The sequence below is a fragment of the Pantoea vagans genome (assembly GCF_004792415.1).
In the GTDB taxonomy this organism is placed as follows: Bacteria; Pseudomonadota; Gammaproteobacteria; order Enterobacterales; family Enterobacteriaceae; genus Pantoea; species Pantoea vagans.
Window position 1 is genome coordinate 57,672 of sequence record NZ_CP038855.1, and the last position, 57,671, is coordinate 115,342.

Genomic DNA, 57,671 nt, shown 5'->3' on the forward strand with positions numbered 1-57,671 from the left:
ACGCAGCGCACGTGAACTCATATTGAGCTGTTGTGCCATCGCGATAAGAGCAGTCAGCGTGGCACCTTTAAGCGATGTGGCAAACTGACGGCGCAGCGTGATCATGTCGATCTCATGGCCATGGTAGTTGGCAATCATACCCAGGCACGCCAGACCGCATTCCGCAGCCTGAGACTGGCGAATCATCGGCAGGCGGTTAAACCATTTAAAATTAAGTTTCTCTAATAACAGCACAGAACAGACCTTATGAATCAAATGGAAATTTTGTGTCCCAGCGCAAAAATCGGCTCCAGTACCCATTCATAGAGACGACGCTGGTCAACAATAAAGTCGGCCTCCAGCGCCATACCCGGTTTCAGTTTTTCATTCCGCGCATAGGCAGTAATCGTCTGGTTATCCAGCGAAACCAGTACGCGATACTGCTGTTCCTGAATATTACTGATGCCGGTCAGCGTGGTGACCTCCTGAGGAGAAAGGGCTGTGCGGGACACCTCGATCACCCTGCCATACTGCTGACCAAATTTTTGATAGGGGAACGCTTTGTAGCGCAGGACAACTCGCTGGCCCGGCTGAATAAAGCCTATGGATTTCGTGTTCACCATGATGCGGGCAACCAGATTCGAATTACTGGGAAGAATGGATACCGCTGACTGACCGGCAGTAAGCATCTGACCATTTTTAACCATGATCATGCCGACATAACCGCTTTTAGGCGCGTGCAGCTCGAAAGATCGACGCGCTTCATTTTCAGCCATCGACTGACGGTTTTCTGCCAGCTGGCGTTCGATATCGTTGCGCTTCTTCTCTTCATCCAGCGGCATTTCATGAAGTTGCTGCTCCGCCTGCACAATCTTTTGCGATGTGTCCAGCAGCTGACGCTGATACTCCTGATAGCGCGCCTGGCTGTCGAGCAGAGCAGACTCCTGCTCTTCCAGTTGACGGTTTGAGGCGTATCCCGCCTGTTGCATGGCATTCAGTTTATCCAGCTGCAGTTTTGCTAACGCCACCTGTTTGCGGCGATGTGTCAGCTGTAACTTCAGTTGCTCCTGCTGCAGTTTCAGGCTGGCAATGGTGTCGGTTAACCCTTTGAGTTCGACGTCGTGTAACTTAGCCAGAGTTGCAAGATCCTGCTGAAGGCGCTCACGCTGACCCGCCAGATTTTCGGCGATGACCTGACGTGTCTGTCCCATTTGAGTTGAAACTTCCGATGACAGGACCATGAGCACATCATCTTTTTTGACCAGCTGTCCCTCTTTAACCGGGATATCAATGACGGTTGCGCTCACAGCAGGAGGCACGATTAACATGCCATTTTCAGGCACAAGTTCACCGGTTGAGGACTCATATTTGGTGTAACTGCCAAATATGAAAAAGAGGGCTGTGGCGGCAGTAATAAAAAACACTACAGAAATAACCAGCCAGCGATAGGGAGGGCAGTAGAGCGCCACAATGCCCAGGTTGCCCCGGTTGGCTGCATCAAGTGCCTCCTGGCGGAAAAGCGACTGTTCCATTTATGATTTCTTCATGATTGAGGCGTTAATGACACTGAAAAAAATTCAGCATATCGGGTGAGAGCGATCCGGTACTTTGCGCCAGATTGATCAGGGCATTGAGATAATTCAACCGGACTTCTGCCTGGTCTTTCAGCGCGCTGTAATACTTCTGCTGGGCGTCCAGTTCATCGTTAACCGTGCGAAAACCCATGTCCCGGCCATACTGCACTGACACCACTTTCTCATGTGCTGAGTCGACGGCATTCTTCTGTGCCTGGATCAAGGCTTTGCCACTGGTCAGGCTGAGCCAGGCAGATCGCGTATCGGTTGCTGCTTTACGCTGTGCTTCGGTAATTGAAAATTTTGCGGCCCGGTGGCGATAGGCGGCCTCAACAGATTGCGACATCTGACTGCCGCCAGCAAAAAGGGGAATGGAAACGTTAACGCCATACTGGAGGTTGTTACTTTTCGATGTCGTTCCGAAAATGGCGTCATACAGAACGTTGTCATCGTCATCGTTACGACTCCAGTTTTTTCCATACCTGGCATAGAGCGATACGACGGGCATATGCGCTCCCTGCGCTGCCAGCACATCGGCATCCGCCTGATCGTTCTGCAACATGGCGATTTTTACCCGGGTGTTTCGCTGCTGGCTTGCATTAATCGCATCGACAAGTGAGGTATAAGGTGTTTTTTTAAGACACTGAAAGTTTACGGGCTCAACCGTATCCGGGCTGATGCCTGATAAGCGGCGAAAATTTTCTTCAGCCAGTAATAACTGATTTCCCGATTCAATCTCTTTCGCCTGAGCAAGCGTATAGTTGGCTTTAGCTTCATCGAGTTCAGTACGCGTATTCTGACCATTAGCCAGTCCGCTTTGAAGTTTCTGCTGTTGCTGTTGGAAGTTATGGCTGGCTGATTTTGATGCCTGTAAAACTTCCTGCTGATAAAGCACCGTAAAGTAGGCTTCACTGACAGCAATTAAAAGTTTCTCTTCAGCCAGACGGGCTTCTGCCTCTGCTGTGTTGGCAATCGCGACGCCTTTGCGCCAGCCCGCATATTTACTGATATCAAATAACGGCTGCCGGACACTCAGATCGTAGCTGTGGTTGGTCACCCCGCTTTGATACTTTTTATCGGGCTGCTCCTGTCGATCCCAGTTACCCTCCAGAGTCAGAGACGGCAACAGTTCTGCCATCCCTTGCCAGTATTTCTGTTTATCCGCTTCACTGGTCATCCTGCCGGCTTGCAAAGCGGTGTCATAATTCAGCGCGGACAGCGCCGCCTGTTGCAGGTTGGTGGCGAATGTGGACAAAGGCCAGCAAATCAGTATCAGCAGTGACGTTACAGCGGTTTTCATTTTCATGTGATTCTTCGTGGGCAAGCCAGACGGGAGACTAGATAAGTTCGTGCGCGAAAACATATTTGATCAGTTCTGTGTTGGTGCTGAGATGGAGTTTGCGCATGGCATTGTATTTTTGTGTTGCAACCGTGCTTATGCTTCTGCTCCGGACTTTTGCTATCTCCATCAGGCTATGGCCCATTGCAAACAAACGGATAACTTCCATTTCTGATGGGGATAAAAGATTTTGCGTGGGTTGATTTGAAGCTAAATGTGCCAGGTCTTTCATCGTTTCAGAGTAATAAACACTGGAGTGAAAGGAAGATATCCAGTGAACGGCTTTAACAAGATCCTGAATGTCATCACGCTTACTCACGACCGCACTGACTGGAACCTGCAAGACTCTTTTCAGGAAGTTCAGACTTCGCGAAGCAGTAAAAACCAGAATCTTCAGGTCAGAAGACTGCTTATGAATCTCCTCAAGTTTACTGACGCCATTTAAGTCATTGCGGTCAAAACTAAAGAAGGAATCTGTGATCAATATATCGGGAGTATCTTCTCTCAGACGAAGTAAAAGGTTCTTTGTGTCAGGTGGGTAGGTATAAATCTCCAGATGATTAAACTCGGCTGAAAGGATTGACTGCAAAGTATAAATAATGAACGGACTTTCATCAGATAAACCTACACGAAGTCGCTTCCTGCTCTGTGACATAGAGTTGATAATTCCTTATATCAGTAGAATGTAGTGAACAACATCCTAAAAAAATCCTTTAATCTTTTAGATTTACTGGTGCGGCAATAAGTAATTAACCTGCTGCTAAAGTGTTTTCCTAATCCTGTTTAAGTGAGGCTATGTAAATCCCGTAAATGATAATCAAAATTAAAGCGAAAAGTGGCGCTAACCGTGCGGTGTGAAAATGATCTAACATAGTAACTTCACATTTAATTGGCTTTGACTGTTAAGACTTTATCTTAGTAAAGTTAATTTCCCGATGCTTAATGTAACCCGGGAGTATTAAGCTAAAAAGTGACCGCGCCCTTTCCCGGAAGGTTGAATCAGTGAAAAAATAATTTTGTTATCGATATTGAAGCCTTTACTTTTTTATTTTTGGCTCATGAGTTGCATCAGGTTTCTGGATGAGCCTGTAGCAATGTTAGTCGCAGAGTACGTAAAGTAATTATACTTAATCCAGACAGAATCACACAGCTCTGTGGTTATTCAGAGATGCGATGCTTTCGAAGCAAAAAAAACTTACAGTAAAAATTCAATCCAGACCAGAGTTTATAGGCTTTAAGTTTTGATTTTTTTTGAAAACACATTCTCAAATGACTGTTTCATGTTGGGGTTTATTATTAATTTTGCACAATATAAGTAACAAAAAATGCGTTATCACTGGGCGCAGCTCGAACGGGCATGCGCTTTTGTCTGAGATAACAGACGTTATTGCAACTGGTGTAAACCTACCTCTTATGAGTTAATTGTGGATGCCTTCTGGTAAACCAGACCACAAACCCTGCCGTACCCTCTCTGCGACTCACAAAAAACGAAGTTTTTTTAAAAAACATGCTCAATGTAAAAGTCCCCTAAAAAGAAGAGAAATATTTAACTGTTGCGGTGGTGAATCAATGATTACTGAATTCTGTTGTTAACGTGAGCATGCCCAGACTCTTTTTCAGATGAATAGTCAGACCAGGAAAATAAAATGGCCAATCAATATATTGAAGTTTTGTGCTGTAAATTACTTTTTTAGCAAAATAAAAATCTAAATAAATCTCCATTTGTAATTTAAATATCCTAATTGGCAATGGCGTGTTTTAATTGTTTTCAAGAGGAGATGCTTGTCAAAATAGCTTATGGCCGAATTGATAACATGGCCTCCAAAATGAATTTCATTTTTGACAATATTAATTTTTTTTGCATTTTTTGTTATTGAGTGATAATTTTCAAAACTTAAAACACAACATGCAAAACCAAATAAGAATGAGGGATTTTTTTTCATAGAAAAAGTTATAACACTGTCAATAACGCTTAAGTTTCTGAACTAATCTACTGACTAAATAGTCTTTTACTGGCGTGATATCTGTTTGTTATAAAACTTATTGGTGTTTTATTCTCCCTTTTTACCTGTTTATGGTGTTGAGTTTTATATGAAGCGTTTTATTATACCCAATTACATTGGAGGGTTCCTTACGCTCTGAACAGGAGGCGAGCTAAAAGAACGGCAGTACACCAGGGGAAAATAAAGACCATAACAAACTGATTTTACAAATTTTGCTACTAATTACTAACCGTTGTGTTAGTTACATTGAGTTAATCAATATGTATAGAGTGTCTAAAAATCATGAAAGGATTATCGACGCATTAGCAGGTTATGCACAAATTGCTAATCCAGATGAAATTTCCAGGGGTAAGCGTCGCTATCATTTAACAAAAGATAATGTACGTCGCGTAATGTTTATCCTCGAAGGCGACTTTTTACTTAAACTTAAAGGTGAGAATAAGGTTCTCAACATCTTGTGTGCGCCATACGTTGTAGGCATAGCACCGGCACTGGATGAACCGCCAGTTTACCTGGAAAGAATCGATTATGGCAAAGTCAGTTTTATCGAGTATGACGTGTTATGGCGACTGATCTTTGAAAAAGATTTGTTTAATGATGCTATGTCGATTTTGTCAGGCAAGTATTCTGATTTAATGAACTATATCCAGTTGCCAAAAAGTAACTCTCACGATGAAGTCATTTCTTTGATTAATCGATGGGAAAAACTGCCATCACATCTGAAGAAAAGATTTTCTGCACTTTATCTTATTGAAAACAGCTCGCACCTTTCAAAAAGTTCCATCTGTAGAGTACTTAAAGAACTAAAAGAAAAGGGTGAGCTTACGCTGGTTAACGGCAAATTTACATAGTCTGTAATTTGAACTTTTGAGATGCCCAAGGGAAAAAATGGATTTAAACGTATTTTGTACTGATGGAAACTATTACTTCAAACTGGGCATCTCAAAGATGATTGAGGGCGCTCTGTTATCTGATGTTAATGTGAGATTTTTAACAGGATCGATAAACGATAGCTTACCAAAGGCCGATCTTATCCTGATCAATTTTTCTCAATGGCGATTATATATGTGTCATCCGGCATATCGTAACCGGAAGCCGGGTAGCGCGATAATCGTCTTTGTTGACAACAGAGATGAAATTATCACCAGTCAGTTGCCCGTTTGCTATCAATCCCTGATTGTGTTTTCACGTAAAGACTCTGTGCGCGTCATATCTGAAAGGATTACAGAGGTTTTACTCACTACGGAGGGAAGGGAAAGAGGATACTTACCCTCAGATTGTCTGAACTGCAACTTCGCACACATTACTGTTGTACAGCTTCAGGTGCTTAGCTTTTTAAAGAAAGGCTATGGCGTAGGTCAGGCTGCAAAAAGGCTCAATTTATCCAGTAAAACTATTTATGCACATAAATATAACATAATGAAAAAGTTTGTACTAAAAGGTGATAAAGAATTCAACGCTTTTATTAATGATCTCTCTCTGCTCGAGCTCTACAACGGCGTCATCAATGAAGGCTGAGTCACCGATGCTTAATCGGGTTGTCTGATTTCAGCATAATTTACAAATTTCCGGTTTTTTATTTTAGCCATTTTAACCCACTTTGTTTGCCCCTAAGTAACGGTGGGATAACGAAGAATCAGATAACGAAATGAGATGCAGACATGAATTTTAGCTAAAACACGATTAATTAGTGAATAGGCTAAATAATGGTATCTCTCCAGTTACACAGTCGCTGGGATAGGCCTCATGTATAGATGCATGTGGTCTATCAAAGCAATGTGCTTCAGATACTCTTTATCTGCTGGTGGGGCCACGGCGAAGATATGTAGTGCACTGCTCTCATTGTGCATGCCTGAAGTATATATAAATGAAATTTTAGCCGTTCCTATAATCACTCTTTTAAAATAAAAGTAGCCAGTTTAGGGTCCAGGATGGCTGATGAGTACGTATCGGTAGGCTGTAAGGAGGTCAGAATGAGTATAATCTTAACGGATTTATTTCATTTCCTGACGGAATTTATAGTTCGTTTACTGATTATTGACTATAGGGGTTGACTTCTTTACGTTGATTCATGTTTGAAAACACAATTTTATTTGTGTTTGCCCGCAATTTTTGAATGTTTAATTCGTTAATGTTAAAAAATTTTAAATAAAATATTTGCGAGAGGTTGTTTATTTTGGGAGATACGCTGAATTAACATGCAAAATAAACAATCATTATTAAATGATACTTTTTTTCGCTATTAATGCTTATTTATAAAATACCCTTAAAATACATATAGATAGACAATTTTATTTATTTTAATTTTTTATAAGTCATTGATATAATTAAATTATTATCTCTGGGTTTATAATAAATAAATCAGTGGCTAATAACTTATCTGATATGGAAAATAGATAACGTAGTAAAACGCTCAACTAAAAAAATATTCATCAGGAGATTCAAATGAAACTTAAAGCGCTTGTCACTGCCATGGCACTTTTTTCAGTTTATGCAAACGCAGCGTCAGACAATACTGTGCACTTTCAGGGCGAAGTCAGCACTCAGACTTGTTCAGTTAACATAAATGGAAGCAGCGCTGGCCCGGTTGTTCTTCTTCCTACTGTCGCGGCAAGTAAATTAGCCACTGCAAGCAGTACTGCCGGAGAAACAACATTTACTGTCAACGTTACTGACTGTGCAGCAGATGCAGCATCAATCAAAACCGTGTTTGTAGGTAATGACATTACCTCTAACGGCAATCTGGGAAATACCGGAACAGCGGGTAATGTTTCCATTCAGCTGCTGGACTCTGATGCATCAACACCACTGAAATTTGTTAGTGGTCAAAGTGTAAATACTTCAGCCTTTACCAAGGCTGCTGACAGCACAACAGCATCTCAGGAACTGACCGCGCGCTATTTTGCAGAAGCAGCATCTGTTACTGCTGGTACCGTTCTTGCCTCTGCTCAGTACGCAATCAGCTATCAGTAATATTTAATTAGTGAAACTAAGAAGGGCATTTTTATGCCCTTCTCTCAATGAGGTTTAATGATGTTTATCAATGCTAAAATAAACAAAATAATTTTTTTATGTGTGTGCTGTTTGTCTTTAAACGCTTATTCAAGTGTTGTAATGCAGGGTACGCGCGTCATTTTTAATCCGAAACAGGATGTAAAATCTCTCAAGTTTACTAATACTGATCCGTTTCCCTATATCACACAGGTATGGACGTCAAAAGAAAGTGACGCTGTTTTTAACAACAAAAAAGAGGCTCCGTTTGTTATCTCTCCTGGCGTTTTTAAAATAAATGCCAAAGAAGATCATCTGGTGAATATGCTGTATACCGGTGGTAAAACGCAGTCAGATAGAGAAGAGTTATTTTATCTTCATTTTACTCAGATTCCGGGCGTCAGCAGCAGTAACAAAAATGAAAATAAAATAGTGCTTGCAGTTACCAATACGATGAAGATTTTACTGAGACCGGGTAATCTGAGTATATCTCCGGAGAAGATGTTTGATTATATCAATTACAGATATGAAAATAAAAATTGTGAAATTTTTATTAAAAATGATTCTCCTTATTATCTCAACTCAACATCGGGTGAAATGACTGCCGGAACCAGTCGTTACGCTATCAGCAAGATACCTATGGTTGCGCCGTTTAGTGAACAAAAGGTCCGAACGACATGCTTAAAGGACTCAGCAGCATTAAGTCTTAAGCTTAATTATGTCAATGATTACGGTGTAGTTAATTCAAAAGTTATAAATAAAAAATAGCTAAAGCAGGCAATATGTCACCTCAATTTAAGTTATTGATTTTGTTAGTGATCATTATCTCTCCTTACAGGGCTTTGGCGGAGAATGCAGATGTGTCATTGGCTGATAAAGATCCAAAAAAAAATGAATACGAATTTGATGAAGGCCTTCTGAAAGGAAGTGGACTGCCTGTTGATGACATTGCCAATTACTTAAGCTCAAATAAAGTCCGGCCCGGAAATTATAACGTTGATGTAGAACTCAATGGTGTTCAGATTTTCCATGGCAATGTTATTGTTAAAGAAAATGAACAGATCTGTTTCACACAGGAACAGCTTAACAGGATTCCTATAAAATCACTTCAGAATGATAAAAAGGTCCCTGTTGCGGAAGGCTGTCAGGCATTAAATGCGCTGGTTCCTCATGCGGATGTTAATATCGATTTGAGCATGATGACTATCAAGCTCAGTGTGCCTGATGAAGATCTGGTCAAACAACCCAGAGGTTATGTTCCTCCTGAAGAGCTGGTTTCAGGTGAGACGATGCTGGTGTCTAACTATAATCTCAACCAATATTATTCACATTACAAAAACAGCAGCAGTGGTGATTACAGCTCTACCTGGCTTGGCCTGAGTAATGCCGTCAATTTAGGGTTATGGCAATTCAGACAGCAAGGCTCTTTTGTTGCAAGTAACCCAGGCAGTACTCGCTGGCACAGTAACCGCGCCTATATCCAGCGAGCCATTGTTCCTTTCAGAAGTACCTTGCTTATTGGTGATAGCTATACCAGTGGATCCTTTTTTTCAGGTATGGGCTACAGAGGCGTATCTCTGAGCTCAGATGAAAGGATGTTACCTGACTCTCAGCGAGGTTATGCACCTGTTGTTCGTGGCATTGCCCGCAGTAATGCCAAAGTGACGGTTCGTCAGGGTTCGGCTGTCATTTATGAAACAACTGTAGCGCCTGGCAGTTTTGTCATTAACGATCTCTTTCCAACTGTTTACTCCGGAGATCTGGAAGTTACGGTAACAGAGGCTGATGGTAGCAAAAATATTTATACAGTGCCTTTCTCTGCTGTTCCTGAATCTGTGAGACCTGGACGAATCAAATATTCTGCGACGCTTGGCCGTTCAAGGTATGTTGGTGACGATGATCCTTTCAGTGAGTTAAATCTGCAATATGGTGTCAGCAACAACATCACTGTTAACCTAGCCAACCGAATGGCAGACGGCTATCAGGCCGGTCGTGTGGGTGGCGTTTATTCCAGCCAGCTGGGTGCTATAGGGATAGGCTCTACATTTTCACATGCATCACTTCCGGATAAAGATTATTTAGGATGGATGTTTAATTTATCCTACAGTAAGCGATTCACTCCTACCGATACAACGGTGTCGATAGCTGGCTACCGGTATTCTACCAGTGGTTACCGGGATCTGACGGATGTTTTAAACATCAGAAAAGCGCATAAAGATAATAATGATGGCTGGGTATCTTCAACGCTGAATCAATCTTCAAGGCTTGAATTGTCGCTTAATCAGTCTTTGAAAGAGTGGGGCAATGTCTGGATCTCAGGGTCTTCTCAGCAATACAGGGATGGCCGAAAACGTGACACTCAATATCAGATTGGATACAGCAAACAATTTGAAAATGGTATTTCTGTCAATGCTTCGGTTTCTAAAACACGCTACAGCAACAGAAGTTATACCAATAGTGGATATAACAACTATGTGGAGGAATACTACACCTCTCAGCGTCAGGTATTAAGCACTCTGAGCGTGAGTATTCCATTCAGTATGGACAGAAGAAATACCCTGAGTACTACGATCAATCATCAGAATGGTCAGGGGAGTACGCTTCAGTCAACCCTATCAGGCGTTGCAGGCACAGACCAGCTTGTTAACTACGGCATCACCTATGCACGCAGTTCTGACAGCCTGAACACCTTTGGTGCTACAGCCCAGACTAATACGGCTTATGGTGCGATGCAGGGTTCTGTCTCTCAGTCCAAAAATTATACCCAGGGTTCTGCCGGTATTCAGGGCGCTGCTGTCCTTCATCGTGGTGGATTAACGTTAGGGCCTTATGTCGGTGATACCTTTGCACTCATTGAGGCGAAGGGCGCAAAAGGAGCAAAAGTTGTAGGAACACAGAATGCTGTTGTCGATCGCTTTGGTTATGCGTTAACCCCGGCCTTAACACCTTACAAATACAGCACCATCGCGCTGGATTCATCCAACATGGATAGCAATGCGGAGATAAAAAATAGCAGCAGACGCGTCGCAGCTTATGCCGGCGCAATGTTGAGAGTGAAATTCAGCGTAACAAAAGGCTTCCCAATGCTTATTGATATTGTTGCAAACCAGTCGATCCCTATGGGTGCAAATATCTATAATTCCCGGGAGGAAATTGTGGGTATGCTGGGGCAGGGCAATCAGGCCTGGGTACGTAATGACAGTACAAGTGATACGCTGACCATCAAATGGGGGGCTCAAAACGCCTGTCATCTTTTTTATAAAATACCTGAAGTTAATCAGAATGATGCTCTGATCCGGCTAAAAGGAAACTGCAAATGAATTTTTTAATCAGGCTGGTTCTCTCAGTGAGTTTTGTGATGTCAGTGCTTCTGGCACCCGCTCATGCAACCTGTACCCGCATTAATTATACTGATGCGGGTTGTGACAGTTGTGGTGTCGGTATAGGTCTGGGTAATGTCAATATAACCAGCACATACTTGCAGCCTGTTGGAACGCCACTTGCGACCTCCGTATTCAGAGTTTCCTCTGCTTCACGATACAGCAGTGAGGATCTGGTTCTTTATGAATGCGATCTGGCTGATGCAGGCAGTATCTACGAGGTTTTCGCCACTAACGGTGATGACAGGGTCGGTGGCTATTTTGATCTTGGCAGCACAGATGGTTATCAAAACTATTTTGCCACTTACTTTCCTTATGTAGGTATCAAGCTTACCCATATTAATTCCGGGAATGAATTTACGCGCTTCTGGCAACAATATCCCATTACGAGCTACGCAACCTCAGGTAGCAAAATTCAAATCCGCGTAAAAGACTTTAGTGCCATTCGCGCCAGTCTGATTCGAATTAGTATGCTTCCTGGACAAGGATCCAGTAACTACTGTGGCTACAGCGCCAGTAATCCACTAACGGGCATGGCTTCGTCGACAGGTACTGCGAGTTATACCTGTATACAGCCAAACGGTTATGTGACTTTTAAAGGTCCGGGTATTGAAACCGATCCTATAGGCTCGGATTCTGCTACCAATTACTCAACCTGGGGAACCGGACGATGGATTGCTATGGGTATGGGAACCGCGCCAGTTTCCACGCTGTCGCATACTGCCACGTGTGTAGCGCGTAATGTCACCCCACTCGTAATGTTTCCGACCATCAGTACGCAGGCTTTAGAAAATGGCAGCTCTGTCCAGAGTCAGTTTACTATCACTGTTGAGTGCGACAATGCTGCGGTATCTGGCGTTTCTTCAGGTGGCACAGCGCTGGGGCTGCAGGTGCCTTATGACAGTTATGTCACTGCACAGACATTAGGTCTGGTTAACTCCAGCGGTGGCGTGAGCTATCTTCTCTCCGATGGCTATGGCACGGATACGAATATTGCCACCGGCGTGGGTATCTCGCTGGCTAACACAACGACAGGAAGCAGCATGAACTTTTTGGGATGGAACAACTGCACCACATCGGGTTGCGCGGCCGGTAATGATGCAGGCTGGTATTCTGTACTGGATGGTTCCGTGTCTGCGGGAAGTGTCGCCACTGGATTCGGTATGTATACCGTTCCGTTGACTGCGACGCTTTCAAAAATTGCGGGTCAGACAGTGACCGCGGGTAAAGTTGATGCGAAAGCCTATGTCTGGGTGAGGGTGCAGTAAGCATGATTAAAAAATCGCTATGCCTGATATTATCGTTAATCAGTTTCTATTCTGATGCCGGCATACTGGCCAATGCTACCCGTGTGATCTTTAATCAGAATAATACAGATCGTTCATTAATTTTAGTCAACACCAATAAATATCCAGTGCTTGTCCAGACCTGGATAGATAAAGGTGATCCGGAAAATCTCACTCAGGATAAAGACGCCCCTTATGTTATTATTCCCCCTATCTTCCGGCTGTCTGAGAGCGAAATTAAGTCAGTAAAAATTATTTACAATGGTCACGCACTTCCTGCGGACAGGGAGACATTGTACTGGATAAATATATACGAGACGCCCGCTACACCGTCGGTTCCTTCAGACAAGAAAAAGATCGTGATGTCGATGAAGACACAGCTCAAAATTGTCTACAGACCCATAGCCCTTAAAGATACATTACCCACAGCGATGAAAAATGTTTCATGCAGGGTATCAGGAATTAGCACTTCTCTTAACTGTATTAACAATTCCGGGCACTACATCTTTTTTAATAGCATTTTTGTCAATGACAAGGATGGGTTTTTTGAAGCCGTAAGCGGACTTGATATGATGATTGAACCTCATAGCAGTTCAGATTTCAGTCTCGTGAGATCGACAAAAAAAATGAAAATAGATAATAACAGGGCTAGGCTTAATATTTTTAAAGACGATGGTTCGATTTATACGGGAGAGTTTCCCATTAGTTTTAAATAATTCTGAAGACGAATGAGTTTGTAAGCCAGCGCTTTAGCTGGCTTTGCATTATATAATAGTCAGTTAAGAATATAGACATGATTGACATTGATCTCAGTCTGGCCATCATCGCGATCAACATCACCGGTAATGCGTAATTTCTTGCCAATCAAATAATCATCGTCATCGTCTCCATCATCATCAATGTCAACACGAATTCTGCCAGTTGAATCCCGTAACCAGTAATGATCGTCATCTGCTCGTCCGCTGATCGTTCCCGTCAGAGATACATTATTATTGTCATGCATTCTTTTTGCTTCGGCGACAGTGACATTTTGACGAGCGTAAGCTGAACCTGCATAAAGCAGTACTACCAGCATCCATAATGATTTTTTCATCGACTTCTCCCTGTGATTGGGCTTTTTACCCTGAAAGATATTCACGATAACCTGTCAACGATCCTCTGAGATTATTTACGGGCTAACCTCTCATTTATACACCAGATCTTTACTGATTTAAAATTTCTAAAAACCGTTTATTATCGTTGTTAATACCAGGTGTGATTTGATAATGAAAGGTTAAAGATTTTGCAGCAGGATTTATATCTCATCTCTTAATTATGGCTGTCCGTAGTGCGTTACTTAAGGGGTCAGGATTCGTTTGTTGAGAGCGAGTTTAGCCACGGCATCCTATAATGGTTACGCTAATATTATTGAGATATATCATTAACAATCGCGCTTACAAAATAGCCTGTTTGTTACTATAGACTGAAAAAGGTCCTATAGAATAAGTATGAAGGGCATGAGATCACTCAATTCATTACCATTCAATTGACGTAATTTATCCAAAATGGTCAGGAGAACAATTTATGATGTTAGTAAACAGGTTAAATGGGATTTCATTGATGCTGGTCGTGCTGAGTCTTACCGCTTGTACACACCATGCTGAGGATTCCCAACGCCTCGCGATGCGCAACCCGGCGAGTGTCTGGTGTCTTCAGCGTGGAGGACAGGAGTTAAATGAGAAATCATCCTCTGGCGCAGTGACCTATTGTCTGTTGCCCTCTGGAGAGAAAATTGAGCAATGGGCTCTGTATCATCGGGATCATCCACAGTAACCCGCCGGTTAGCTGATATCGGGTAAGTAAAAATATGCATCTGTACTAAACGCCGGGATGCATATAGAACATTCAGGATACTTACTTTACCTTCTCTTTCAGGTGCTCTGAACATACAGTCTGTTCCGGGCACCTGTCGCCTTTCAGTCACCAAAAAGCACGTTCTTATCTTTACTGTTGCCCACAGGCTGGTTCAAAAAATAAGCGAAATTCTGTTTTCAGTCATCAATTTTCAGAACGTAAAATGAAGGCTATTTTGAAGTTAAGATCACGAAGTATTGCTGATGTATTGTTATGTCCCAGCAGGAATATAAAAATTTTATCTTTTTGTGGTTTGCGACTTTATTTTATTCTTATTTTATTACCAGTGATCTACTGATTATTGTTAACGATTTCATTAATAGTTAATATTCATTCTAATATGAGCTTTGTTTTTTACACCTTTGCAAAACAATAACTTAATTTGTTTTTTTCAGAAATCGACCTCGATTTATTGATTCAGATCAATGTCTGAGACAAACTCAGTTTTAACACATGCTGACCCTGGTGATATTCTTTATTTAATTAGCGGAAGCTTCTTAAATAATAATATTTTCGTGAGGGTAATCTATTGAAACACTTTGGAAGTGTAGCGCTGTGCTGTACCTTTTTTATCTGCACAAGATCGTATGCAGGTATAATGCGTCACGATATTGATGTACAGGAGTATCGTGATTTTGCTGAAAACCTCGGTAGCTATTCGGTGGGTTTGACAGATGTGCCTGTCTATAAAAAAGACGGTACATTATCGGGTTATCTTGACTTTGCTATGCCCGATTTCAGTATGGTAGCTAATTATGGTTACAGTACTCTGGTCGCGCCCTCTTATGTAGCCAGTGCAAAGCACAATACGGGTTATCAGTCGGTGGCATTCGGCAAAGGTGCCCAGTATGGCGCCACCTACAAGCTGATCAATCGTAATGAATCACCTTCTGTCGACTTTCATCTGCCACGTCTGAACAAAGTCGTTACCGATGCCTCACCTGTTGATGCCATTGAAAAAACTGAGATGCAAAAAGGGGATGCTTCTCGCTATTCCTGGTTTACCCGTATTGGCGGTGGTACTCAAAGCCAGGTCAGTGAAGATCAGACCGAACAAATTACACTCAGTGGTGCCTATAAATGGGTGAGCGGAGGAACGATCAACGCTGGCACTATAAAGCGCTTATCGGGAAACCTGCGTGGTACCAGTTATGGACCGGACAATGCCCTTACTTCGCCTCTCTCAATTGGCACGATGAGTGGGGATAGTGGTAGTCCGATTATGGTTTACGATGAGGTAGATAAGGCCTGGAAGATTGGCGGCGTGCTATACGGCATAGTCGTAACTGATAATGTTTATGGTACTACCAGTATCTGGACATATGTTCCTGATGGTTTTATTCAAAAAACCGTTGCTGCCAATACCTCGCCTGATGTCGTCGATCTGGCAGGTAAAGGCACGATTTTCTGGGACAATACCGCGATCACACAATATGGTTCCTCCTGGTCATGGGCGGGCCTGAATTCGACCTATGCGTCAGCGGCGCCCTCTACCGCCACCAATGCAGAACTTGATGCCACCAAAGATCTTCGCTTCAACGGTGCTGGCGGACTGATCACCCTGAATACACCTATCAACATGGGTGCTGGCAAACTTCAGTTTTCAAATGATTACACTGTCGCGTCTGCTGCTGGCGTCAATGCGACCTGGGCTGGCGGTGGTATTGAGGTTGACGCGGACAAAGAGGTCCTGTGGCAGGTAAATGGCCTGGCAAGCGATGCCCTGCATAAAATTGGCGCAGGTACACTGCATATCAACGCCGTGGGTAAAAACCCGGGTTCGCTGAATGTGGGTGAGGGTACAGTCATCCTCGATCAGCAAGCTGATAGCTCAGGCAACAAACAGGCTTTCTCTTCGGTCACCCTGGTCAGCGGTCGGCCAACCGTTGTACTGAATGATGAAAATCAGGTAGCTACAGACAAGATCTTCTTTGGCTACCGCGGTGGCCGTTTAGATGTAAATGGTAATACTGTTAACTTCATTAAAATCAATCACACTGACAGTGGTGCTCGTCTGGTTAACCATAGTCAGAAGGCGTCTACGGTCAATATCAATGGTTATCATTCTAAAGATATTGTCATTAACACTCTTGATACTAATAACCGTAACGGTACGCCTGGGTCAATTTATTATTATAAAAAAGTGAACCAACCTGCTGAGTATTTTCAACTTCAGAAAAGCAAATATACCTATTATCCCCAGTCTAAAAAGACGACCTCGGAATGGACCTACCTGGGTACAGACCTGGATAAAGCGGTTAATTACCGCCTGACCCAGTTAAACGGCCAGGTTTTCCGCGGCTTTCTGGGCGAAACCCTTGGAAATGTGCTGAATGGCGTGATGAATGTCAATATTCTTTCTGAACAAGCTTCGACGCTTACAGCGCTTACCGGAGGGATGAATTTAAACGGTAACCTGAGTGTCGAAAATGGCACCACTATTCTTTCTGGTCAGCCGGTCCCACATGCGGGTGGTGTTGTCATTGATGATGACTGGAACACATCGCTGTTTAAAGCCGACCAGATCAACGTAGGGTCAGGTGCACATTTTCAGGTGGGTGAATATGCCGGTGTCAAAGCCAGCATTACCGCTGCTGAGTCGGCCACACTTTCGTTTGGCTACAACGACAGCCAGCTGGCGGGTGAAAAGAGCTGGCGTTGCTACTCTGCAATTTATTCAGATGATGTCTCCTGCAGTCAGCCGGTGCGCAGTGCGGATGCACTGGCACTTCTGCCCGCCAGTGAAGTGGAAGGTGATGTTCAACTGGCCAATAACGCCTCACTTTACCTTGGAAAGGTTAACTACCAGGGGGCAGTGACATCAACAGGCAGTAGTCTTATGACGCTGGATGCCAATGCGAACTGGACGATGACCGGCAACAGTAATGTCAGTTCACTTCTGGCGAAAAGTGGGTCAACACTTTCAATGGTGCCTTCAGGCACCTGGAGCGCCAAAACGCTTAATATCGATACGCTGGATGCGACCGGGTTAAATCTGATGTTAGGCGTTAAGCCCTCCACCCTTGAAAGCGACAAACTGATTGTAAAAAACGCGTTGACTGGTGGCCACAACCTGCTGGATGTGAGTCTGCTAATCGGGAGTGAAGAGAACGTTGCGCTGACACAGGATCTTGTGATGGTTGATGCACCCGCTGGCACGTCGCACAGCTATTTCTCCTTTGCAGATAGCTACAGCGGTTTTAGCGTTTACACCCCAAATTATCAGGTGGAAGACGATAACGACCGTGTTTTGTGGGTGCTGGAAAGTAACAAGTCGCCTGAGCCGGAACCGACGCCAGTACCCGCTCCGGAAGTTACCCCGGAGCCAGCGCCAGAAGTCACGCCTGAGCCGGAACCGACGCCAGTACCCGTCCCGGAAGTTACACCGGAGCCAGCGCCAGCGCCAGAAGTCACGCCGGAGCCGGAACCGACGCCAGCACCCGCCCCGGAAGTTACCCCGGAGCCAGAACCAGCGCCGGCGCCAGAAGTCACGCCGGAGCCGGAACCGACGCCAGCACCAACCCCGGAAGTTACTCCGGAGCCAGCGCCAGCGCCGACGCCAGAAGTCACGCCTGAGCCGGAACCGACGCCAGCACCCGCCCCGGAAGTTACCCCGGAGCCAGAACCAGCGCCGGCACCAGAAGTCACGCCTGAGCCGGAACCGACGCCAGCACCAGATGCATCGGCAGAAGATAATGCAACTGCAGAGCAAGCTGCTATTGAGAAAGCGAAAGCAGAGGAGGACGCTAAATCTAAAGCAGAGGCTGAAGCAAAAGCGAAAGCTGAAGAAAAAGCCAAAGAGGAAGCAGCGAAAGCAGAAGAAGCCAAAAAACCGGCATTCGACCCGGATGACTGGTTCACGGTTTACGATAACCTGCCACTGATTCAGCATACGCGCGCCCTGTTGGCATCACGCCAGTATATTTTTAGTGAAGCAGTCAGCCAGCTGTATAACCGTACCGATAGCCTGCGTGCTTCGCCAGAAAGCAGCGGATCATGGGCAACCATTGAGCAGAAAAAAGGGCATTTTCTTGGACTCGACGTCAACCAGCAGACACTGAATGTGGGCTGGGATACCCGCAGCGACACGCAAACAGTGGGTATCAGTGCCAGCTATACGCAGGGTGAGGTAAAAGGGGAGGGTCATGAAAAGCATCGACTGGCTACCGTCGGTGCGTTTTACTCCTGGCAGTCTGATGCGGGATGGTTCTTTGATGCGACCAGTCGTTATATGTATCTCAATCAGGAGATAACGCTGGATCCTGCTTTAAATATTAACGGTATGAAAAAGGACAGCCATATGCTGGCTGGCAGCCTGCGCACCGGCTATCAGTTTGCGCTGGCTGACGATACCCTGTTTATCTCACCGTTTGTTGGTGTAACCGCAGGTGTCATGTCCGGCTATACCCTGAAAGGGGAGGATGCGTCAGTTTCATTAAGTTCATCCACACCTTACTTCACCAGCAGCGGGTTCATGGTGCAGAAACGCGGTCTGGGTGCATTAATGCCGAATATTAACGTCAGCGCCAGTCTGGCCTATCAGTATTCACCTGGCAAAAATGGCTCCACAACCACGCTCTCCGATCGTCAGTCAAACCGGCAATACAGCGCCTGGTCAGATAACCGTTATCGTGGCAGTGTAGGGCTGGAAGGCATTATTGCGCCTGGCCTTTCACTGAATGCGAAAGTAGAGAGCAGTTTTGGTGGTGAATTCAAAACGGATTACAGTGGCCTTGTCGGCCTGTCATATCACTTCTGATATCCGTGTCTGAATAATATCAGAGCATCACTGCATGAAAGGGTGATGCTCTGACTTATCGATACATTACGCCTGCTGGAAAATATCAGTCTGCGCGACGTACCCTAAGACCAAAAGGGATAATCTGCAGGACAGTCAATCCTCAGCGGATAACGTATTAATGTTAATGTTTTCTCCTTATTTCAGATTCAGCAAACTAATCGCCAGACTTCCGCAGGCACTTCGGTATAAGTCTCATTCATGATTAATTCGGCTTTACGATGATCGTAGGCGCCATCAAATGAAGAGATATCGTCAGAAGGCAGTTTTTTCCGCATATAGCTTGTCACGATATCCAGAATATCGGTTGACGGGCAGTTCCTTAACTTATTCAGATAGTAGACTTTGTTCATAATATTTTGCTGACGTTAACCTGTAAAATGAGCTTATGCGCGGTCTTAACTTTATCCAAGCTGACTCGCTCTTATATCAATGCTGCCAGGTAAATAACCCTGTTCCTGACAACAGATATACGTATGTCCTTGCGCATCGGTGCGATCAGATGCGGCCTGTTGCATCTGACGCCGCACAGATCCGGCTAAGCGAAAGGTTATCCCTCTGAAGGGTTAATGTAATTCATTGATTTTATCTGATTTTTTTATGTGCATTACTCTGCCATAATCCCATGTCAGGTTGAAGAGATAGGCATAAATCAGGAAAAACAGTACCAGTCCACATTCCAGTTTCAGCGCGGCGAATAGGGTAATATCCAGCCACCATGCGGCAAAGGGTATCAATACTAATAACAGGCCAGCCTCAAACAGCACAGCATGCACGCACCTTATTCGCCAGTCCTTTTTAAATCCGGTTCGCAACTGTATGCTGTCAAACATCAGGTTGAACAGATAGTTCCATCCCATCGCCAGCGTTGATGAAACTATGGTTAACAGTGCCGACTGAGCAGGCGCTGCAGAAGCAAAAATAATCAGAATAATAAAGACCAGAACATTAGCCACGACTTCAAAAATAACAGCGTGCAATACTCTTTCTGTGGTGGTTCGCACCGGAGATAAATCGTGTTCCAAACCAGGCTCTCATTATTCAGTCAGGCACCGTTACTGACGCGGGATAAATTCAGGTTAATCGTCAGGCAGAGCCGATTATATTTCAGGCGCTGCACCTTACCCTGCCTTAAACCGATGAGAATTTAGCACCGCACCGTCAGAAAGTGAAACGTAGTAAAATTCTGACGATAAAAACCCGGTCAGGTTTGATATGTATCAACTCTTACACGAAACCGGCTTTTATTGTTTAGCTGCCTGTCGTATCAGCACGGCTCTCCCTCTTCAGCTATCTGACTGCTAAGCTCACCTATTGCTCTGGTCGCTACTGCATGGCTTCGCCTGACGGATTCGGGGCGATGATAGCAATCGTGGATGGCAGTGGAACATTAAATGATTAATTAGATGATATATAGATTTATATTTTAATATTTATATTAATGGTGGTTTTTAAAACTGGTTAGAGGCGCAGTTTACTGTTCTGAAGCGCCTGCCGGTTCTGAATGGCTGCAGTAAATGTGATGCCCAATCAACGTTCGCAGCCTGTTTTTTCAGCGCCTTTTCAGTGACTGAAGACGGGGTTCTGTAGCGAAAACGTTAGCGTGTAACCGGCGGCACCAGGTGCATGCGTTGACCGGACAATCTGCTCACGCCAGGTTCTCTGCGGTATAAATCATGAAGTCTACTTTTCCACTGGCATACTCATCGGGTTTCACTTTCTGCTCCAGATAATTCAGCATCAGCTGTACCGCCAGCTGAGCATGCTGCCGGGTATTCTGATCCAGCGTCAGCGCAACGCTCTGCTGCGCCATCAGCGTGCGTGTCGTGGCGTAAAGCTCATGGGTGACCCAGACGCACTGGTTAAGCTGGCGATGCCGTGCCAGCGCCTGTCCGATTTCGGTATTCCCCAGCCCGGTGTTGTAAATTCCCCGCAGATTCCCGCTCTGAATCAGCTGCTTCTCCAGCAACTTACTAAGAGTGTCGCGATTTTCCTGAGCGGCCAGAACATCGCGCAGCTGCAGATGAGGAAACCGACTGGTTATCAGTTCGCGAAATCCTTCAATGCGCTGACGATGCGCGCTGTAGTCCTGGTGCCCACTGACCATCAACACCTCGCCGGGCTGATGCACCATTTTGCCCAGCAGCTGAGCCGCAGTACGTCCTGCCTGCAACTGATTAATTCCCACATGGCAGAGCCGGGCAGCACCGGGCAAATCAGTAACCAGCGAGATCACCGGCACGTCACACGTTTCGCAGTGGCTAAGCGCCTCATAAATAGCCGGATGTTCATGGGCAAAAACAATTAATCCATCCCGCGATGCACTGCTTTGCCTGATAAGCTTTGCCAGCCGTTCAGGCTGCGCCTCCGGGACAAAAGTGCGATGCAGCGTTAACCGGCGGTAGCCCAGATGCGAGGCGACCGCAGTAAAATCCTGCGCCAGTTGCTTAAAGAAAAACGAATCGTTACTGCTTAGCAGCAGTTCAATCTGCCACGGATGACGATGCTCCTCAGGCAGAATTCGCCTGAGCCCGACTTCGCGTGCCGCCTGCAGTACCCTGTGAACCGTTTCCGGTGCAACGCCACCCCGTTCATTAAGCACCCGATCCACGGTTGCCAGCCCTACACCTGCCCGCAGGGCGACCTCTTTCAGCGACATGCCGCTCTCCTCTGAGGTAAACACCTCAAAACACCATGCCGTCAGTGTAAAACGCCGCGTTATCCTGCCGGTGCAGCTTTCTGCCGGACTATGATGGAGTTCAAATAATGAATAAAAAGCAACGCGTTGCCCTGCTCGGGTGTGGCTTTATTGGTGAAGTTCATGCGGCTAATCTTCAGGCACATCCCGGGGCTGAACTGGTGTGGGTAGCCGATGCGGAGCCCGCACGCGCCGCCGCATTTGCGACGCGCTTTGCTGCCCGAGCCGCGTCCGTAACTGAAGCGATAAACGATCCGCAAATTGACATGGTGCTTATCGCCAGCGCGACGCCGACGCATGCGGATTTGCTTGAAGCCGCTGCTCGCGCCGGTAAAGCAATCTACTGTGAAAAGCCGGTCGATCTCTCTCTTGAGCGTGCCCGTAAGGCCGTGGCTAACGTTCTCCCTTACAACGTGCCGGTTACGGTGGGGTTTAATCGCCGTTTCGATGTCAGTCATCAGCAGCTTAAGCAACAACTCCGCCAGGGGCGAATTGGCGCGGCGGAACTGATCCAGATGGTCTGCCGCTCTTCGGCCATGCCGCCGCTGGCCTATCTTCAGGCGTCCGGCGGTCAGATGCGCGATCAGGCTATCCACTTTTTTGACCTCCTGCGCTGGCTGACCGAAGAGGAGGTGACGGAGGTGGCGGCGATGGGGGCCGCGCTGGCACTGCCTTCGATCGGCGAATTCGACGACGTGGACACCAGCACGCTGCTGTTGCGCCTGCAGAGCGGAGCGCTGGCACAGCTCGATAATGCCCGCCGCACCGGCTATGGCTATGACGAACGCATCAGTGTGATGGGGGCAGACGGCATGCTGGAATCGGCCTCTCAGCCACAGCGCGGAGTCAGTTGTTATCAGGGCGCGCAGATTCAGCAGCCTGGGCTGCTGCCAGACTGGTTTAGCCGGGTGCAGCCAACCTATTATGCTCATCTGGATGCATTTATCCGATCGCTGAACGGGGAGCAGGTTGGGGATCTGCCTGGTCTGGAAGATGGCCTCAGGGCACAGGCGATTGCGGAAGCTGCAGTAATCTCACTGACGGAAAGGCGCTTCTGTCAGGTGGAAAACGTGCTGATCTGATTCGGCATGGCAGGCGGATAAAAAATAATTTTTTTTATCGAACAGAAACCAGTGCTGAGCTGTTTACTGTATAGCGCCGCGCTGGCGGAGTGTCTCTGGCAGGCTTAATCAACTGCGCATAGCAGGGGCTGAATTGAAAATGGTGCGTATCCTGCGCTACGAACGGACGTCAATTGCGCAGATCGCCTGGCTGCATGCGGATTATGGCCCGATGGCGCTTTGTATCTCGCCCGCATCGCACGACACGAACCCGATTGCCCGCGAACAGCGTCACGGCATGCAGCTGGCCTGGTGGACGCGCGACGGTTATCAATATGTACTGACTGGCCGCAACCCCTCAGCGCAGCTGGCGTCTGCCGCTGAAGCATTACAGGCAGCGCTTACGTAACCCGGCGGCATGCGCAGCGGTGACGGTCAGCGCAGCTCTCTGACCTGCGCTGCAATCTTAAGCGCAATGTTTACCCGATCGTCAACCACCCCGACCAGCCGATCCATACCGAAGGCGGAGCGAGAGATGGCGGTGGAAGCATGCAGTGCCAGCAAGCGAGAGGCAGGATCGAGGGTCTTCCCGCTGTCCAGCGAGGCCAGCATCACCACAGGCCGGCTGACAGCTTTAACCGTCAGCGTGCCAAAAATCCGGTAATTACCGTCACCCAGCGCAGCCACGCGACTGCTGACGAAATGAATCTGCGGGTAGCGCTCTGCATCAAAAAACAGATCACTTTTCAGTTGCCAGGTTAACAGGCTGTTCGAGGCGACCAGCGTTCCCACCGGAATATTCACTTCAATACGATCGTCACGATCTTCATCAGGATTAAGCGTAACCATGCCTGTCACGCCCTGCAGCCTGGCCTGCGAAAAGTCATGTCCAAAGGCACGCCACGAGAGGCCAATCGACGTTTTATCGGGGGTAATGGCATAGGTAACCGGCGCGGCACAGAGCACCGGGCTGATCAGGGCAAACAGAGTGCATAAACAGGCGGCACGTATCATCACTTTTTCTCTTTCAGAAAGACCAAACGTTAACGCCTGAAACCGCGATCTTATTCGCTTTAATTTGCACTGCTTTTACCACAGAGGCACAGATAATCTGAAAGATATTAACTGACTGTCACCTCAGATTCACCAAAATGTAATGATTATTCCGGGGGCGGAACATTAATAACAGGAAATATTAAGAATACATTAAGGCGACTTTATTAATCTGCCATTTCACTGAAATCCTGACTGGAGTCAGGTGACGACGTTGAGGTGGCAATTCACCATCTGAAATTAGCTTAATTTAATCAGTGAGTTACGTTTTTATTCTGAGCGGGAATTGATGTCAGGCGAGCTATGTCTGAGCTGACAACAGGCCGGGCCTGCTGTTTTATAAACAAAATATCAATAAATCAAAAAGAGTTGAGTGTCGAAGAAATATTATTGAAATAATAGTGAACTTTTCAGGAATCCATTAACTGAATCCCTGTTGATTTTATTGTAATTAAACCTATTCATTTAATGTTCAGTTAACTTTCATACGTTAGCTTGTATTAGCAGTCCGGTAACCTTAATTCCATAACGGGAAACCTGTTATGACTTATCTGCCTGCCAGACATTGATAAATCGCTATTCCAGTTCTTTTCCGGCGTTGTATCCGATTAACAACGCGCGACAGTTTATGGGTTTGATTTGCAGGAGTTTTAGCATGGATTTTTTGCCATTTTCCCGCCCTTCGTTCGGTGATGAGGAGCTGGCTGCTGTTAAAGCGGTATTCGACTCCGGATGGATAACAACCGGGGCGAAATGCGCCGAACTGGAGCAGGCCTTTGTTCAGCTGACCGGCAACCAGCATGCCATTGCAGTGAGCTCGGCTACTGCCGGGATGCATGTCACGCTGATGGCGATGGGGATCGGGCCTGGCGATGAGGTGATCACGCCGTCCATGACCTGGGTTTCAACCCTGAACCTGATTACGCTGCTGGGTGCCACGCCCGTCATGATTGATGTGGATCCGGAAAACCTGATGGTGACGCCGGAACGGATAGCGCAGGCTATTACGCCACGCACCCGCGCCATTATTCCGGTGCATTACGCCGGTGCGCCCGCCGATATCGCACCGATCTATCAACTGGCTGAGCAGCATGGCATTGCCATTATTGAAGATGCGGCTCACGCGGTGGGCACGACTTATCACGACAGACCGGTCGGGCATCGCGGCACGGCAATCTTCTCGTTCCACGCCATCAAAAACATCACCTGCGCGGAAGGCGGCCTGGTGGTGACCGATGACGCCGCTCTCGCCGATCGTATCCGCAGCCTGAAGTTTCACGGTCTGGCAGTGGATGCGTTTGATCGTCAGACTCAGGGGCGTCTGCCGCAGGCGGAAGTGATGATGCCGGGCTTCAAATACAATCTGCCCGATATCAGCGCCGCCATTGCGCTGGTGCAGTTACAGAAACTGCCGGGCTTTATCGCACGCCGTCGTGAGATTGCCGAACGCTATCTTAAGGCGCTGCGCTCGCTGCCTTTTACGCCACTTTCACTGCCAGAGTGGCCGCATCAGCATGCGTGGCATCTGTTTATTATCCGCATTGATGAACAACGCTGCGGGCTGTCCCGTGATGCCTTTATGCAGGCGCTGAAGACGCGGGACATCGGCAGCGGCCTGCATTTCCGTGCAGCGCATACCCACAAATATTACCGCGAGCGCTATCCCGATCTGCGTCTGCCCGCCAGTGACCGTAACAGCCAGCAGATGTGTTCAATTCCGCTGTTTCCGTCCATGACGGATCAGGATGTTGAACGCGTGATTCAGGCTTTACATGACATTGCCGGAGCCTGAGATGCGCGATATCAAACCGATCAATATGCTGTCCGTGGTGATCCCGGTCTATAACGAGCAGGAGAGTTTGCCGGAGCTGCTGCAGCGCACCAGCGCCGCCTGCGACGCCATCAACCTTGAATATGAAATTCTGCTGGTGGATGACGGCAGCAGTGACCGCTCTGCCGAACTGATTGAACAGGCCGCCACCATTCCCGGCAGCCGGATAACCGGCGTGCTGCTCAACCGCAACTATGGTCAGCACTCCGCCATCATGGCCGGGTTCAGCCAGGTCCGTGGCGATCTGATTATTACCCTTGATGCCGATCTGCAGAACCCGCCGGAAGAGATCCCGCGGCTGGTCGAGGCTGCGCGTCAGGGGTATGACGTGGTGGGCACCGTCCGACAGCAGCGCCAGGACACCTGGTTCCGTCGCAAGGCCTCGCGCACGCTCAACCACCTGATTCAGCGGGTCACCGGCAAAGCGATGGGGGATTACGGCTGCATGCTGCGTGCTTATCGTCGCCACATCGTCGAGGCGATGCTCAACTGCCACGAACGCAGCACCTTTATTCCGATTCTGGCCAACACCTTTGCCCGTCACACCATCGAGCTGCCGGTGATCCACGCCGAACGGGCTTTTGGCGATTCGAAATACAGCTTTATGCGTCTGATCAATCTTATGTACGACCTGGTGACCTGCCTGACCACTACGCCGCTGCGACTGCTCAGCGTGGTCGGCAGCCTGATTGCGCTCTCCGGCTTTGCTTTCTCACTGGTGCTGATCGTACTGCGACTCTTCTTTGGTGCGGCCTGGGCGGGTGACGGCGTCTTCGTGTTATTCGCCGTGTTGTTCATGTTTATCGGCGCCCAGTTTGTGGGTATGGGACTGCTCGGGGAGTACATCGGGCGCATTTATAACGACGTTCGCGCGCGTCCGCGCTATTTCGTTCAACGCATTGTTCAGGCTCCTGAAGAGCCTTCAGTACAGGATACTCAATCATGAAGACCGTTGTTTTCGCCTATCACGACATGGGCTGTGTCGGCATCAATGCCCTGCTGAATGCAGGCTATGAGATCACCGCCATTTTCACGCACAACGACGTGGCGACCGAAAATAACTTTTTCGGCTCGGTAGCCCGCCTGGCGGCAGAGCACGGTATTCCGGTTTATGCACCGGACGAGGCGAATCATCCGATCTGGCTTGACCGCATCCGTACCATGGCACCAGAGATGATCTTCTCGTTCTACTATCGCCATCTGCTGAGCGATGAGATCCTGCAATGTGCTCAGAAGGGGGCCTTTAACCTGCATGGTTCCCTGCTGCCAAAATACCGCGGCCGGGCACCGCTGAACTGGGCGCTGGTCAATGGCGAGCGCGAAACGGGCGTCACGCTGCATCGCATGGTGAAACGCGCAGATGCCGGTAATATTCTGGCGCAGCAGAAAGTGGCCATTGACGATCAGGACAACGCGCTGACGCTGCATCGCAAGCTGACCCAGGCCGCAGAGCAGCTGCTGGGCGACGTATTGCCTCGCCTGCGTCAGGGGGAGGTCAGTGAGTGGCCACAGGATGAGAGCCAGGCAACCCGCGTGGGCGGTCGCACGGCCGAAGATGGCCGCATTGACTGGAATCAGCCTGCTGCGACGATTCACAATCTGGTCAGAGCGGTCACCGATCCCTGGCCTGGCGCATTCGCCTTTGCCGGTTCGGTTAAGTTTATCGTCTGGAAGAGCCGGGTTCATCCGCAGCAGCAGCAGGCCAAACCGGGTACGGTCATCTCTAAACAGCCGTTCCTGATCGCCTGCGGCGAAGGCGCACTGGAAATCCAGACCGGACAGTCTGAGCATGGCGTTTACATGAACGGCAGCCAGCTGGCGCAGAGCCTGGGCATGGTGCCTGGCGCATTGCTCTATTCAAAGCCGCAGTCGGTGGTGCAACGCCGTACCCGCGTGCTGATCCTCGGCGTTAACGGCTTTATCGGTAATCATCTCACCGAGCGCTTGTTACAGGATGAACATTTCGAAGTCTACGGCCTGGATATCAGTTCAGACGCTATCAGCCGCTTCCTGGAGCATCCGCGCTTCCATTTCGTTGAAGGGGATATCGCTATTCACTCCGAATGGATTGAGTATCACATCAAAAAATGTGACGTCATCCTGCCGCTGGTGGCGATTGCGACGCCGATTGAGTACACCCGCAACCCACTGCGCGTTTTTGAACTCGATTTCGAAGAGAACCTGAAAATCATTCGCGACTGCGTGAAGTATCAGAAGCGCATCATTTTCCCGTCTACCTCTGAGGTCTACGGCATGTGTACCGATGCCAGCTTCGATGAGGATTGCTCTAATCTGGTGGTCGGGCCGATTAACAAACAGCGCTGGATCTACTCCGTATCCAAACAGCTGCTGGACCGCGTGATCTGGGCATATGGCGAAAAAGAGGGGCTGCGTTTTACCCTGTTCCGTCCCTTCAACTGGATGGGACCGCGTCTGGATAACCTCAATGCGGCACGTATCGGTAGCTCCCGTGCGATCACTCAGCTGATCCTCAACCTGGTAGAAGGTTCGCCGATTAAGCTGATCGACGGCGGCAAACAGAAGCGCTGCTTTACCGATATTCAGGATGGCGTGGAAGCGCTGTTCCGCATTATCGAAAACAAGCAGCAGAATTGTGATGGTCAGATCATCAATATCGGTAACCCGGACAATGAAGCCAGTATCAAAGAGCTGGCCGAGCAGCTGCTGGAAAGCTTCGAACGCCATCCGCTGCGCAGCCAGTTCCCGCCGTTTGCCGGTTTCCGGGAAGTTGAGAGCAGCAGCTACTACGGCAAAGGCTATCAGGATGTGGAGCACCGCAAACCCGCTATCCGCAATGCGCGTCGTTTGCTGGGCTGGACGCCGACCGTCACGATGGATGTCACTATCGACAACACGCTCGACTTCTTCCTGCGCACCGTCGAGCAACAGGCTGATAAGTGATGAAGAAGATCGGTCTGCGGATTGACGTAGATACCTGGCGCGGCACGAAGCAGGGGGTGCCGACGCTGCTTGAGCTCTTCCGGCGTCATGCGGTGCGGGGCAGCTTTTTCTTCAGCGTGGGACCGGACAACATGGGCCGCCATCTCTGGCGGCTGGTGAAACCGGCATTTCTCATGAAGATGCTGCGCTCACGCGCGGCATCGCTCTATGGCTGGGACATTCTGCTCGCCGGCACGGCCTGGCCGGGAAAGCAGATGGGACGCGGCCTGCGGCAAATCATGCAGGACGCCACACGTCAGCATGAAGTTGGTCTGCACGCCTGGGACCACTTTGCCTGGCAAACCTGGGCGGGCGTCTGGCCGCAGGATAAGCTGGTGGAGCAGATAGCGCGCGGCACCGAAACGCTGAGTGAGATCCTCGGTCACCCGGTCAGCTGCTCGGCCGTTGCAGGCTGGCGCGCTGATGGCCGGGTGATCGCCGCCAAGCAGGACTTCGGCTTTCACTACAACAGCGACTGTCGCGGCAGTGGCCCGTTCCGGCCCCTGCTGCCGGATGGGCAGATCGGCACGGTGCAGATCCCGGTAACGCTGCCCACATGGGATGAAGTGGTTGGCCGCGAGGTCAGCGCAGAAGGGTATAACGACTACATTCTGGCGAAGATGCTCGCGTCTGAAGATGGGGCAGTTTACACCATACATGCCGAAGTCGAGGGGATCATCGGCTACCCGGACTTTGACCGGCTGCTGGATGCTGCAGAACGTAACGGCATCCAGTTCTGTCCGTTAGGCGAGCTGCTGCCCGACGATCTCAGCATGTTACCGGTAGGCAGGGTCGTCAGAGGCGAAATCCCCGGACGGGAAGGGTGGCTGGGTTGCCAGCAACTGACTGAAGAGGCGAACTAGTGCGGATACGTAACAACACGATTTGGGTGCTTTTTTTCAGCTTCTTTATTCTCTATTACCTTATCCCGCCCGTGTTCCGCGATCTCTGGCAACCGGATGAGACCCGCTATGCGGAGATCAGCCGGGAGATGCTGGCGACCGGTAACTGGATCACGCCGCACTTCTTTGGCCTGCGCTATTTTGAAAAACCGATTGCGGGTTACTGGATTAACGCGCTGGGTCAGTGGCTGTTTGGCCACAACAATTTTGGCGTGCGGGCGGGTTCGATATTCTCCACGGCGATCACCGCTGCACTAATCTTCTGGCTTGGCCGCCGGCTGTTTGGTTCGGCGCGTACCGCCGCGGTCGGCACCCTGATTTTCCTCAGTTCGCTGCTGGTCTACGGCGTGGGCACCTATGCGGTGCTCGATCCTATGCTGATGCTCTGGCTGGCGGCGGCGATGTGCAGCTTCTGGCTGGCAACAGAGGCCACCGGACGCGCTGGCCGCGTGGGCGGTTATCTGCTGCTGGGTCTCGCCTGCGGCATGGGGTTTATGACCAAAGGCTTTCTGGCACTGGCGGTTCCGGTGCTGACGATTCTGCCGTGGGCGATCTGGCGCAAGAGACTTCCGGAGCTGCTCTGCTTCGGGCCACTGGCGGTGCTTTCAGCCGCAGCGATCAGCGCGCCCTGGGCGCTGGCGATCTATCATCAGGCTCCCGATTTCTGGCACTACTTCTTCTGGGTTGAGCATATCCAGCGCTTTGCTGAAGAGAATGCACAGCACAAGGCACCGTTCTGGTATTACCTGCCGGTTCTGCTGCTGGGCACGCTGCCGTGGCTGGCGCTGTTACCGGGCGCGTTAATGACCGGCTGGCGCGAGCGTCAGCAGCATCCGGGCGCGCTCTATCTGCTGAGCTGGACGGTTATGCCGCTGCTGTTTTTCAGCCTGGCAAAGGGCAAGCTGCCGACCTATATCCTGCCCTGTTTTGTGCCGCTGTCGCTGCTGATGGCGCACTATGGGCTGAACGCCGCGCAGCGGGCAGGGCGCGCATTAACCGTTAATGGCTGGCTTAACCTGATTTTCGGCATTCTCACCCTGGCAACGGTGCTGCTGGTGCTGGCGCCCTGGAGCGTGACGCATCATCCGCTGTTCGCCACACACGAGATGCTGAAACTGGCACTGGGGGCACTGGCGTTTCTCATCTGGGGGCTGGTGGGCGCATACAGCTGCCGATCTTCACAGCGCCGCTGGCTGGCGGCCGCGCTTTGCCCGCTGGGCGTCGCACTGTTTATTGGCGCTGCTATCCCGGACAAAATCCGCGATGCTAAACAGCCGCAGCACTTTGTTGCCACGATCAGCGCGCGTCTGGCCTCCAGCCGCTTTATCCTGGCGGACAATCCCGGCGTGGCCTCTGCCGTCGCCTGGCATCTGCAGCGCAGCGATATTGGCTTCTACGACACCAAAGGCGAGCTGGAATATGGGCTGAGCTACCCGGATGCGCAGTCCCGCTTTGTCTCTCAGGCCGACTTCGGCAGCTGGCTTGCCGACCATCGCCGTACCGGAAGCGTGTCGCTGCTGTTGCTGGTCGACTCGGTGCACAGCGATATCGGGGAGGATGTGACAGTGCCCGATGCAGTCTATCGTCAGGGCAGGCTGGTCTGTCTTTACTACGGTCAGATGAAGTAATGCTGCTGCTGATTGTGCTGGTGAGTCTGCTCAGCTGCAGTGCGCAGCTGTGCCAGAAACAGGCAACGCACGCGGCATCGCGCCGAATCCGCTTAAGCTGGATTGGGGTTAGCGTGCTGCTGTTAGGCGTTGCGATGCTCCTCTGGCTGCTGGTGCTGCAGCGGGTGCCTGTCAGCCAGGCCTATCCGATGCTGAGCCTGAACTTCATTTTCGTTGCGCTGGCCGGACGCATTCTCTGGCGCGAACGGTTAACGCTGCGCCAGATTGCCGGCACGCTGCTGGTGGTGACGGGTGTGGCGCTGATGGCGAGTCAGCTATGAAAGGGTATGGATGGGTTGCCTGCAGCGTGCTGCTGGTTTCAGCGGCACAGCTGATGATGCGCTGGGCAATGCCGCGGCTGCCCGATGCCAGCAGCATTGTGTCTCTGCCAGCTGTTGCCATACTGCCCGCCTTGCTGCTGCTGGCCGGGCTGGGCGCGTATGGTGTCTCGATGCTTTGCTGGATACGGGCGCTGCACTATTTTCCGCTGAACCGGGTCTATCCGCTGCTCAGTCTGAGTTACGTGCTGGTCTGGATGGTGGCGGTCTGCGTGCCGGTATTTCATGAGGCGTTCAGCTGGCATAGCCTGGCGGGCGTGGCGATTATTGTTATCGGGCTGCTGTGCATCGTGGTTAAGCCCTGAACAACATTGTTAGCCTTTCCGCATCATAAATCCTGTTTATTACCGTTTTCGGACAAAAATTAATGTCGCCACAATAGCCATATTAGCGTTTTAGTGTTAAATATCCTTTTTGTTATCGTTTTCGGGCAACAGATAAAGGATTCACTATGCTGGTCGGCTTCAGCGCTCTGCGCGAACGTTATGCTATCAAACTGGCGCAGCCATTACGCGTTAAGTCAGCTATCGGAACGGTCCGCTCTCATCATGAGAGTCAGGGGCAGGTGGAAAATCATTATCCCCCTGGCTATCAGCCGGAAGATGATTTTGCCGGTCACTTTGCCTTTGGTCTTAAGTACGAAGAGGTTCACCTGGAGTTTTTTGCCCGCCTGTTTACCGCTGTCGGCCCGGAACCTCTGGAGGCGTGGTGCCGTCAGGAGCCGTTCGGACAGTATGCGCGACGGGCTGGCTTTTTCTATGAATGGCTGACCGGCAACACGCTGCAGGTACCGGATGTCACTAATGGTGGTTATATTGAGGCCATTTCATCCAAAGCCTGTCTGACCCGAACGACAGTTAAGCGCGTCAGACGCTGGCGCATCAATGATAACCTGCCAGGAACGGTGGATTTCTGCCCGATGGTGCGCAGGAACGCGGCCGTTGAGCAGGCGCTTACGTTCGATCTCAATGATGCCTTAAACGATCTGGATAACGCCTTTGGCGCAGACATCCTGATGCGCACTGCCAGCTGGCTGACATTTAAAGAGTCGCGCGCCAGTTTTCTGATTGAGAAAGAGTCGGATCAGGGCGACCGCATTCAGCGTTTTGCTCACGTGATTGCGCAGTATTGCGGACAGCTTGACGATCCGCTCAGTGATAGCAACCTGCATACCATACAGCAGGGCATTCTTGGCCAGGACGCACTGGGACTGGGCCTGCGCCGCTCACCGGTGTTTGTCGGGCAGTCGACAATGCGTGAAGACATCGTCCACTATATTGCACCACACTATGATGATGTTCCCCGCTTCATGCAGGGCCTGAAAGCCTTTGACCTGGCGACGCGGGGTGCCGCGCCACTGGCCCGTGCCGCGGTTATTGCGTTTGGCTTCGTCTATATCCACCCGATGCGTGATGGCAATGGCCGCATCCACCGGTTTTTAATCAATGACACGCTGATTCGTGACGGGGCGATACCTTATGGGGTCATCCTGCCGGTCTCAGCCACCATCACCAGCTCGATGGATTTTCGGGTCGGCTACGACCGCACGCTGGACGTATTCTCGAAACGGCTGATGCGGCGCTATGCGGGCTGCTATCGGTTTGGTGAGCTCAAAACCTATGAAGATGGCACGCTGAGCAACTTCAGTTTCAGCGACTATGAGGATGCCCGTTTCGCCTGGCGTTATCCCGACCTAACCGAGCATGTGCTTTATACCTGCAAAGTTATAGAGCACACCGTCCGAAAAGAGATGGCTGATGAAGCGCGCGTACTGGTGATATTTCAGCGTGCACAGCAGCGCCTGAAGGAAGTCGTTGAAATGCCCGATCAGGACGCGAGTCGCATTATTCGGTCGCTGAAGGAAAATGGCTGGCAGATCTCCGGCAAGCTTAAAAAAACGTTCCCGTTGCTGGACGATGCGACGCTGTCCGGGCGCATCGTGGAAGCGGTCAGATCGGCGTTTGAGACTCAGGCAGACTGACTCCCTGGGTTTCACCGGGAACCCGTGCGCACTATGCTCCGCAGAGCGGTTTGAGCTGTGCGGCCAGCGCCTGGATATCGCTGACAATCAAATCAGGTGCAGGTGCCAGCGGATAAGGTACCTGTCCCGGACGGCTGACAAAGGCGGTCTTCATCCCTGCACGTTTTGCGCCGCCCACATCCCAGCCATGCGCCGCTACCATCATGCACTCTGCGGCGGGTTTGCCCATCTCTTTCATTGCCCACTGATAGACTCTGAGATCGGGTTTATAGACCTGCATCTGTTCCACGCTAAGGATGCGGGTGAACAGCGGTGCCAGTCCGGCTGAGCTGAGTTGTTTTTCTGCCAGCGCGGCAGAGGAGTTGGTCAGCGCAACCAGCGTAAATCCCTGCTGCTTCAGGGCAGCCAGTCCTGCGGCAACGTCAGGATGAGCGGGCATGGCGGCGAGAATGTCAGCCAGCGGCGTCGCGTCAGCTGGCAGAGTGACGCCGTAACGCGCAGCGGTCATCTTCAGTACCGCTTCGGCAATATCACCAAAGCTGTGCCAGCTGCCGGTCACTGACTCGACCAGTGAATGATGCAACAGCGAGGTAAACCAGGCCTCGGCGCGTTCTGATTTGTTGCCAAGCCGCTGCGCGACAACCTGGTTCAGTTCTTTGGTGTCCAGGAGGGTTTCATTGACATCGAAAAACAGGGTGCCGCTACAGGGTTCGGGGTTATGAATGCGGGTCATGGGGGCCTCCGGCTGATGTATTGGGTGTGATTGTGAGGCTTTGTCAGACGCTGTCTGAAGGTAGGACACTGAGGAGGATTACTCAAGGTATGGAGGCATTGTCAGGTCTGGACTCAGGCTAAAAAGCAGACGGAATTCAGGTCAGGATTAAATGCGCATAATACTAGTTATGTTAAATTTATATAATTAATAATTATGAATCAATAGATTACAATCCAGACCTCCCCTTTCAATATTAAAAACTACTGCGGCAGCTTGAGAAACAATGTCCGTTCCTGGATTTGCGATGCCTTAAATCCATGGTGAAGATAAAAGCGTTTGGCTTCTTCAGTCAATGCATGAACCATCATCGCCCGGACTCCAATATTCTCAGCTACACGGCAGCAACGCAGAACTGCATCATGAAGTAAATCAGCCCCGAGCCCCGAGCCCCGGAATGAAACATCGACTGCCAGGCGAGCAAGTATGATTACGGGAATGGGATCGGGCATATTGCGCCTGAGGTTTCTCATCGCTTCCAGGTGGTTAACGCTGCCGGTGGCCAGAGAGTAAAAACCGGCAACTTGTTTTGTGTCTGTTTTACAAACAACGAACGTTCTGGCTGCACCGAGAGCCTGGCTATTTAAGCCTCTCTGTTTAAGCCAGTCATCAAGTACAGCCTCACCACTGATGAACTCAGCCAGTTGATGGGTACTGGATAACGGTTCTGGTGCTGCTACAGGTCCCACTGAGGTTTCCTCGCCAGGAGTTTATCAATGGCAGCAGCATCCGAAACGGGTGCATCAAGCATATCGATAAACTCGGCATACTGCTCATCGTTAAAATTAAATACCCGACGATCGAGGATCACATTCTCGGCAGCCTGGCATGCCACTTCCAGGATGAAGTCTGTGCGTGATTTATGGAGAATCTCTGCTGCAGCATCAATGAGTGCTCTTTGAGAATCCTTAGCTCTGAGGTTGAGCTGAACATCTGATTTCATGTGTATGCTCCTTGTATAGCAATTGCTTTACAAGCATAACATAAGCAATATGTATAGCAAATGCTATACAAAGTCACCGAAGGTTTCCTGCATGTTATTTATGGCCCGCTAACTAAGTTTCACCAGCCCAATCGTTTTCTCAATCACGATTAAAATCAGCACTGCGAAGATAATAAAGACCACCGAAATAGCATTCACTGTAGGATCAAAGGTCTGATCGACATAGTTAAAGACACGAACCGGTACGGTAATAGTGTCTGGTGCGCTGAGAAACAGGCTTACTGAGACTTCACCAAATGAGGTTACCGCTGCAAATACTGCACCGGCCAGAATACCGGGTTTTATCAGCGGCAGCGTCACGTGACGAAACGTATACCAACGCCCGGCGCCTAAACTCATCGATACCGCTTCGAGACGCTTATCCATCGCCGCCAGACTCACACTGACTGTGCGCACCACATAGGGCAGCGCCACCACGACATGGCCAATCACCAGCCCGCTAATCATTCCGGCGATGCCCGCCGCCGTCAGGAGATAGAGCATCGCAATACCCAGCACCACTTGCGGAATCATCAGCGGCGACAGAATAAAAGCCTGTAAGGCTTCGCGATAACGGAATTCCAGCCGTGCCAGCGACCAAGCGGCAAAGGTACCGAGCACCACTGTAAGGGGGGTGACGATTACCAGCAGTAAGGCGCTGATCCAAAGCGATGCGACCCAGCCGTCATCCTGCAGCAGCGCGCTAAACCAGTGCAGCGAAAATCCCTTCGGTGGAAACTGCGGATAAGGTTCCGGACTAAATGCCGAGAGCACAATCACCAGCACCGGCAGTGCTAAAAAGGCGTAAATTATAACACCCGCAAGTGTCACGCCGAACTGCGTCAGGCGCTGCGAAAGACTGTGATAGTTATCCATGATTTTTCTTCTCCCAGTGTTTCAGAAACATCCCCGCAATCCCTGCGACAACCAGGATCATCACCAGTAACGTCAATGAGAGTGCTGCCGCCAGCGGCAGATTGGCGATCTGCATTGCCTGCTGATAAATGGCAATCGGCAGCAACGGTTGTAAGCGCCCGCCAATCAGCAAAGGTGTGATGTAACTGCCTGCCGCGAGGGAAAATACAATAATGAAACCGGTTAGCATGCCGGGCAGCGTCAAAGGCAACACCACGCGGCGGAAGGTCATTGCAGGTGTGGCACCAAGACTCATCGCCGCCAGCCGCAGCGAAGGCGCGATTTCATTCAGCGAGGTAATCAGCGGCAGCACGGCAAACGGCAGCATCACCTGCACATAGGCGATGATCACCGCATTCATGTTCCATAACAGGCTGAGCGGCTGCGGAATCAGGCCGGTGAACAGCAGAAAGCCATTTATCAAACCGTTCTGGGCCAACAGCACAATCCACGCGAACGTGCGGATCACCACGCTGGTGAGCAAAGGTGAAATCAGGATGACATACAGCAGCGTGCGCCAGCCGCGCCGCTGCGTCGTCACCAGCAGCCACGCCGCCGGCCACGCCAGCAGCACCGTGATGGCGGCGGTCAGCAGCGACACCCACAGCGTTGTCCAGAGCGCATGCAGATATTGTGGCTCGGTAAATACCGTAATATATTGCGCCAGGCTGTAACCCGGTAGCGGATTGAGCAGGCCATCAACGTTGGTCAGGCTTTGGTCGAACAGCAGTAGCAGCGGCACCAGCAAAAACAGCATCAGAAACAGTAGCGATGGTGTCAGCAGCAGCCAGGGAAACAGATTACGCGTAGCGATCCTCATCAGACGTGCTCCTGCGCAGGCAGTACGATGACATCCGCAGCTTGCCAGTGCAGATAGCAGCGATCGCCTGGCGCGGGCAATTGTGAGAAGTGCACTTCTGCAGGCTGAACGCGGATCTCGCCGCCGCCCGGCAACTGACATATCAGGCGCAAGGTTGCACCGGCAAAACTTACCTCTTTCACGCTGGCGACGCTGCCGTTGCTGGCAAGGTGCTGCGGCTCGGTGGAGAACTGCACACGCTCAGGACGTAAAATCAGCAACGATGATTCACCTGCAGGTTGCGCTGCGGCCAGTTGCAGCGCTTCACCAGCGGCAACGAAGTGATCGCGTGCCTGATAAAGCCCATTCTGCGCAGAAACATGAAACAGATTGGCCTGTCCGACAAACTCGGCGACAAAACGATTCGCTGGCTGGCGATAGAGCGCCGCAGGTGTGCCAATCTGTTGCAGCTCGCCCTGCCCCAGAATGCCAATGCGATCCGATAGCGTGAGCGCCTCTTCCTGATCGTGCGTCACCAGCACCGTGGTGATGCCGACGCGTTGCTGCAGCGAACGCAGTTCATCCTGCATCTCCCTGCGCAGGCGCGCATCCAGATTCGACAGTGGTTCATCCAGCAACAAGACCTGCGGTTCAATCGCCAGCGCGCGGGCAATCGCCACGCGCTGTTGTTGTCCGCCGGAAAGCTGATGTGGCATGCGCTGCGCCAGTCCTTCCAGTCGTACCTGCTTCAGGACCTCAGTGACGCGACGCTGCTGCTCACTGCGCGACACTTTGCGCACCTGCAGCCCGAATGCGACGTTATCGCTCACGCTCAGATGCGGAAACAGCGCGTAGTTCTGAAGAACCATGCCGATATGGCGCTGATACGGCGGCAGAGGGGTGACATCCTTGCCGCCAATCAATACACGTCCATTATTGGGCGACAAAAATCCGGCGATGATATTCAGCAGCGTGGTTTTACCGCAGCCGCTCGGCCCAAGCAGGGAGAAAAACTCACCCTGCTCAATGGTAATGCTGACGTCAATAAGGGCGCGGTGGTTATCAAACTGCCGCGCTACGCCGTCGATGACGACTGAACTCATTTCGCACCGCCAAGGGCCTGGCTCCAGCGACGCGTCCAGTCCGCCAGCTGGGGCGTTGCGGTGCTGTAATCAATCCAGATCAGTTTGCTGTATGCCTCTTCGCCCACTTTCACCTGCTTTTTCAGGTTATCGCTGTACTGCACGTCTTTGTTGGTCATGCCATACAGTGATTTATCCGAGAAGGCTTTCTGCACTGCGGGTGCAGACAGGGCGTTCACCACTTTGTAGGCGTTGGCGAGGTTCGGTGCGCCTTTCGGAATGACCCAGTTCGCTGCGCCGACGACCGGGCCGTCGGACGGATAGACGAAATTAACTTTCATGCCTTGCTGTTTCAGCGCAAACACGCGGCCATCCCAGTACGGCACCACCCATGCATCGCCGCGCTCCAGCAGGGTTTGAATCGCGCCCGGGCTGTCAGGGAAAGCCACCGCGTTACCCCGTAGTTCCGCGAGTTTTGCGAAGGCTTTATCCACTGCGGCAGGCTGATTAAGCTCGCCACCTAACGCGTGCACTAAACCTGCGAAGAACTGTAAACCGGCGGCGTAAGTCGGCGATGAAATTGCCACGTGGCCTTTGTATTCCGGATTCCACAAGTCGAGCCAGCTTTTCGGCGGGGTTTTTACTAAATCGCTGCGATAAGCGAGTCCGAGCTGACCAAGGCTGAATGCGGCGGCGTAGGTTTGATTGTTGTAAACAAAGCGCGACTGCACGCTTTTATACAGATGGTTAAGGTTGGGAATATCTTTGACATCCAGCGGCTGTAGCAAGCCTGCCGCCTGCGCACGCTGCACGGTATCGGGCTGGAACACCACCACGTCATACGGCGAACGACGGCCTTTGGCAGCACGCAACTTTGCAAACCACTCGGCATCGGCGCCCGGCACCACGGTCAGCTTAAGGTGATTATCTTTGGCAAACTGCTCCAGACCGGACGCGCGGATATTTTTCTCCCAGTCACCGCCGTACACCCCGACGATCACCGAGTCGGTAGTTTCAGCCGCGCTCGCCGCACCGCTGATCAATATGCCCACGAGTGTAGTGAGCAGAATTTTTTTGTTAACTGACTGGCGCATGGCCCTCTCCTGGTATTGAGATAATTGACGCTGAAAGTTCACTTTCCAGCGCGCACAGCGCCTCAGCAAAGGCCTTGCGCGCAGTCGCTAACGCGGGAGAAGTTGAACGGGGAAAATCTGCTGGTAACTGCGCAAGCGCGGTGGCAAACACCACTGAGCGATATCGCAGGCGTTCGGCCTGACTGAGGGGATAAAGCAGCTGATTGAGCCGCGTCAACAAATCGCCATCGAATAGCGTCTGCCAGTTCACGCGCGCCGCACCGAATGAAGATGACACCTCACGCGGTTGGCTGCGTAAAGCGGCAGTAGCCGCCGCATCAATGCCCTGTTCGGTAAGCACCACACCGTAGTGCTGCGCCGCATCGGCCTGGCTGAGCAAGTCGTTATCGACATCCTTTTGTACTGCCAGCGCATCGCGCCTGAAAGGATCGCCCCAGCCGCCGCCGCCAGGCGTTTGCAGCAGCACTTCGTCACCGGCGTTGACGCGCAGCAAATCGATCTTGCCGAGCGCCTGACCGCCAGCGACATCAGGATTAAGCGTCAGCGTGGTGGATTGACCCGGCTGGCCACCCTGCACGCCCCACGGCTGGAACAGCATACGCTCCATGCCACGTGCCAGCAGCGTGCTGTCATTTTGCAAAATGCGCACGCAGATCTGCTGACCCATGCCGCCGCGCCATTGTCCTGCACCGGCAGAACCGGGTCGCAGCGCGTACTGGCGGATTTCGATATGTGTTTCCGCTTCCACCATCTCCACCGGATTATTTGCCAGATTCGAAATGCTGTTGTCGCGCCCATCGATGCCGTCGTGCCCCCGGCGTGCCCCGCCGCCACCGACCATCGGTTCAATTACCTGCACATTCTGCTCACGGCCATTGCGTGCCACTTCAGCGATCACCAGCGGAATAATGGTGCCGCCGCTGGCGGCGGGCATCACCTCCGGCAAAGGCTGTCCCAGCAAACCGTTAAGCAGATCGTTGACGCGTACCGCCGCCGCATGACGTACGCCAACGGCGGCCGGATAATGCGGATTGACCAGCGATCCAGCGGGCGCAAACAGCGTGACTGGCGCGAGTAGCCCGGCATTCAGTGGCACGCCTTTATCCAGCGTGCACACCAGCGCCAGAATGCGCAGCGTAAGCCACGCATGCGGATCGCCATGGCTGGGAATGTTGATCGCGGCCGCTACCTGCGCATCGCTGCCTGTGAAATCAAGATGCACGTTGCCGTCATTAAAGGTGGCGGTGATGGCGAGCCGTACCGGCAAGCCGCTGCCTGCGGCGTCATCAAGATAATCTTCAAACTGATATACGCCGTCGGGAATGCGGCGCAGCACCTGACGCGCGCGTAACGCCGAGTAAGCCTGCAAATCCTGCTGAGCCTGAACCACGTTCGTCACGCCATGCTGCACCACAATGCGGTTAAGACGATCGCGACCGGCATTAAGCGCAGCCAGCATTGCCTGAATATCGCCAGCAATCGCATCCGGCGTGCGGCTGTTAGCGGTGAGAATGTTCATCACATCGCGATTGAGTTCGCCCGCCCGCACCAGCTTTACGGGCGGAATTTGCAGCCCTTCCTGATAAATATCGCTATTGGTCGGCGAGATGCTGCTCGGTACGCGTCCGCCAACGTCGGAGGCGTGTAAAAAAGCCCAGCCCCACGCCACCAGTTCGCCGTTAATGAACCACGGCGCCAGCACCTGCAAATCCGGCAGATGCGTGGCCAGACCCCGCGAACGCCAGGGATCGTTGGTCAGAATCATATCGCCGGGCACGACCTCGCCGATGGCCTGAATCGCGGTTAGCGCATTCAGCCCGACAAAACCGGATACGCCAATGCCTTTCGGATAAGCAAAGAAGCGGCCCTGTAAATCGGCTACCGCGCAGCAAAAATCGGCGGTCTCCTTCACATAAAGTGTGCGTCCGGTGCGCTGCAGGATGTGGCACATCTCTTCGGTGAGCGCAGTGAGTTTTTGGTTGAGGATTTCGAGTGTAATGGCATCCAGCTTCATGATGCCTCCCCCGTGACGCGAGCGATCAGCAAATTGCCGCTATCATCGGTGCGTGCCGACCAGCCAGGTAAGATCAGCGTGGTGGTGTCGTCTTGTTCGATTACCGCCGGGCCGTGAATCTGGCTCTGTCTGCCGATGTTGAGACGCTGCCAGATAGGCGCATTCATCCAGGCGCCTCGCAGATACAATGGGCGCGAAAGTGGCTCGTTAATCTCAGCGCCTGCCTGAAACGGTTTGTCCGATTGACGCGGCAATGCGGCATTCAGCGACAGGCGCAGCGTGGTGAGTTCTGTAATCGCGTCGGGCGTGTTGAAGCCATAACGCTGCTGATGCAGCTGCTGAAATCGTTCCAGCAACTGCGGATGCGTGATGCTTTCCGGGCTGCCAAGGCTAACGCTGAGTTCGTACGCCTGTCCGGCATAGCGCATATCCGCTTCCACCCGATATCGGGCGCGCTCGCTAAGGCGGCTGGCCTGTTCGGCAAACCAGGTTTGCGCCAGCTGATGCAGCTCCGCAACGGTGGCGGCGATTTTGCCGTAGCTTTCCGTCGTGACATTAAGCCGCAGGCTACGTACAAAGTCGCGGCGGATATCGGCGCTTATCGCACCCTCAGCGCAGAACGTGCCGGGACGTAGCGGCACCAGAATACGATTGATGCCCGCCTCTTCGGCGAAGAAATTAGCGTGCGTAGGGCCCGCGCCGCCAAACGGAATCAACGTTAAGGGATCGGTGGTCAAACCGCGCTGCGCCAGCGCTTTGTTCAGTTCGGTCGCCATCTGCGCGGTCGCCACCGCGATAGCGCCGCTCGCCACCTGTTCAGCATCAAAACCTGACGTTTCGCCTAGTTTGCTGAGTGCGCGATGTGCGGCGGCATGATCCAGCGTGATGGTGCCCGCCAGCGCCGCGTCGGCAGATAAGATGCCGCTAACCAGATAGCAATCGGTAAGCGTGGGTTGCGTACCGCCGCGCTGATAGGCAACCGGGCCCGGATCCGCGCCCGCGCTTTCGGGGCCTACCTTGAGAATGCCGAAATCATCGACATGTACGATGGAACCGCCGCCAGCACCAATCGCTGAGACGCCCACCACCGGCAAAATCAGCGGCAGGCCGCCAATTTCGGTGCGGTTAACGCGTTCGATTTCACCCTGCTCCGACAGCGAGATGTCGCTGCTGGTGCCGCCCATATCAAAAGAGACAAAGCCTGTACCCGACGCCAGATGCGCCGCCGCAATCACGCCGGATGCCGGGCCGGAGAGCAGCGTGTCTACCGGACGCTGATGCGCGGCGTCCAGCGGTAGCACGCCGCCATTGGAAGCGGTGATGAGTAAGGGCACGTCAATCGCCTGCTGCGCCAGTAAATCGCTCAGCCGGTTAAAATAGCGTTGCATCAGCGGCTGAATATAGGCATTTAACCCGGCCACCAGCGTGCGTTCATATTCACGAATCTCCGGCCACAGTTGCGCCGAAGAGAGCACCGGCACATCCCCCAGCTTTGTGGCCAGCGCGTTCGCCAGTTCTGCTTCACGCGATGGATTGGCATAACCGTTAATGGTCAACAGCGCCACCGCGCTGACGTTAAGTTGCAAAATTCCGGGCGCCAGCTTTTCCAGCTCAGCATCGGTTGGCCACTGCGTCACTTCACCGGCGGGACTAAAACGCGCCGGGATCTCCAGCACGCGCTGACGCGGTAAAAAAGGCGGCTCGCGGTCGGCATGAAAATCAAAGGAGGACGGCATTCGTGCCCGCGCGATCTCCAGCACATCGCGGAAACCGCGACTAATCACCAGCGCAATGTCAGCGCCACGCCGCTGGATAATGGCGTTGAGGCCCAGTGTGGTGCCGTGCAGCACCAGTGACAGCGCGCTGGCGGGCAAACCGCTCTTTAGCAGCACGGCGCGCAGGCCGTCACTCACCGCCAGAGCGGGATCGGCGGGCGTGCTGGGCTGTTTATGGAAAAACCGTTGCTGGCGTTGCGGATCAAATAAAACAAAATCGGTAAAAGTGCCTCCGACATCCACGCCGACTGTCGCTCCGGCTGCGGGACTGTTATCCACCTTGATTCTCCTGCATTTACGGGTGACTTAGCGTTGTATGGCGTTAATCTCCGTTGCTTTGCCAGGCAATACGAGCAACAAAAATGACTAAGCATTGCTGGAATGCGCATAGAGTGGCGCTTAGCCGTCTGGTAGCAATGGTTCGCGCAAATGCGTCTAAGCCCGCGCGGTGAAATGTTTTATGGTGTGCGTAAATTGAAGGAGAACGCTTATGCCCGCGTCGTTATCACATCAGGAAAGCGCGCTGTTAACGCAGGTCCGGCAATGGATCGCGGATCATCGCGCCGCATTCATCAGTGATCTGGCTCAATGGATTGCCATTCCCAGCATCAGCCGTGCCGATCGTGCTGCGCATGGCGCGCCCTTTGGCCCCGAGTGCGCACAAATTTTGCGGCAGGTTTTGGAGCAGGCAGAGCAGGCCGGTTTCAAAACCGAACAGCATCAGGGCTATGCCGGTTCGGTGATTTATGGCGAGCACGCGCGCGACATCGGGCTAATCAACCATCTTGATGTGGTGCCGGCGGGCGATAACTGGACCTTTCCGCCCTTTGCGCTGACGCAGCACGGTGATTTTGTTATTGGTCGCGGCGTGGCGGATAACAAAGGGCCCGGCGTGCTCAATTTCTATCTGTTAAAGCTGATTCGCGAACTGGATATTCCGCTGCATCACAATCTGCGCATCGTTTATGGCCTGGCGGAAGAGACCAACATGGCCGATATGGCGTGGTTTGCGGAGCACGGTCCGGTGCCCGGGTATTCGATTGTCACCGACGGCCTGTTCCCGGTGAACAATGCGCAAAAAGGGCAACTCAGCTTTACTCTCAATGTCGCCGGGGCGGGTGTGCTGGCGAATATTGTTGCCGGATCGGCCAGCAATAGTGTGCCCGATTTCGCCAGTGTGCGGATTACGCAGGCCGATTCGCCTGCCGTCAGTGAAAAGCTGGCGCAGTTGCAGGGCATCGCCGCGACCGCTGTGTCGATCAAACCTGAAAAGACGGGGGCTTTTATGCTGGAAGCGCGTGGCAACGGCGGGCATGCTGCCTTCCCCGACGGCACGCTGAATGCTACGCAGGTGCTGCTCGCGGCACTGATCAAGCTGGAGTTATTGGAGGATCAGGAACGTCAGCTGGCGGAAACACTGGTGCGGCTGTTTGCGTCACCGTATGGCGAAAGCACAGGATTAAGTCTGGAAGATGCGGAGTCCGGCAAACTGACCCTGAACGCGGGCGTCTGGTACAGTCATGACGCCGATACGCTGAGCATTGATTGTGATATCCGTTACCCGGTGTCTTACCGTGGTGAGCAAATCGTCGGCATGCTGCAACAGCAGTTAGCGGCTACCACTATTACGCTCGATCCCGGCTGGCGCGATGTCGCACCGTTCTTCCTGCCGGCATCGCACCCGGTGATATCGCTGCTGCAGCAAGTGTGGAATGACACGACCGGCAATGACGATCGACCCTATGCGATGGGCGGCGTGACCCATTCGAAGAAGCTGCCAAATGCCATTACTTTTGGGCCTGGTTACCGGAAAACGGCAGCAAATACGCCAGATTTTTTACCCGAGGGCCACGGTTTGCCGCACGGCGCCGACGAGACGATCCACCTGCCATCGCTGCTAGAGGCGTTACCGATATATGTGATCGCATTGATAAGACTGGATAGTTATCTGATAGCACAGGGATAAGCTGATTACTTTGATGGCATCGGTGGGATACACCCGGTCGGGAAAAACGCAGTTGACGCAAATCCTCTGCGCGCCAGGCGCCACTGCTAGCATGTGGCTAAAACGGAATAACGCTGCTTTAGCCTGTCCGGTTTCACCTTTACGTCACTTCCTTCGGCTGACCCTACCGCATTCTCTCACTGGCGAGGTTGTAAACATCGCTGCGCTCACGTTTACCGACAGCCACTACGGCAATGATCAGGTGATCGTCGATCACCTGATAAACCAGCCGAAAACCGGATGACCGCAGTTTGATTTTGTAGCAGTCTTTAATCCCACGTAGTTTTGCCGAGGGGATATGGGGATTCTCACAACATTTCTTCAGCTTTTTAGCAAACTGCTGCTGAAGAGATTTGTCCAGCTTCTGCCATTCTTTAAAAGCCTCTTCTCTGAATTTGACCGTATAACTCACAAAAGCGCATCCAGATCGACATCAAGCAGAGGCTGATTGCTGCGTTCGTAGACCAGCTTAGTCAGTTCCTGATCGTCAAGGGCATCAAGCATCTGTTCATACAACTCAGCCGGGACGCAATAGAATGCAGGCTGGTTGCGGTTGAGAATCGCAACGGGATAACCGTCCCCGGCATTGACAGTGGCCATCGGGTTTTTTTTCAGTTCACTGACGCTGGCACTGGTATCGCTTAAAATGATGTGTGGCATAGGGCCTCCATGACTGCTTAACAGGTCTTTAGAGTATCAGGATGAAGACCTGTTAACCAGTCATGGCGTACTGACAGAATCCGGTTTATCCAGAATGGAAAGCGCCTATTCAGTTAAGAAAAAGCTGTTGAGTATGACTTGCGCGACACCCGGTAGCTTAGCCAGGGTCATGTCATACGATGTAAAGCCCCAAACCACAGACAGGCAGTTTTAGTTCTCCTTCTCACCTCCGCCTGAATGTGGCTCATGCGCTATGGCTCACGATTCAGGGTTTCAGAATGACCTTTGTCCAGCCATTATCCCGGTCGTCAAAATGCTTATAGCCTTCGGGAGCGTCTGCCAGTGCAAGACGATGCGAGATGATCTGCGACGGATTGGCTCTGCCCTGATGGATAAGCCTTGCGAGCTGGCGGTTATAGGCCTTCACGTTACACTGGCCGGTCTTCATCGACTGACCTTTAAACCAGAACGTACCAAAATCGAACGGCACTTTGCCCTCTTTAGCCAGTTCGGTTGCTCCGCCGGGATCCTGAGGAACAAAAACGCCTACCGTACCAATCCCGCCCGTGGCCTTAGTTGATGCAACAAGGCTGTTCAGCGTAGCGGAGTTATCTTCGTGGCCATGTTTATTGCAACATTGGTAACCCACGCATTCGCAACCGCAATCTGTACCGCGTCCATCGGTGAGTTCGAGGATTTTATTGACCGCCTCATCGCCCACGCCATTAATTGCCACAGCGCCAAGCTGTTCGGCTAACGCCAGTCTGTCCGGATGGGTATCGACCACAAATACCTGTGATGCGCCTTTAATCATGGCCGAGTGCGCAGCCATTAAGCCGACCGGGCCTGCGCCGTAAATGGCAACACTCTCGCCAGGGCGCAAGCCTGCCAGTTCAGTGGCATGCCAGCCGGTGGGGAAAATGTCGGAAAGTAAAACGTAGTCTTCTTCTTTTTCTACCGCATCCGGCGGCAGTACCAGGCAGTTAAAATCAGCATAGGGAACGCGAAGTAGCTCCGCCTGTCCGCCATCCCATTCGCCCATCTCCGCAAAGCCATAGGCGGCACCGGCCGCACCCGGGTTGGCCGTCAGGCAGTAACCGGTTAACCCTTTCTCGCAATTTTCACAGAAGCCGCAGCCGACGTTAAAGGGCAGACAGACATAATCACCGACTTTAACGCGCTCTACAGCGCTGCCAGCCTCAATAACCTGTCCCAGATTCTCATGGCCGAAGATGCGACCCTGCTCGAAGCTGGTTCGCCCTTCGTACATATGTAAGTCAGAACCGCAGATATTGGTGGTGGTAATACGGACAATGACATCGGTGGGACGAACGATTTTCGGATCCGGAACGTCTTTGACTGAAACGTCAAAAGGTCCGTTATAGACAACTGCTTTCATAGTGTTCACCTCTCTTGCATGATCAGTTTTGAGGGTGGCGACTGCGTGATGCATTGCCGTCACCACCCTCTTCGTGATGCTGCTTTTTCAGTCAAATGGCGCGACTGAAGGTGTAAGTGTAGAACAGCTTATGGCGCAGTCTGGAAAAAGAAATATCATGTAACTCTATGAAATGTAACACCGCTTCGCTAAAAATCCGTTCATCTCGCTCTGCCGTTCTGCTTATCCTCATCCTGCTGTAAAGTTCCGGGCTAATGCTGGAACAGGATTAGCGAGGCCGCCTGTTGCTATTTACCGGGCGTGATTATCATCAGATGTCAGACGGTGTTTATCCTGATAAACATCCGCCTGATGTTTGCCTACTTCTTATCCTGCGACCACGTCGCGCTGCGGATATCGACTTTCACCGGCAACAGACCAATCCGGGTAAAGGTATCTGCCAGCGCCTGCTGCTGGGTGAAGACTTCTGGCGTCATCCGCTCCGCGCCAAACGGCATTCTTGCCAGCGCACGCTGCCAGATCGGCTGCGGCAGGCCGGTTGAGGTGGACATGATTTTTGCGGCCTCTTCCTGATTTTGATTAGCCCACTGACTCAGTGAACCCAGCTCATCCACTACCTCAGAAGCAATTTGTGGATAGCGCTCCGCGAACTTGCGGCTGGCAAGATAGAAGGTGTAGTGCGGCACCAGCCCTTCGGCATTTTTAATCAGCCGCGCGTGGGCATTAGTTTCCACTTCAGCGTAGTAGGGATCCCAGATGACCCAGGCATCCACCGCGCCGCGCTGGAAAGCGGCGCGCGCATCAGCAGGGGGCAGATAGACCGGCGTAATATCTTTATAGGTCAGCCCTGCCTGCTCCAGCGCGGTGACCAGCAGATAGTTAACGTCAGAGCCTTTGTTCAGCGCCACACGCTTACCTTTGAGATCCGCCACGCTTTTGATCGGGGAGTCAGCGGGCACCACAATCGCTTCGGTTTTAGGGTTAGCTGGCGAGTGTCCCAGATAAACCAGATCGGCCTGTGCGGCCTGCGCGAACGTCGGTGGCGCGTCGCCGGTAGCGGCCAGATCGATACTGCCGATGTTTAAGCCCTCCAGCATCTGCGGTCCGGCCGGGAACTCAATCCAGTGCACCGCAATACCCTGCTTTTTAAATTCCTGATCCAGCGTGCCGCGATACTTCAGCAGCGCAAAGATATTGGCTTTCTGAAAACCGATGTTCACTGTCTCGGGTTTTTCTGCTGCCTGGGTGTTGAACGCGAAACCCGCCTGGGCGGCAATAATCAAAGCGCTGAGTAAAACTTTTTTCATCTCTCTTTCCTGAGTCTGGTTGTTGTCTGCGCAACATAACAAACGCGGGTTGAAGCGCTTAGCGATGAAATGTTCGATGCTTAGCTAAAAAAACGCTATGGATGCCAGACCGACTCGCGTACGCGAATGGCGCGACTGAATAACCCCAGCGCATAGAAGCGGTCGGCGATAGTCTGCTGTTCCCGGATGATGGCCAGGTTCATTCTCTGGGTCTGATGGCTGCGCCGGGCTAAAGCGTGCATCAGTGAGGTGGCAGAGATGCCGAGTTCCGTGGAGAGCAGCCCGGCAGCTTCAGCACGATGCGCATCAATGTAGCGGCCGGTCTGCTCCAGTGCGCTAAGCAGAACCTGTAACAGATCGCCAGAGTGCGTCGCAAATCCGCGCTCAGCCAGGTAAAACTGATGGTTATTGACCCGGCCTGTGCCATCCGCAATCACCCTGAACTCTCCGCTGTTCTCCGCATCGCTGAGTAACGGATCCCACATCATCCAGGCATCCACCGCGTTGAGATCGCTGGGCGTCAGCGGATATTTAGGCGGGGCATAGACAATGCGTACATCATCCAGCGCTAAACCCGCCTCATCCAGAATCTGCAACAACAGATAGTGAACGTTGGAGCCGCGATTCACGGCGATGCGTTTGCCCCTGAGATCGCCAATCTGCTTAACCGGGCTGCTGTTCGGCACCAGCAGCGCCACGCTCTGCGGGGCGGCAGGTTCCCAGGCAACATAGACCATGGGACTGTTGCTGGCCTGGGCAAACAAGGGGGGAACTTCACCGGTGGTCCCGAAGTCGATCTCCTTATTGCTCAGTGCATGCAGAAGCTGCGGACCCGCAGGAAATTCACTCCACATGACGCGGACACCCTGCCCGGCCAGCTGCTGCTCCAGCGACTGACGGGCTTTCAGAATGCCAAGGTTGCCAAATTTCTGATAACCAATGCGCAGTTCCCGCTCCCGCTCAGGCTGCTGACCGGGAGCAGCATCGCGCTGACGCACTGAACCGCGGCGCGGTTTAATCACCCCCAGATGTCCCAGCTGTGTGCGCAATGTATGTCGGCTGATACCCAGCAGCGCGGCCGCCTGTAACTGATTACCCTGGGTGAGTTCAAGCGCATTTTTTACCAGCGCGGCAATTACCCGGGGATAGAGCGGTGTATCACTTTGCTGCATCTGCTGGCGTAAAAACTGATCCAGCGCCTCCTCTCCCTGCGGCAGGTCGCTCCCCGCAAGAGGGCTTAGCCGCAGCTGCTGCGGCGTGACCAGTGAGGTTTTGCTAAGCAGCACGGCGTTGTGCAGCGTGTTCTCCAGTTCACGGATGTTGCCCGGCCAGCTGTAGTTCATCAACACCGTCATGGCTTCATCACTGAGGCGCAGCTGAGGACGACCAAGACGGCGCGCATAGATCTGCAGGAAGTGACTGGCCAGCACCGGGATATCTTCGCAGCGCTGGCGCAGCGGCGGCAGTGTGACGCTGGCCACATTCAGCCGGTAATAGAGGTCTTCCCGGAATCGCCGTTCACGGATAGCCACCGCCAGATCCCGGTTGGTCGCGGCAATGACCCGCACATTCACTTTTACCGGCCTGGACGAGCCGACGCGGGTAATTTCACGTTCCTGCAGCACGCGTAGCAGCTTCACCTGCAGCGACGGGCTTAGCTCACCAATCTCATCCAGCAGCAGCGTGCCGCCCTCTGCCGCCTCAAACCAGCCACGATGCCTGTCCTGTGCGCCGGTAAAGGCACCCTTCTCATGACCAAACAGCTCCGACTCCGCCAGGCTCTCGGTAAGTGCGCCGCAGTTAACCGCCAGAAAAGGCTGCCGGCTGCGGGCGCTATGGTGATGCAGATAGCGCGCCATCACCTCTTTGCCGGTGCCGGTTTCACCGATGATCAGTACCGTCGCATCGGTGGGCGCGAGCTGATCCAGCACGCTTTTAAAGGCGCGCGATGCGGGGTCAATTAACTCAGGGCTGGATATCTGCATCTCATTTACCGGATGAACGGGAAAACCATGACCATACCGCGCCGCTGACGCCGAAACGAGAGGTGGAACGAGTCAGATTGTTGCCAATGCAGCAGGATGCAACTATGCCTGTTGCGAATGCAGCAGATTAGCGTCTGCCAGTAAAACAATAAGTTATTGAATTTTGGTGATAAAAATAATTCATCGCAGTGGCACGCATCCTGCTAGAGGCTATATAACCAAAGGGATTAACCCTATGTGATAAATTTTAATATCGTTATAAAGGAATCTGCTAATGAGTCATGCGACACAGGAAAACCTCAACCTCTTCTGGTTTCTGCCTACCCACGGCGACGGGCGCTATCTGGGTACTACCGAAGGCGGCAGAGCAGTCGATTTACCCTATTTACAGCAGGTTGCGCTGGCGGCAGATAATCTGGGCTACTACGGTGTGTTAATCCCGACCGGTAAAAGCTGCGAGGATTCATGGCTGGTCGCCTCGGCACTGGCACCGATCACCAAAAAGCTGCGCTATTTAGTGGCCGTGCGTCCCGGCCTGCAACCGCCCAGTCTGGCGGCGCGGATGGCGGCGACGCTGGACCGTCTCTCCGGCGGCCGGTTGCTGATCAACGTGGTCACGGGTGGTGATCCGGTAGAGAACAAAGGTGACGGCATCTTCCTGAGTCATGAAGAGCGCTATCAGGTGACCAAAGAATTTCTTGAGGTTTACTCCCGCCTGCTGAAAGGCGAGAAGGTAGACTTTGAAGGCGAACATATTCGCGTGGAAGGCGCCGAGATCCTCTTCCCGCCGGTGCAGGAAGACGGTCCGCCACTCTATTTCGGTGGCTCGTCTGAGGCCGCTATCGACGTTGCGGCGAATCAGATCGACACCTATCTGACGTGGGGCGAGCCGGTTGAACAGGTCGCGGAGAAGCTGGCGGTGGTTCGTCAGCGGGCGCAGGAGAATGGCCGCACGCTCTCTTATGGCATCCGCTTACATGTCATTGTACGTGAAACGGAAGAGGAAGCCTGGGCGGCCGCCGATCGACTGATTTCACATCTGGATGAAGAAACTATCGCCGCCGCGCAGAAAATCTTTGCCCGCATGGACTCCGCCGGTCAGGCGCGGATGAGTGCCCTGCATCAGGGGTCGCGTGAGAGCCTGCGCATCGGTCCCAATCTCTGGGCAGGCGTCGGCCTGGTGCGCGGCGGCGCAGGAACTGCGCTGGTTGGCAATCCGCAGCAGGTTGCCGATCGCATCCGGGAGTATCAGGCACTGGGCATTGAGAACTTTATCTTCTCCGGCTATCCGCATCTTGAAGAGGCACACCGCTTTGCTGAGCTGGTAATGCCGTTGTTGCCGCTGGCTGCCAACGCCGAAAAGAAACAGCGCAGCGTCAACACCGGTCCGTTTGGTGAAACCATCGGCGGCGACCGTCGCCCGGCTAAACAGGCCAGCGCCAGCTAGTCAGTTAACAGAAAAAGGCTCGCTTATGTCACAACAGCAGATTGTCATTATCGGCGGCGGGTTCACCGGCACCGCGCTGGCGATCCATCTGGCCCGCGCTGGCCAGGCGGGGTTGCAGGTGACGGTGATTGAACCTCGCGTACAGCTGGCGCAGGGCGTGGCATACGGCACCACCGATCCGGCCCACCGCATTAATGTGCCGGCCGGCAGAATGCAGCTTGCCGGTGATGAAGAGGGCGCATTTGATCGCGATTATCGTTCATCCTCCACCTTTAAAGCCGATCCGCAGGCGCTGTGGCATGACGGTAATGTCTACCCGCAGCGCGGTGAGTTTGGACGCTGGGTCAATGCGCAGTTTGTTCATCTTCAGCAGCACTCACCGGTGAAACTGAGCCATCTGCGTGACAGTGCGGTTGCCTTTAAGAATGGCGTGGTGACCACGGCCTCCGGGCAGCAGATTCATGCCGATCAGGTAGTGCTGGCGATCAGCCATCCCCCGCCCGATCTGCCTCTTCTGCTGAGGCCGCTACAGGGCCATCCGGGCTTGATTGCCAATCCCTGGCAGCGCGACGCACTGGCGCAGGTCGCCCCTGACGAACGGGTGGCGATTATCGGTTCAGGGCTGACCATGTCCGATGTGGTGGCGTCGCTGCATCGTCAGCAGCACCGTGGAAAGATTACCGTCTTCTCACGTCGTGGCCAGCTGCCGCGTGCCAACCTGAGTGGCAACAATGAGACCTACGCTCTGGATTACAGTCAGCCGCAATCCGCCACCGCGCGCGGCTGGCTACATCGGGTGCGACAGGAGGTTAAACAGGCGGCGGCGCTGAATCTGCCCTGGCAGCTGGTGCTGGATGATATTCGCCGTAACGGTCAGCACATCTGGCAGAGTCTGTCGCTGCACGAGCAGCAGCGCTTTCTGCATCATCTGCGCCCCTGGTGGGATGTTCACCGCTACCGGATTGCGCCGCAGGTGAGCCAGGTTCTCAGCCAGCAGCAGGCCAGCGGTCAGCTGACACTGCTGGCGGCGCGCCTTATCGCCGCTGAATCGGATGGCGCAACGCTCCGGCTGACGCTGCGCCTGCGTGGTGGGCAATCACACAGGCTGGAGGTGGAGAAACTCATTGTCACCACCGGCCCTGCACACAACGCGCTGCTTAACAGCAATGCGCTGCTGCGTCAGCTCCATGGCGATGGCGTTATCCAGCCTGACCCGCTGGCGCTGGGGATCCAGGTTAATGCGCTGTCTCAGACGCTGAATGTGAACGGTGAAGCAAATCCCGGACTGTATGTCGCCGGGCCTGCCGCACGGGGTCGCTTTGGCGAGCTGATGGGATTGCCGCAGGTGGCGGAACATGCTGAGTCTGTTGCACGGCAACTGTTGAATGCCCTGTCGCTGCCTGTCAGCGAGCGATGTCCCGGCTCACTCACCTACTGAATCTTCCTTTTAAAACACACATTAAAAAGTGGGCGGCAAGCGATTGCCGCATCCGCTCAGGAGTCGCTATGTCATCGCAACGTGAAATTCGCCTGAATGCTTTCGATATGAACTGTGTGGGTCATCAGTCACCCGGCTTGTGGGCGCATCCCCGCGACCGCTCATGGCAGTACAAAGACCTGGCGTACTGGACCGATTTAGCGCGTCTGCTGGAGCGCGGTAAGTTTGATGGGCTGTTTATTGCTGACGTGCTGGGTGTCTATGACGTGCTCAATGGTAATAACCATGCTGCCATCCGTCAGGCTACACAGGTACCGGTAAACGATCCGCTGGCGTTAATCACGCCGATGGCCATGGTGACGGAACACCTGGGCTTTGGCCTGACCGCCTCGCTGTCGTTTGAACACCCCTACCCGTTTGCGCGTCGGATCTCGACCCTGGATCATCTGACCAAAGGCCGTATTGGCTGGAATATTGTCACCTCCTACCTGGAAAGTGGTGCGCGCAATATCGGGCATCAGGCTCAGACCGACCACGATGCGCGCTACGACTACGCCGATGAGTATCTGCAGGTTATCTATAAGCTGCTTGAAGGAAGCTGGGAAGACGACGCTGTCCTGCGCGATCGTGAACGTCATATTTTCAGCGACCCCAACAAAATCCATCCGATTAACCATCAGGGAACGTTTTTCCAGGTGCCGGGCATTCATCTTTGCGAGCCGTCACCGCAGCGCACACCGGTGCTATACCAGGCCGGTGCCTCCAGCCGCGGTAAAGCCTTTGCAGCGGAGCATGCTGAATGTGTATTTGTCGCGGCACCGTCGAAAGTACTGCTGAAGAAAACTGTGGCAGATATTCGCCACAGGGCCGCTGAGGCGGGACGCGACCCGCGTTCCATCCTGATCTTCAATCTGCAGACGGTGATTGTGGGTGAAACTGACCTGGCGGCGCAGGCGAAATGGCAGGAGTACAAAAGCTATGTCAGTTACGAAGGCGCGCTGGCGCTGATTTCGGGCTGGACCGGTATCGACTTCGGGCAATATCAGCCTGACCAGGTACTGAAGCATCTGCATACCAACGCGATCCAGTCGGCGGTCGAAACCTTCTCAACAGCCGATCCCAATCGTCAGTGGACGGTGCAGGGGCTGGCTGGCTGGGTGGGCATTGGCGGTTTTGGCCCGTTGCTGGTGGGCAGCGCCGAAACCGTAGCGGATGAACTGCAGAGCTGGGTTGAAGAGACCGACGTTGACGGGTTTAACCTCGCCTACGCCGTGACCCATGAAACCTTTACTGACGTGGTGGAACTGCTGGTGCCGGAACTGCAAAAGCGCGGCGTTTACAAGCAGGACTATCAACCCGGCACGCTGCGTGAGAAGTTGTTCGGACAGGGCCCGCGGCTGGCGTTGCCACATCCGGGTGCCGGTTATCGCCGTATCTCCGGCGCGGAGCAGTGGACAGAAAGCGTGGAGGCCTCATGATTGAGATTATGGGGCTAAGTAAAACTTACGCCCGGCCACAGAACCGCCAGATTGAGGTGCTGAAAGATATTACGCTCAGCGTTCCTGCCGGTTCAATTACGGCGGTCGTCGGGCCCAGCGGCGCGGGAAAATCGACGCTGGCAAAGTGCATCAGTTTGCTGGAGAGGCCGACATCGGGAAGCATTCGGGTCAATGGCGAGGATCTGTCACATTACACGGGTGAGACTTTACGTCACAAACGTCGGGCGATAGGCACCGTGTTTCAGTCATCCGCGCTGCTGCAGCGCAAAACCGCCTGGGAAAATGTGGCGCTGCCGCTGGAGTGGCTGGGCGTGGTGCCCGGGGAGATCAAACGCCATGTTGGCACGCTACTGGAGAGCGTCGGTCTGAGTGACAAGGCGGGCTTTTATCCTTCTCAGCTCTCGGGCGGCCAGCGCCAGCGTGTGGGTATCGCCCGGGCGCTGGCGCTTAAGCCCACGGTGTTGCTGGCTGACGAGGCCACGTCCGGGCTTGATCCGGATGCCACCCGCGCCATTCTGACGTTACTGAAAACCCTGCGCGATCAGTTTGGGCTATCAATCATCTTTATTACCCACGAAATGGATGTGGTGCGGCGCGCAGCCGACGCCGTCGCGCAGATTGCAGACGGCAGGCTGGTGCAACAGGGCCATCTACGTCAGCTGCTGGCCACGCCTGATTCGTCGCTGGGTCAGCAGCTGTTCCCACTCCAGCCACTCGCTGGGTCCGGCGATTTGCTGCTGCAACTCACCTACGGCGATCGCCCGATTGCCATCGACTGGATCAGCCGTCTGACGCAGCAGTTTGCCGTGCAGGTGGATCTGCTGGCCGCCCACGTTGAGCAGGTTGGCGATGCGCTGGCGGGACGGATGCGGGTGGCCATTCGTTTTTCCCATTCTGGCGTCACGTCCCGGCAGGTGACAGAGCAGCTACAGCACTATGGCATTCATGCTGAGATTCTGGAACAACGTGCGGCCCTGCAGGAGGTGGTATGAAACCTGCTGACGTACTGAGTCAGGATACGCCGTGGAACCAAATCCCGGCGCTGATGCTGCCCGCCTACGGAGAAACCTGGCTGATGGTGGCTGTGGTGATGCTGTTTGTGGTGACGCTGGGTGGCCTGCTGGGAGTGGTGCTGTTTAACACCTCGCGGCAGGGGCTGTTTCCGCACAGGACGCTGCACCAGATTCTGGGCTGGATTATCAACATGGGCCGTTCACTCCCTTTTCTGGTGCTGATGGCGGCCATTATCCCTTTTACCTTCTGGCTGACCGGCACCACCATTGGCATCCCCGCAGCCGTGGTACCGATGATCATCGCCGGCACGCCCTTTTTTGCCCGACTGGTCAGCAATGCGCTGCGTGAACTGCCCGCTGATGTCACCGCCGTGGGCCTGGTGTCCGGGGGCTCCACGTGGCAAATCATTACCCGCGCCCAGATCAGTGAAGCCCTGCCCGCAATAGTGGCAGCCATTGTGCTGAATCTTATTTCGATGATTGAGTATTCCGCTATCGCCGGAACGATCGGTGCCGGGGGGATTGGTTATCTGGCCGTGGTTTACGGTTATCAGCGTTTTGATAATCACATCATGGTGGCCACCATTATTGTGCTGATCGTCACTATTCAGCTGGTTCAGTTTTTAGGCGACCGTTTGATTGCGGCGCTGCAACCTTATCAGGGAAAACATTCAACATGACGCATCACGACTTTGAAATCCGACAGAAGAAAAAATGGCCGTGGGTAGTGGCTGGGGTGGTGGTGGTGGTGATTGCCGCTGCGGTCTGGTATCAGGTTGCGCACAAGGCCCGCACCGTCACTTTTAGCACCACGCTGAAAGTCCATTTTGAACCGGCGATGGCCGGTGAAGAGCGGCTGATTCAGTTTGTGGCGCAACATATAGCGCCCGACTACGGCATCAAACTGGAGGCCGAAGGATTGCAGGATCCGGTACAGGCCGATCGCGCAGTGGCGGAGGGTAAGTATGCCGCCACCGTCTATCAGCATCAGTGGTGGCTGAAACAGGTGGTGGATGCGAATAAATTTCCGCTGACAGCCACCCTGCCGCTGTTCCAGTGGGCGTTTGGCATCTATTCAGATCGCTACCGTGCCATCAGTGAACTGCCACAGGGTGCGGAGATTGTCGTGCCCAATGATGGCGCTAATCAGGTACAGGCCTTATGGCTGCTGCAGCGTATCGGCCTGATTGGCCTCGATCCGGCGATTGAACCACGCACCGCAAAACTCAAAGACATCAAAGAGAATCCTCATGGTTTCAACTTCAAAGAGCTGGATCTGTTGACCATGCCGCGCGCGCTGAATTCGGTTGATGCAGCCATCGGCTATGTTTCACAGTTTGATGCCGGAAAAGTACCGCGCGAAAAAGGGATTTTATTCCCGCCAGCCCCGCGCACCTTTGCCTCTCAACTGGTTATAGGCACGCCCTGGCTGGCAGATGAAAATATTGTCCGGCTTAAAAAAGCCTTCGCCGACCCCCGGCTACAGCAGTGGCTGAAAGAAACGCAGGATCCTCTGGTGAAAGGCGTGCTGGTGCCGGTTTCCGCAGAATAATCAACAGGCTTGGGCTGGCCCGAACCGGATGAATCGCTGCATTCATCCGGTCTTTTCCATGTCTGAAAAATGAGATTAACTTATTGAATTATATAGAATCGTTATCCATATTTGTTGGTTGTTTACTGAGCCGGGAATGCCTATAAAAACCTCGTTACCTGCTGAATATAATAACGAGGATATGATGAGTACATTAGA

49 protein-coding genes and 1 pseudogene (2 of these 50 cut by a window edge) are annotated in these 57,671 nt (G+C 52.2%); 27 read left to right on the forward strand and 23 right to left on the reverse strand.

Annotated features, from left to right (window positions below; genetic code table 11):
- The 4 genes in view from EGO56_RS21740 to EGO56_RS21755 are tightly spaced (at most 25 nt apart) and all read right to left on the reverse strand, a layout consistent with a single transcriptional unit that may run on beyond the window.
- Positions 1 to 234: the start of a peptidase domain-containing ABC transporter gene (locus EGO56_RS21740; RefSeq protein WP_135911092.1), read on the reverse strand. 1,950 nt of this gene lie to the left of the window's left edge; 234 of the gene's 2,184 nt are visible here — the first part of the coding sequence; it begins with the start codon at positions 232 to 234; the stop codon falls past the left edge of the window.
- A 17-nt stretch (positions 235 to 251) separates the two neighbouring features.
- Complete coding sequence (locus EGO56_RS21745) at positions 252 to 1,511, reverse strand: HlyD family secretion protein (protein WP_135911093.1); 1,260 nt, start codon at positions 1,509 to 1,511, stop codon at positions 252 to 254.
- A 25-nt stretch (positions 1,512 to 1,536) separates the two neighbouring features.
- Positions 1,537 to 2,916, reverse strand: coding sequence for a TolC family outer membrane protein (locus EGO56_RS21750; RefSeq protein ID WP_238349054.1), 1,380 nt, complete (start codon positions 2,914 to 2,916; stop codon positions 1,537 to 1,539).
- On the reverse strand, positions 2,891 to 3,547 hold the full coding sequence (locus EGO56_RS21755; RefSeq protein ID WP_135911094.1) for a response regulator: 657 nt from the start codon (positions 3,545 to 3,547) through the stop codon (positions 2,891 to 2,893). The genes EGO56_RS21750 and EGO56_RS21755 overlap by 26 nt, the downstream gene beginning before the upstream one ends.
- 1,608 nt (positions 3,548 to 5,155) lie before the next feature.
- Here EGO56_RS21755 and EGO56_RS21760 point away from each other — a divergent pair.
- The 7 genes from EGO56_RS21760 (at position 5,156) to EGO56_RS21790 (ending at position 13,268) form a co-directional block, all read left to right on the forward strand.
- Positions 5,156 to 5,746 (forward strand): helix-turn-helix domain-containing protein, encoded by a 591-nt coding sequence (locus EGO56_RS21760; RefSeq protein ID WP_135911095.1) that lies wholly within the window; start codon positions 5,156 to 5,158, stop codon positions 5,744 to 5,746.
- A 37-nt stretch (positions 5,747 to 5,783) separates the two neighbouring features.
- The gene (locus EGO56_RS21765) at positions 5,784 to 6,413 is read left to right on the forward strand and encodes a helix-turn-helix transcriptional regulator (RefSeq protein ID WP_135911096.1); all 630 of its coding nucleotides are present in this window, start codon (positions 5,784 to 5,786) and stop codon (positions 6,411 to 6,413) included.
- Positions 6,414 to 7,340: 927 nt separating this feature from the next.
- Positions 7,341 to 7,868 carry a fimbrial protein gene (locus EGO56_RS21770; protein ID WP_135911097.1) on the forward strand — a complete coding sequence of 176 codons (528 nt, stop codon included), beginning with the start codon at positions 7,341 to 7,343 and terminating at the stop codon, positions 7,866 to 7,868.
- Between the two features lie 57 nt (positions 7,869 to 7,925).
- A complete protein-coding gene (locus EGO56_RS21775) occupies positions 7,926 to 8,654 on the forward strand; it encodes a fimbrial biogenesis chaperone (protein ID WP_135911098.1) in 729 nt (242 codons plus the stop codon).
- A 14-nt stretch (positions 8,655 to 8,668) separates the two neighbouring features.
- A complete protein-coding gene (locus tag EGO56_RS21780; protein WP_135911099.1) occupies positions 8,669 to 11,206 on the forward strand; it encodes a fimbria/pilus outer membrane usher protein in 2,538 nt (845 codons plus the stop codon).
- Entirely contained in the window at positions 11,203 to 12,534 is a 1,332-nt protein-coding gene (locus EGO56_RS21785) for a fimbrial protein (protein WP_135911100.1), read from the forward strand. The genes EGO56_RS21780 and EGO56_RS21785 overlap by 4 nt, the downstream gene beginning before the upstream one ends.
- A 2-nt stretch (positions 12,535 to 12,536) precedes the next feature.
- Entirely contained in the window at positions 12,537 to 13,268 is a 732-nt protein-coding gene (locus tag EGO56_RS21790) for a fimbrial biogenesis chaperone (RefSeq protein ID WP_135911101.1), read from the forward strand.
- 59 nt (positions 13,269 to 13,327) lie between these two features.
- On the opposite strand, the gene EGO56_RS21795 is transcribed toward EGO56_RS21790, so the two are convergent.
- On the reverse strand, positions 13,328 to 13,645 hold the full coding sequence (locus tag EGO56_RS21795) for a NirD/YgiW/YdeI family stress tolerance protein (protein WP_135911102.1): 318 nt from the start codon (positions 13,643 to 13,645) through the stop codon (positions 13,328 to 13,330).
- 569 nt (positions 13,646 to 14,214) lie between these two features.
- Here EGO56_RS21795 and EGO56_RS22575 point away from each other — a divergent pair.
- Together EGO56_RS22575 and EGO56_RS21805 are read left to right on the forward strand one after the other, a co-directional pair.
- Positions 14,215 to 14,364 (forward strand): putative hemolysin, encoded by a 150-nt coding sequence (locus EGO56_RS22575; RefSeq protein ID WP_238349055.1) that lies wholly within the window; start codon positions 14,215 to 14,217, stop codon positions 14,362 to 14,364.
- Positions 14,365 to 15,043: 679 nt separating this feature from the next.
- The gene (locus EGO56_RS21805) at positions 15,044 to 19,204 is read left to right on the forward strand and encodes a S6 family peptidase (RefSeq protein WP_135911104.1); all 4,161 of its coding nucleotides are present in this window, start codon (positions 15,044 to 15,046) and stop codon (positions 19,202 to 19,204) included.
- Between the two features lie 188 nt (positions 19,205 to 19,392).
- Here EGO56_RS21805 and EGO56_RS21810 read toward each other — a convergent pair whose 3' ends face one another.
- The 3 genes from EGO56_RS21810 to EGO56_RS21820 all read right to left on the reverse strand — a co-directional run bounded on the left by EGO56_RS21810 (position 19,393) and on the right by EGO56_RS21820 (position 21,902).
- The gene (locus EGO56_RS21810) at positions 19,393 to 19,596 is read right to left on the reverse strand and encodes an Hha/YmoA family nucleoid-associated regulatory protein (protein WP_135911105.1); all 204 of its coding nucleotides are present in this window, start codon (positions 19,594 to 19,596) and stop codon (positions 19,393 to 19,395) included.
- 213 nt (positions 19,597 to 19,809) lie between these two features.
- Positions 19,810 to 20,268: a PACE efflux transporter gene (locus tag EGO56_RS21815; RefSeq protein ID WP_135911106.1), complete on the reverse strand. Its 459-nt coding sequence runs from the start codon at positions 20,266 to 20,268 to the stop codon at positions 19,810 to 19,812.
- Between the two features lie 623 nt (positions 20,269 to 20,891).
- Positions 20,892 to 21,902, reverse strand: a complete 1,011-nt coding sequence (locus EGO56_RS21820; RefSeq protein WP_135911107.1) for a LacI family DNA-binding transcriptional regulator — start codon at positions 21,900 to 21,902, stop codon at positions 20,892 to 20,894.
- Between the two features lie 107 nt (positions 21,903 to 22,009).
- On the opposite strand from EGO56_RS21820, the gene EGO56_RS21825 reads away from it, so the two are divergent.
- Together EGO56_RS21825 and EGO56_RS21830 are read left to right on the forward strand one after the other, a co-directional pair.
- Positions 22,010 to 23,023, forward strand: a complete 1,014-nt coding sequence (locus EGO56_RS21825) for a Gfo/Idh/MocA family oxidoreductase (RefSeq protein WP_135911108.1) — start codon at positions 22,010 to 22,012, stop codon at positions 23,021 to 23,023.
- A 109-nt stretch (positions 23,024 to 23,132) separates the two neighbouring features.
- A pseudogene (locus EGO56_RS21830) lies at positions 23,133 to 23,411 on the forward strand (anti-sigma factor); the annotation flags it as partial.
- A gap of 26 nt (positions 23,412 to 23,437) precedes the next feature.
- Here EGO56_RS21830 and EGO56_RS21835 read toward each other — a convergent pair.
- On the reverse strand, positions 23,438 to 24,016 hold the full coding sequence (locus EGO56_RS21835) for a YceI family protein (protein ID WP_135911173.1): 579 nt from the start codon (positions 24,014 to 24,016) through the stop codon (positions 23,438 to 23,440).
- A gap of 694 nt (positions 24,017 to 24,710) precedes the next feature.
- On the opposite strand from EGO56_RS21835, the gene arnB reads away from it, so the two are divergent.
- The 8 genes from arnB to EGO56_RS21875 all read left to right on the forward strand — a co-directional run bounded on the left by arnB (position 24,711) and on the right by EGO56_RS21875 (position 33,735).
- Entirely contained in the window at positions 24,711 to 25,847 is a 1,137-nt protein-coding gene (gene arnB, locus EGO56_RS21840; RefSeq protein ID WP_135911109.1) for a UDP-4-amino-4-deoxy-L-arabinose aminotransferase, read from the forward strand.
- 1 nt (position 25,848) lies between these two features.
- On the forward strand, positions 25,849 to 26,832 hold the full coding sequence (arnC, locus tag EGO56_RS21845) for an undecaprenyl-phosphate 4-deoxy-4-formamido-L-arabinose transferase (RefSeq protein ID WP_135911110.1): 984 nt from the start codon (positions 25,849 to 25,851) through the stop codon (positions 26,830 to 26,832).
- On the forward strand, positions 26,829 to 28,808 hold the full coding sequence (arnA, locus tag EGO56_RS21850; RefSeq protein WP_135911111.1) for a bifunctional UDP-4-amino-4-deoxy-L-arabinose formyltransferase/UDP-glucuronic acid oxidase ArnA: 1,980 nt from the start codon (positions 26,829 to 26,831) through the stop codon (positions 28,806 to 28,808). Before arnC ends, arnA begins: the two co-directional genes overlap by 4 nt.
- Positions 28,808 to 29,710: a 4-deoxy-4-formamido-L-arabinose-phosphoundecaprenol deformylase gene (arnD, locus tag EGO56_RS21855; protein WP_135911112.1), complete on the forward strand. Its 903-nt coding sequence runs from the start codon at positions 28,808 to 28,810 to the stop codon at positions 29,708 to 29,710. Before arnA ends, arnD begins: the two co-directional genes overlap by 1 nt.
- Positions 29,710 to 31,377, forward strand: coding sequence for a lipid IV(A) 4-amino-4-deoxy-L-arabinosyltransferase (gene arnT / locus EGO56_RS21860; RefSeq protein WP_135911113.1), 1,668 nt, complete (start codon positions 29,710 to 29,712; stop codon positions 31,375 to 31,377). Before arnD ends, arnT begins: the two co-directional genes overlap by 1 nt.
- Entirely contained in the window at positions 31,377 to 31,697 is a 321-nt protein-coding gene (arnE, locus tag EGO56_RS21865; RefSeq protein WP_110332374.1) for a 4-amino-4-deoxy-L-arabinose-phosphoundecaprenol flippase subunit ArnE, read from the forward strand. Before arnT ends, arnE begins: the two co-directional genes overlap by 1 nt.
- A complete protein-coding gene (gene arnF, locus EGO56_RS21870; protein WP_135911114.1) occupies positions 31,694 to 32,059 on the forward strand; it encodes a 4-amino-4-deoxy-L-arabinose-phosphoundecaprenol flippase subunit ArnF in 366 nt (121 codons plus the stop codon). The genes arnE and arnF overlap by 4 nt, the downstream gene beginning before the upstream one ends.
- Before the next feature lie 146 nt (positions 32,060 to 32,205).
- Positions 32,206 to 33,735, forward strand: a complete 1,530-nt coding sequence (locus EGO56_RS21875) for a Fic family protein (protein WP_135911115.1) — start codon at positions 32,206 to 32,208, stop codon at positions 33,733 to 33,735.
- A 31-nt stretch (positions 33,736 to 33,766) separates the two neighbouring features.
- Here EGO56_RS21875 and EGO56_RS21880 read toward each other — a convergent pair whose 3' ends face one another.
- From EGO56_RS21880 to EGO56_RS21920, 9 genes are all read right to left on the reverse strand, one after another.
- Complete coding sequence (locus tag EGO56_RS21880) at positions 33,767 to 34,468, reverse strand: haloacid dehalogenase type II (protein ID WP_135911116.1); 702 nt, start codon at positions 34,466 to 34,468, stop codon at positions 33,767 to 33,769.
- A gap of 242 nt (positions 34,469 to 34,710) precedes the next feature.
- A complete protein-coding gene (locus EGO56_RS21885; RefSeq protein WP_135911117.1) occupies positions 34,711 to 35,196 on the reverse strand; it encodes a GNAT family N-acetyltransferase in 486 nt (161 codons plus the stop codon).
- Positions 35,184 to 35,450, reverse strand: coding sequence for a type II toxin-antitoxin system TacA family antitoxin (locus EGO56_RS21890; RefSeq protein WP_135911118.1), 267 nt, complete (start codon positions 35,448 to 35,450; stop codon positions 35,184 to 35,186). The genes EGO56_RS21885 and EGO56_RS21890 overlap by 13 nt, the downstream gene beginning before the upstream one ends.
- 108 nt (positions 35,451 to 35,558) lie before the next feature.
- Positions 35,559 to 36,365 carry an ABC transporter permease gene (locus EGO56_RS21895; RefSeq protein ID WP_135911119.1) on the reverse strand — a complete coding sequence of 269 codons (807 nt, stop codon included), beginning with the start codon at positions 36,363 to 36,365 and terminating at the stop codon, positions 35,559 to 35,561.
- Positions 36,358 to 37,224, reverse strand: a complete 867-nt coding sequence (locus EGO56_RS21900) for an ABC transporter permease (protein WP_135911120.1) — start codon at positions 37,222 to 37,224, stop codon at positions 36,358 to 36,360. Before EGO56_RS21900 ends, EGO56_RS21895 begins: the two co-directional genes overlap by 8 nt.
- On the reverse strand, positions 37,224 to 38,306 hold the full coding sequence (locus EGO56_RS21905) for an ABC transporter ATP-binding protein (protein WP_135911121.1): 1,083 nt from the start codon (positions 38,304 to 38,306) through the stop codon (positions 37,224 to 37,226). Before EGO56_RS21905 ends, EGO56_RS21900 begins: the two co-directional genes overlap by 1 nt.
- Positions 38,303 to 39,379, reverse strand: a complete 1,077-nt coding sequence (locus EGO56_RS21910) for an ABC transporter substrate-binding protein (RefSeq protein WP_135911122.1) — start codon at positions 39,377 to 39,379, stop codon at positions 38,303 to 38,305. The genes EGO56_RS21905 and EGO56_RS21910 overlap by 4 nt, the downstream gene beginning before the upstream one ends.
- Complete coding sequence (locus EGO56_RS21915) at positions 39,363 to 41,393, reverse strand: hydantoinase B/oxoprolinase family protein (protein WP_135911123.1); 2,031 nt, start codon at positions 41,391 to 41,393, stop codon at positions 39,363 to 39,365. Before EGO56_RS21915 ends, EGO56_RS21910 begins: the two co-directional genes overlap by 17 nt.
- On the reverse strand, positions 41,390 to 43,447 hold the full coding sequence (locus EGO56_RS21920; RefSeq protein ID WP_135911124.1) for a hydantoinase/oxoprolinase family protein: 2,058 nt from the start codon (positions 43,445 to 43,447) through the stop codon (positions 41,390 to 41,392). The genes EGO56_RS21915 and EGO56_RS21920 overlap by 4 nt, the downstream gene beginning before the upstream one ends.
- Positions 43,448 to 43,658: 211 nt before the next feature.
- On the opposite strand from EGO56_RS21920, the gene EGO56_RS21925 reads away from it, so the two are divergent.
- A complete protein-coding gene (locus tag EGO56_RS21925; protein WP_135911125.1) occupies positions 43,659 to 45,134 on the forward strand; it encodes a Sapep family Mn(2+)-dependent dipeptidase in 1,476 nt (491 codons plus the stop codon).
- A gap of 163 nt (positions 45,135 to 45,297) precedes the next feature.
- Here the strand turns inward: EGO56_RS21925 and EGO56_RS21930 are convergent, their stop codons facing one another.
- The 5 genes from EGO56_RS21930 to EGO56_RS21950 form a co-directional block, all read right to left on the reverse strand.
- Complete coding sequence (locus tag EGO56_RS21930) at positions 45,298 to 45,585, reverse strand: type II toxin-antitoxin system RelE family toxin (RefSeq protein WP_135911126.1); 288 nt, start codon at positions 45,583 to 45,585, stop codon at positions 45,298 to 45,300.
- Positions 45,582 to 45,833, reverse strand: a complete 252-nt coding sequence (locus EGO56_RS21935; protein WP_135911127.1) for a type II toxin-antitoxin system Phd/YefM family antitoxin — start codon at positions 45,831 to 45,833, stop codon at positions 45,582 to 45,584. The genes EGO56_RS21930 and EGO56_RS21935 overlap by 4 nt, the downstream gene beginning before the upstream one ends.
- A 265-nt stretch (positions 45,834 to 46,098) precedes the next feature.
- A complete protein-coding gene (locus EGO56_RS21940; RefSeq protein WP_135911128.1) occupies positions 46,099 to 47,232 on the reverse strand; it encodes a glutathione-independent formaldehyde dehydrogenase in 1,134 nt (377 codons plus the stop codon).
- Between the two features lie 359 nt (positions 47,233 to 47,591).
- Positions 47,592 to 48,539 carry a sulfonate ABC transporter substrate-binding protein gene (locus tag EGO56_RS21945; RefSeq protein WP_135911129.1) on the reverse strand — a complete coding sequence of 316 codons (948 nt, stop codon included), beginning with the start codon at positions 48,537 to 48,539 and terminating at the stop codon, positions 47,592 to 47,594.
- A 95-nt stretch (positions 48,540 to 48,634) separates the two neighbouring features.
- Complete coding sequence (locus EGO56_RS21950) at positions 48,635 to 50,524, reverse strand: sigma-54-dependent Fis family transcriptional regulator (protein WP_135911130.1); 1,890 nt, start codon at positions 50,522 to 50,524, stop codon at positions 48,635 to 48,637.
- Positions 50,525 to 50,798: 274 nt separating this feature from the next.
- Between EGO56_RS21950 and ssuD the strand changes: the two genes are divergently transcribed.
- From ssuD to EGO56_RS21985, 7 genes are all read left to right on the forward strand, one after another.
- Positions 50,799 to 51,971, forward strand: coding sequence for an FMNH2-dependent alkanesulfonate monooxygenase (gene ssuD, locus EGO56_RS21955; protein WP_033785272.1), 1,173 nt, complete (start codon positions 50,799 to 50,801; stop codon positions 51,969 to 51,971).
- 25 nt (positions 51,972 to 51,996) lie between these two features.
- Positions 51,997 to 53,409 carry an FAD/NAD(P)-binding protein gene (locus EGO56_RS21960; protein WP_135911131.1) on the forward strand — a complete coding sequence of 471 codons (1,413 nt, stop codon included), beginning with the start codon at positions 51,997 to 51,999 and terminating at the stop codon, positions 53,407 to 53,409.
- A gap of 68 nt (positions 53,410 to 53,477) precedes the next feature.
- Positions 53,478 to 54,887 carry an LLM class flavin-dependent oxidoreductase gene (locus EGO56_RS21965; protein WP_135911132.1) on the forward strand — a complete coding sequence of 470 codons (1,410 nt, stop codon included), beginning with the start codon at positions 53,478 to 53,480 and terminating at the stop codon, positions 54,885 to 54,887.
- Positions 54,884 to 55,900: a methionine ABC transporter ATP-binding protein gene (locus tag EGO56_RS21970; protein WP_135911133.1), complete on the forward strand. Its 1,017-nt coding sequence runs from the start codon at positions 54,884 to 54,886 to the stop codon at positions 55,898 to 55,900. Before EGO56_RS21965 ends, EGO56_RS21970 begins: the two co-directional genes overlap by 4 nt.
- Positions 55,897 to 56,601 carry a methionine ABC transporter permease gene (locus tag EGO56_RS21975; protein ID WP_135911134.1) on the forward strand — a complete coding sequence of 235 codons (705 nt, stop codon included), beginning with the start codon at positions 55,897 to 55,899 and terminating at the stop codon, positions 56,599 to 56,601. The genes EGO56_RS21970 and EGO56_RS21975 overlap by 4 nt, the downstream gene beginning before the upstream one ends.
- Entirely contained in the window at positions 56,598 to 57,473 is an 876-nt protein-coding gene (locus EGO56_RS21980; RefSeq protein WP_135911135.1) for a MetQ/NlpA family ABC transporter substrate-binding protein, read from the forward strand. Before EGO56_RS21975 ends, EGO56_RS21980 begins: the two co-directional genes overlap by 4 nt.
- Positions 57,474 to 57,657: 184 nt before the next feature.
- Positions 57,658 to 57,671, forward strand: the 5' portion of a protein-coding gene (locus EGO56_RS21985; RefSeq protein ID WP_135911174.1) for an MFS transporter. Its footprint extends 1,447 nt past the window's final position; only the first 14 of its 1,461 coding nucleotides appear in the window; it begins with the start codon at positions 57,658 to 57,660; its stop codon lies beyond the right edge, outside the window.

Bases quoted from the DNA above. Each gene is read 5' to 3' on its own strand.
- EGO56_RS21745 (WP_135911093.1), bottom strand. From the start codon at position 1,511: ATGGAACAGTCGCTTTTCCGCCAGGAGGCACTTGATGCAGCCAACCGG.
- EGO56_RS21750 (WP_238349054.1), bottom strand. From the start codon at position 2,916: ATGTTTTCGCGCACGAACTTATCTAGTCTCCCGTCTGGCTTGCCCACG.
- EGO56_RS21755 (WP_135911094.1), bottom strand. From the start codon at position 3,547: ATGTCACAGAGCAGGAAGCGACTTCGTGTAGGTTTATCTGATGAAAGT.
- EGO56_RS21760 (WP_135911095.1), top strand. From the start codon at position 5,156: ATGTATAGAGTGTCTAAAAATCATGAAAGGATTATCGACGCATTAGCA.
- EGO56_RS21765 (WP_135911096.1), top strand. From the start codon at position 5,784: ATGGATTTAAACGTATTTTGTACTGATGGAAACTATTACTTCAAACTG.
- EGO56_RS21770 (WP_135911097.1), top strand. From the start codon at position 7,341: ATGAAACTTAAAGCGCTTGTCACTGCCATGGCACTTTTTTCAGTTTAT.
- EGO56_RS21775 (WP_135911098.1), top strand. From the start codon at position 7,926: ATGATGTTTATCAATGCTAAAATAAACAAAATAATTTTTTTATGTGTG.
- EGO56_RS21780 (WP_135911099.1), top strand. From the start codon at position 8,669: ATGTCACCTCAATTTAAGTTATTGATTTTGTTAGTGATCATTATCTCT.
- EGO56_RS21785 (WP_135911100.1), top strand. From the start codon at position 11,203: ATGAATTTTTTAATCAGGCTGGTTCTCTCAGTGAGTTTTGTGATGTCA.
- EGO56_RS21790 (WP_135911101.1), top strand. From the start codon at position 12,537: ATGATTAAAAAATCGCTATGCCTGATATTATCGTTAATCAGTTTCTAT.
- EGO56_RS21795 (WP_135911102.1), bottom strand. From the start codon at position 13,645: ATGAAAAAATCATTATGGATGCTGGTAGTACTGCTTTATGCAGGTTCA.
- EGO56_RS22575 (WP_238349055.1), top strand. From the start codon at position 14,215: ATGCGCAACCCGGCGAGTGTCTGGTGTCTTCAGCGTGGAGGACAGGAG.
- EGO56_RS21805 (WP_135911104.1), top strand. From the start codon at position 15,044: ATGCGTCACGATATTGATGTACAGGAGTATCGTGATTTTGCTGAAAAC.
- EGO56_RS21810 (WP_135911105.1), bottom strand. From the start codon at position 19,596: ATGAACAAAGTCTACTATCTGAATAAGTTAAGGAACTGCCCGTCAACC.
- EGO56_RS21820 (WP_135911107.1), bottom strand. From the start codon at position 21,902: ATGTCGCTGAAAGAGGTCGCCCTGCGGGCAGGTGTAGGGCTGGCAACC.
- EGO56_RS21825 (WP_135911108.1), top strand. From the start codon at position 22,010: ATGAATAAAAAGCAACGCGTTGCCCTGCTCGGGTGTGGCTTTATTGGT.
- EGO56_RS21835 (WP_135911173.1), bottom strand. From the start codon at position 24,016: ATGATACGTGCCGCCTGTTTATGCACTCTGTTTGCCCTGATCAGCCCG.
- arnB (WP_135911109.1), top strand. From the start codon at position 24,711: ATGGATTTTTTGCCATTTTCCCGCCCTTCGTTCGGTGATGAGGAGCTG.
- arnC (WP_135911110.1), top strand. From the start codon at position 25,849: ATGCGCGATATCAAACCGATCAATATGCTGTCCGTGGTGATCCCGGTC.
- arnA (WP_135911111.1), top strand. From the start codon at position 26,829: ATGAAGACCGTTGTTTTCGCCTATCACGACATGGGCTGTGTCGGCATC.
- arnD (WP_135911112.1), top strand. From the start codon at position 28,808: ATGAAGAAGATCGGTCTGCGGATTGACGTAGATACCTGGCGCGGCACG.
- arnE (WP_110332374.1), top strand. From the start codon at position 31,377: ATGCTGCTGCTGATTGTGCTGGTGAGTCTGCTCAGCTGCAGTGCGCAG.
- arnF (WP_135911114.1), top strand. From the start codon at position 31,694: ATGAAAGGGTATGGATGGGTTGCCTGCAGCGTGCTGCTGGTTTCAGCG.
- EGO56_RS21875 (WP_135911115.1), top strand. From the start codon at position 32,206: ATGCTGGTCGGCTTCAGCGCTCTGCGCGAACGTTATGCTATCAAACTG.
- EGO56_RS21880 (WP_135911116.1), bottom strand. From the start codon at position 34,468: ATGACCCGCATTCATAACCCCGAACCCTGTAGCGGCACCCTGTTTTTC.
- EGO56_RS21890 (WP_135911118.1), bottom strand. From the start codon at position 35,450: ATGAAATCAGATGTTCAGCTCAACCTCAGAGCTAAGGATTCTCAAAGA.
- EGO56_RS21895 (WP_135911119.1), bottom strand. From the start codon at position 36,365: ATGGATAACTATCACAGTCTTTCGCAGCGCCTGACGCAGTTCGGCGTG.
- EGO56_RS21900 (WP_135911120.1), bottom strand. From the start codon at position 37,224: ATGAGGATCGCTACGCGTAATCTGTTTCCCTGGCTGCTGCTGACACCA.
- EGO56_RS21905 (WP_135911121.1), bottom strand. From the start codon at position 38,306: ATGAGTTCAGTCGTCATCGACGGCGTAGCGCGGCAGTTTGATAACCAC.
- EGO56_RS21910 (WP_135911122.1), bottom strand. From the start codon at position 39,379: ATGCGCCAGTCAGTTAACAAAAAAATTCTGCTCACTACACTCGTGGGC.
- EGO56_RS21915 (WP_135911123.1), bottom strand. From the start codon at position 41,393: ATGAAGCTGGATGCCATTACACTCGAAATCCTCAACCAAAAACTCACT.
- EGO56_RS21925 (WP_135911125.1), top strand. From the start codon at position 43,659: ATGCCCGCGTCGTTATCACATCAGGAAAGCGCGCTGTTAACGCAGGTC.
- EGO56_RS21935 (WP_135911127.1), bottom strand. From the start codon at position 45,833: ATGCCACACATCATTTTAAGCGATACCAGTGCCAGCGTCAGTGAACTG.
- EGO56_RS21940 (WP_135911128.1), bottom strand. From the start codon at position 47,232: ATGAAAGCAGTTGTCTATAACGGACCTTTTGACGTTTCAGTCAAAGAC.
- EGO56_RS21945 (WP_135911129.1), bottom strand. From the start codon at position 48,539: ATGAAAAAAGTTTTACTCAGCGCTTTGATTATTGCCGCCCAGGCGGGT.
- EGO56_RS21950 (WP_135911130.1), bottom strand. From the start codon at position 50,524: ATGCAGATATCCAGCCCTGAGTTAATTGACCCCGCATCGCGCGCCTTT.
- ssuD (WP_033785272.1), top strand. From the start codon at position 50,799: ATGAGTCATGCGACACAGGAAAACCTCAACCTCTTCTGGTTTCTGCCT.
- EGO56_RS21960 (WP_135911131.1), top strand. From the start codon at position 51,997: ATGTCACAACAGCAGATTGTCATTATCGGCGGCGGGTTCACCGGCACC.
- EGO56_RS21965 (WP_135911132.1), top strand. From the start codon at position 53,478: ATGTCATCGCAACGTGAAATTCGCCTGAATGCTTTCGATATGAACTGT.
- EGO56_RS21970 (WP_135911133.1), top strand. From the start codon at position 54,884: ATGATTGAGATTATGGGGCTAAGTAAAACTTACGCCCGGCCACAGAAC.
- EGO56_RS21975 (WP_135911134.1), top strand. From the start codon at position 55,897: ATGAAACCTGCTGACGTACTGAGTCAGGATACGCCGTGGAACCAAATC.
- EGO56_RS21980 (WP_135911135.1), top strand. From the start codon at position 56,598: ATGACGCATCACGACTTTGAAATCCGACAGAAGAAAAAATGGCCGTGG.